Origin of the sequence: Trichococcus pasteurii (genome assembly GCF_900112935.1) — a bacterium.
GTDB lineage: Bacteria > Bacillota > Bacilli > Lactobacillales > Aerococcaceae > Trichococcus > Trichococcus pasteurii.
In genome coordinates this window covers 288358-346028 of record NZ_FONM01000001.1, presented here as the reverse complement: position 1 = coordinate 346028, position 57671 = coordinate 288358, and the positions used below count along the sequence as shown (strand labels likewise).

53 protein-coding genes, 1 riboswitch and 1 other annotated feature (1 of these 55 running past the window's edge) are annotated in these 57671 nt (G+C 49.4%); of the genes, 13 read left to right on the top strand and 40 right to left on the bottom strand.

The genetic code is table 11. The annotated features are described in order from the left end of the window. Nucleotides 1-189: 189 nt before the first annotated feature. From BM184_RS01695 to BM184_RS01660, 8 genes are all read right to left on the bottom strand, one after another. Nucleotides 190-1026, bottom strand: a complete 837-nt coding sequence (locus tag BM184_RS01695; protein WP_086942278.1) for a transporter substrate-binding domain-containing protein — start codon at nt 1024-1026, stop codon at nt 190-192. Nucleotides 1027-1115: 89 nt separating this feature from the next. Next, nucleotides 1116-1967, bottom strand: coding sequence for a transporter substrate-binding domain-containing protein (locus BM184_RS01690; protein ID WP_177208500.1), 852 nt, complete (start codon nt 1965-1967; stop codon nt 1116-1118). A gap of 28 nt (nt 1968-1995) precedes the next feature. Then, complete coding sequence (locus tag BM184_RS01685; protein ID WP_086942276.1) at nt 1996-2718, bottom strand: amino acid ABC transporter ATP-binding protein; 723 nt, start codon at nt 2716-2718, stop codon at nt 1996-1998. Further along, nucleotides 2711-3361 (bottom strand): amino acid ABC transporter permease, encoded by a 651-nt coding sequence (locus BM184_RS01680; RefSeq protein WP_086942275.1) that lies wholly within the window; start codon nt 3359-3361, stop codon nt 2711-2713. The genes BM184_RS01685 and BM184_RS01680 overlap by 8 nt, the downstream gene beginning before the upstream one ends. Before the next feature lie 80 nt (nt 3362-3441). Further along, nucleotides 3442-3672: a binding site (T-box leader), on the bottom strand. 141 nt (nt 3673-3813) lie between these two features. Beyond that, entirely contained in the window at nt 3814-4017 is a 204-nt protein-coding gene (locus BM184_RS01675; RefSeq protein ID WP_086942274.1) for a YwbE family protein, read from the bottom strand. Between the two features lie 13 nt (nt 4018-4030). Next, the gene (gene pepF, locus BM184_RS01670; protein ID WP_086942273.1) at nt 4031-5839 is read right to left on the bottom strand and encodes an oligoendopeptidase F; all 1809 of its coding nucleotides are present in this window, start codon (nt 5837-5839) and stop codon (nt 4031-4033) included. 158 nt (nt 5840-5997) lie between these two features. Beyond that, entirely contained in the window at nt 5998-6915 is a 918-nt protein-coding gene (locus BM184_RS01665) for a ketopantoate reductase family protein (RefSeq protein WP_086942272.1), read from the bottom strand. Between the two features lie 41 nt (nt 6916-6956). Beyond that, complete coding sequence (locus BM184_RS01660; protein ID WP_086942271.1) at nt 6957-7820, bottom strand: pyridoxamine kinase; 864 nt, start codon at nt 7818-7820, stop codon at nt 6957-6959. 170 nt (nt 7821-7990) lie between these two features. Here BM184_RS01660 and BM184_RS01655 point away from each other — a divergent pair, with 170 nt between their 5' ends. Continuing rightward, on the top strand, nt 7991-8488 hold the full coding sequence (locus BM184_RS01655) for an ECF transporter S component (RefSeq protein ID WP_086942270.1): 498 nt from the start codon (nt 7991-7993) through the stop codon (nt 8486-8488). 87 nt (nt 8489-8575) lie between these two features. Here the strand turns inward: BM184_RS01655 and BM184_RS01650 are convergent, their stop codons facing one another. Further along, nucleotides 8576-9472 (bottom strand): AEC family transporter, encoded by an 897-nt coding sequence (locus BM184_RS01650; RefSeq protein ID WP_177208499.1) that lies wholly within the window; start codon nt 9470-9472, stop codon nt 8576-8578. A gap of 248 nt (nt 9473-9720) precedes the next feature. Between BM184_RS01650 and BM184_RS01645 the strand changes: the two genes are divergently transcribed. Further along, complete coding sequence (locus BM184_RS01645; RefSeq protein WP_086942268.1) at nt 9721-11154, top strand: bifunctional metallophosphatase/5'-nucleotidase; 1434 nt, start codon at nt 9721-9723, stop codon at nt 11152-11154. An 81-nt stretch (nt 11155-11235) separates the two neighbouring features. On the opposite strand, the gene helD is transcribed toward BM184_RS01645, so the two are convergent. From helD to BM184_RS01625, 4 genes are all read right to left on the bottom strand, one after another. After that, the gene (helD, locus tag BM184_RS01640; protein WP_086942267.1) at nt 11236-13479 is read right to left on the bottom strand and encodes an RNA polymerase recycling motor HelD; all 2244 of its coding nucleotides are present in this window, start codon (nt 13477-13479) and stop codon (nt 11236-11238) included. Nucleotides 13480-13709: 230 nt separating this feature from the next. Next, nucleotides 13710-15074 carry an MBL fold metallo-hydrolase gene (locus BM184_RS01635; protein ID WP_086942266.1) on the bottom strand — a complete coding sequence of 455 codons (1365 nt, stop codon included), beginning with the start codon at nt 15072-15074 and terminating at the stop codon, nt 13710-13712. A gap of 42 nt (nt 15075-15116) precedes the next feature. After that, nucleotides 15117-15779, bottom strand: coding sequence for a DUF1345 domain-containing protein (locus BM184_RS01630; RefSeq protein ID WP_245830602.1), 663 nt, complete (start codon nt 15777-15779; stop codon nt 15117-15119). A 35-nt stretch (nt 15780-15814) separates the two neighbouring features. After that, the gene (locus tag BM184_RS01625) at nt 15815-16195 is read right to left on the bottom strand and encodes a VOC family protein (RefSeq protein WP_086942265.1); all 381 of its coding nucleotides are present in this window, start codon (nt 16193-16195) and stop codon (nt 15815-15817) included. A gap of 290 nt (nt 16196-16485) precedes the next feature. Further along, a riboswitch (Lysine riboswitch) is annotated at nt 16486-16632 on the top strand. 140 nt (nt 16633-16772) lie between these two features. Here BM184_RS01625 and dapA point away from each other — a divergent pair. Further along, nucleotides 16773-17660, top strand: coding sequence for a 4-hydroxy-tetrahydrodipicolinate synthase (dapA, locus tag BM184_RS01620; RefSeq protein WP_086942264.1), 888 nt, complete (start codon nt 16773-16775; stop codon nt 17658-17660). Between the two features lie 202 nt (nt 17661-17862). Here the strand turns inward: dapA and BM184_RS01615 are convergent, their stop codons facing one another. Beyond that, entirely contained in the window at nt 17863-18972 is a 1110-nt protein-coding gene (locus BM184_RS01615; protein WP_218150962.1) for a dipeptide epimerase, read from the bottom strand. A 463-nt stretch (nt 18973-19435) separates the two neighbouring features. Next, nucleotides 19436-20200, bottom strand: a complete 765-nt coding sequence (locus tag BM184_RS01610; RefSeq protein ID WP_086942432.1) for an SDR family NAD(P)-dependent oxidoreductase — start codon at nt 20198-20200, stop codon at nt 19436-19438. Between BM184_RS01610 and BM184_RS15365 the strand changes: the two genes are divergently transcribed. Beyond that, a complete protein-coding gene (locus BM184_RS15365) occupies nt 20157-20711 on the top strand; it encodes a DUF898 domain-containing protein (protein WP_218150961.1) in 555 nt (184 codons plus the stop codon). The genes BM184_RS01610 and BM184_RS15365 overlap by 44 nt on opposite strands. Nucleotides 20712-20759: 48 nt before the next feature. Here the strand turns inward: BM184_RS15365 and BM184_RS01600 are convergent, their stop codons facing one another. The 3 genes from BM184_RS01600 to BM184_RS01590 are packed head-to-tail and all read right to left on the bottom strand — an operon-like array spanning nt 20760 to nt 23767. Then, the gene (locus BM184_RS01600; protein ID WP_086942262.1) at nt 20760-21425 is read right to left on the bottom strand and encodes a DUF6320 domain-containing protein; all 666 of its coding nucleotides are present in this window, start codon (nt 21423-21425) and stop codon (nt 20760-20762) included. Next, the gene (locus BM184_RS01595) at nt 21422-22801 is read right to left on the bottom strand and encodes an alcohol acetyltransferase (RefSeq protein WP_245830594.1); all 1380 of its coding nucleotides are present in this window, start codon (nt 22799-22801) and stop codon (nt 21422-21424) included. Before BM184_RS01595 ends, BM184_RS01600 begins: the two co-directional genes overlap by 4 nt. A gap of 45 nt (nt 22802-22846) precedes the next feature. Then, nucleotides 22847-23767: an alpha/beta hydrolase gene (locus BM184_RS01590; protein ID WP_086942261.1), complete on the bottom strand. Its 921-nt coding sequence runs from the start codon at nt 23765-23767 to the stop codon at nt 22847-22849. 209 nt (nt 23768-23976) lie between these two features. On the opposite strand from BM184_RS01590, the gene BM184_RS01585 reads away from it, so the two are divergent. The 3 genes from BM184_RS01585 to BM184_RS01575 are packed head-to-tail and all read left to right on the top strand — an operon-like array spanning nt 23977 to nt 25858. Next, entirely contained in the window at nt 23977-24180 is a 204-nt protein-coding gene (locus tag BM184_RS01585) for a PLDc N-terminal domain-containing protein (protein ID WP_086942260.1), read from the top strand. Beyond that, nucleotides 24180-25097: an ABC transporter ATP-binding protein gene (locus tag BM184_RS01580; RefSeq protein WP_086942259.1), complete on the top strand. Its 918-nt coding sequence runs from the start codon at nt 24180-24182 to the stop codon at nt 25095-25097. Before BM184_RS01585 ends, BM184_RS01580 begins: the two co-directional genes overlap by 1 nt. Further along, nucleotides 25094-25858 carry an ABC transporter permease gene (locus tag BM184_RS01575; protein WP_086942258.1) on the top strand — a complete coding sequence of 255 codons (765 nt, stop codon included), beginning with the start codon at nt 25094-25096 and terminating at the stop codon, nt 25856-25858. Before BM184_RS01580 ends, BM184_RS01575 begins: the two co-directional genes overlap by 4 nt. Before the next feature lie 267 nt (nt 25859-26125). Here BM184_RS01575 and BM184_RS01570 read toward each other — a convergent pair whose 3' ends face one another. Genes BM184_RS01570 through BM184_RS01555 form a run of 4 tightly spaced genes read right to left on the bottom strand, consistent with a single transcriptional unit; the run spans nt 26126 to nt 29869 of the window. Continuing rightward, nucleotides 26126-27097 carry a FecCD family ABC transporter permease gene (locus BM184_RS01570; RefSeq protein WP_218150960.1) on the bottom strand — a complete coding sequence of 324 codons (972 nt, stop codon included), beginning with the start codon at nt 27095-27097 and terminating at the stop codon, nt 26126-26128. 25 nt (nt 27098-27122) lie between these two features. After that, the gene (locus tag BM184_RS01565) at nt 27123-28127 is read right to left on the bottom strand and encodes a FecCD family ABC transporter permease (protein WP_086942257.1); all 1005 of its coding nucleotides are present in this window, start codon (nt 28125-28127) and stop codon (nt 27123-27125) included. Nucleotides 28128-28142: 15 nt separating this feature from the next. Then, entirely contained in the window at nt 28143-29072 is a 930-nt protein-coding gene (locus tag BM184_RS01560) for an iron-hydroxamate ABC transporter substrate-binding protein (protein WP_218150959.1), read from the bottom strand. A 2-nt stretch (nt 29073-29074) separates the two neighbouring features. Continuing rightward, nucleotides 29075-29869: an ABC transporter ATP-binding protein gene (locus tag BM184_RS01555; protein ID WP_086942256.1), complete on the bottom strand. Its 795-nt coding sequence runs from the start codon at nt 29867-29869 to the stop codon at nt 29075-29077. A 167-nt stretch (nt 29870-30036) separates the two neighbouring features. Here BM184_RS01555 and BM184_RS01550 point away from each other — a divergent pair, with 167 nt between their 5' ends. Next, nucleotides 30037-31056, top strand: a complete 1020-nt coding sequence (locus tag BM184_RS01550) for an NAD(P)/FAD-dependent oxidoreductase (protein ID WP_086942255.1) — start codon at nt 30037-30039, stop codon at nt 31054-31056. A 431-nt stretch (nt 31057-31487) separates the two neighbouring features. On the opposite strand, the gene BM184_RS01545 is transcribed toward BM184_RS01550, so the two are convergent. The 5 genes from BM184_RS01545 to BM184_RS01525 form a co-directional block, all read right to left on the bottom strand. Beyond that, nucleotides 31488-31700 carry a hypothetical protein gene (locus tag BM184_RS01545; RefSeq protein WP_086942254.1) on the bottom strand — a complete coding sequence of 71 codons (213 nt, stop codon included), beginning with the start codon at nt 31698-31700 and terminating at the stop codon, nt 31488-31490. A gap of 160 nt (nt 31701-31860) precedes the next feature. Further along, nucleotides 31861-33207: a DUF2399 domain-containing protein gene (locus BM184_RS01540; RefSeq protein WP_177208498.1), complete on the bottom strand. Its 1347-nt coding sequence runs from the start codon at nt 33205-33207 to the stop codon at nt 31861-31863. Further along, nucleotides 33161-37318 (bottom strand): TIGR02680 family protein, encoded by a 4158-nt coding sequence (locus BM184_RS01535; protein ID WP_177208497.1) that lies wholly within the window; start codon nt 37316-37318, stop codon nt 33161-33163. Before BM184_RS01535 ends, BM184_RS01540 begins: the two co-directional genes overlap by 47 nt. Further along, complete coding sequence (locus BM184_RS01530) at nt 37302-38504, bottom strand: TIGR02678 family protein (protein WP_086942251.1); 1203 nt, start codon at nt 38502-38504, stop codon at nt 37302-37304. The genes BM184_RS01535 and BM184_RS01530 overlap by 17 nt, the downstream gene beginning before the upstream one ends. Then, a complete protein-coding gene (locus BM184_RS01525; RefSeq protein ID WP_177208496.1) occupies nt 38488-40041 on the bottom strand; it encodes a TIGR02677 family protein in 1554 nt (517 codons plus the stop codon). The genes BM184_RS01530 and BM184_RS01525 overlap by 17 nt, the downstream gene beginning before the upstream one ends. Before the next feature lie 184 nt (nt 40042-40225). Between BM184_RS01525 and BM184_RS01520 the strand changes: the two genes are divergently transcribed. Beyond that, nucleotides 40226-41113, top strand: coding sequence for a fructose bisphosphate aldolase (locus BM184_RS01520; RefSeq protein WP_086942249.1), 888 nt, complete (start codon nt 40226-40228; stop codon nt 41111-41113). Between the two features lie 68 nt (nt 41114-41181). Here BM184_RS01520 and BM184_RS01515 read toward each other — a convergent pair whose 3' ends face one another. Genes BM184_RS01515 through BM184_RS01500 form a run of 4 tightly spaced genes read right to left on the bottom strand, consistent with a single transcriptional unit; the run spans nt 41182 to nt 44156 of the window. Beyond that, the gene (locus tag BM184_RS01515) at nt 41182-41841 is read right to left on the bottom strand and encodes an amino acid ABC transporter permease (protein WP_086942248.1); all 660 of its coding nucleotides are present in this window, start codon (nt 41839-41841) and stop codon (nt 41182-41184) included. Next, a complete protein-coding gene (locus BM184_RS01510) occupies nt 41838-42560 on the bottom strand; it encodes an amino acid ABC transporter permease (protein ID WP_086942247.1) in 723 nt (240 codons plus the stop codon). The genes BM184_RS01515 and BM184_RS01510 overlap by 4 nt, the downstream gene beginning before the upstream one ends. Further along, nucleotides 42560-43393, bottom strand: coding sequence for a transporter substrate-binding domain-containing protein (locus BM184_RS01505; protein WP_086942246.1), 834 nt, complete (start codon nt 43391-43393; stop codon nt 42560-42562). The genes BM184_RS01510 and BM184_RS01505 overlap by 1 nt, the downstream gene beginning before the upstream one ends. 40 nt (nt 43394-43433) lie before the next feature. Further along, on the bottom strand, nt 43434-44156 hold the full coding sequence (locus BM184_RS01500; RefSeq protein ID WP_086942428.1) for an amino acid ABC transporter ATP-binding protein: 723 nt from the start codon (nt 44154-44156) through the stop codon (nt 43434-43436). A 468-nt stretch (nt 44157-44624) separates the two neighbouring features. On the opposite strand from BM184_RS01500, the gene BM184_RS01495 reads away from it, so the two are divergent. Then, on the top strand, nt 44625-45842 hold the full coding sequence (locus BM184_RS01495; protein ID WP_086942245.1) for an HAD family hydrolase: 1218 nt from the start codon (nt 44625-44627) through the stop codon (nt 45840-45842). Nucleotides 45843-45894: 52 nt separating this feature from the next. Here BM184_RS01495 and BM184_RS01490 read toward each other — a convergent pair whose 3' ends face one another. Further along, nucleotides 45895-46305, bottom strand: a complete 411-nt coding sequence (locus BM184_RS01490) for a zinc finger domain-containing protein (protein WP_086942244.1) — start codon at nt 46303-46305, stop codon at nt 45895-45897. Nucleotides 46306-46570: 265 nt separating this feature from the next. On the opposite strand from BM184_RS01490, the gene BM184_RS01485 reads away from it, so the two are divergent. Then, nucleotides 46571-47101: a hypothetical protein gene (locus tag BM184_RS01485; protein WP_143596938.1), complete on the top strand. Its 531-nt coding sequence runs from the start codon at nt 46571-46573 to the stop codon at nt 47099-47101. A 162-nt stretch (nt 47102-47263) separates the two neighbouring features. Here the strand turns inward: BM184_RS01485 and BM184_RS01480 are convergent, their stop codons facing one another. The 8 genes from BM184_RS01480 to BM184_RS01445 all read right to left on the bottom strand — a co-directional run bounded on the left by BM184_RS01480 (nt 47264) and on the right by BM184_RS01445 (nt 55867). Further along, nucleotides 47264-47503 carry a hypothetical protein gene (locus BM184_RS01480; protein WP_086942242.1) on the bottom strand — a complete coding sequence of 80 codons (240 nt, stop codon included), beginning with the start codon at nt 47501-47503 and terminating at the stop codon, nt 47264-47266. Continuing rightward, nucleotides 47496-47639 (bottom strand): PHP domain-containing protein, encoded by a 144-nt coding sequence (locus tag BM184_RS15240; RefSeq protein WP_177208495.1) that lies wholly within the window; start codon nt 47637-47639, stop codon nt 47496-47498. The genes BM184_RS01480 and BM184_RS15240 overlap by 8 nt, the downstream gene beginning before the upstream one ends. Nucleotides 47640-47792: 153 nt before the next feature. Next, nucleotides 47793-48461, bottom strand: a complete 669-nt coding sequence (locus BM184_RS01475; RefSeq protein WP_086942241.1) for a glycerophosphodiester phosphodiesterase — start codon at nt 48459-48461, stop codon at nt 47793-47795. A 400-nt stretch (nt 48462-48861) separates the two neighbouring features. Continuing rightward, nucleotides 48862-50310 (bottom strand): MFS transporter, encoded by a 1449-nt coding sequence (locus tag BM184_RS01465; protein ID WP_218150958.1) that lies wholly within the window; start codon nt 50308-50310, stop codon nt 48862-48864. Nucleotides 50311-50610: 300 nt separating this feature from the next. Next, nucleotides 50611-52032, bottom strand: coding sequence for a PTS transporter subunit EIIC (locus BM184_RS01460; RefSeq protein ID WP_086942239.1), 1422 nt, complete (start codon nt 52030-52032; stop codon nt 50611-50613). Beyond that, on the bottom strand, nt 52025-53749 hold the full coding sequence (locus BM184_RS01455) for an alpha-glucosidase (protein ID WP_086942238.1): 1725 nt from the start codon (nt 53747-53749) through the stop codon (nt 52025-52027). The genes BM184_RS01460 and BM184_RS01455 overlap by 8 nt, the downstream gene beginning before the upstream one ends. Before the next feature lie 55 nt (nt 53750-53804). Further along, on the bottom strand, nt 53805-54803 hold the full coding sequence (locus BM184_RS01450; RefSeq protein WP_086942237.1) for a LacI family DNA-binding transcriptional regulator: 999 nt from the start codon (nt 54801-54803) through the stop codon (nt 53805-53807). A 170-nt stretch (nt 54804-54973) separates the two neighbouring features. After that, a complete protein-coding gene (locus BM184_RS01445) occupies nt 54974-55867 on the bottom strand; it encodes an SDR family oxidoreductase (protein ID WP_086942236.1) in 894 nt (297 codons plus the stop codon). Nucleotides 55868-56116: 249 nt separating this feature from the next. On the opposite strand from BM184_RS01445, the gene BM184_RS01440 reads away from it, so the two are divergent. Both BM184_RS01440 and BM184_RS01435 read left to right on the top strand, forming a co-directional pair. Continuing rightward, nucleotides 56117-56992 (top strand): helix-turn-helix domain-containing protein, encoded by an 876-nt coding sequence (locus tag BM184_RS01440; protein ID WP_086942234.1) that lies wholly within the window; start codon nt 56117-56119, stop codon nt 56990-56992. Between the two features lie 28 nt (nt 56993-57020). Further along, a protein-coding gene (locus tag BM184_RS01435) for an FAD:protein FMN transferase (RefSeq protein WP_177208494.1) crosses the window boundary here: on the top strand, nt 57021-57671 show its 5' portion. The gene runs 306 nt beyond the window's last position; only the first 651 of its 957 coding nucleotides appear in the window; it begins with the start codon at nt 57021-57023; its stop codon lies off the right edge, out of view.

Genomic DNA, 57671 nt, shown 5'->3' with positions numbered 1-57671 from the left:
CTCGGTTGTTCGCGATGCAATCGATCCGGAACACCCGACACTTCGACTATCTCTCGGTTGTTCGCGATGCAACCGATCCAAATCAACCGACACTTCGACTATCTCTCGGGTTTTCACCTCGCAATATGCTGAAACGCCAGACAAAGGGCCACCTCGAAAATCGAGATGGCCCATTATACATGTATTTAACTATTCCCCGGTATTCTCATCCATAATCTCAATATTCGTGCGCATCAATTCCTCGATTTTGCCGCTGTCTTCCATTTCATCAAGGATGTCATTCACCGCATCCAGAAAATCATAGCTGTCTTTCGCGACAGCGATGGCGGATTCGTTCGGCGTGCTGGCGACGTCGAAATCGGCGAGTTCAAGGCCTTCGTTCTCTTCGACGTATCGCCTCGCAACGGTCTCAACCATCAATACGGCATCCGCTTTGCCGGTCACCAAATTCAAGATGGCCGTGTTCCATTTCGGCACGGACTGGATTTCCGCATCCGGGAAGTTTTCCAGCAGGTACGTTTCTTGGATCGTCGCCGTTTGCGTCGCCAGGCTGGCCTTCTTCAAATCATCCTCAGACCGGATATCCTTCGCATCCTCCGACTTGATCACCAGTGCATCCTTTTGAGTATAATAAATGTCCGTGAAATCGACGCTCTCTTTTCTTTCTTCCGTAGGGTTCATGCCGGCGATGACCATATCGACCTCGCCTGCGGACAAGGCAGGGATCAGGCCGTCGAAATCCATGTCCTGGACCTCCAGCTCGACCCCCAGTTCATCCGCGATGGCTTGGGCGATGGCGATATCGAAGCCGATGATTTTGTCTTCCCCGTCCTGCACCAGATGCCATTCATACGGGGGATAATCGGCACAGGTTCCGACGACCAATTTGCCGCTGTCCTTGATTTCCTGAAGGGCGCTGCTTCCGTCCGTCGCAACGCTGTTCCCGATCCCGTTCGTGTTTCCGCATGCCGCCAATGCCAAGAGGCTCACCGCTCCCAAAACCATTTTCATAAACCCTTTTTTCAATCGTGATTCCTCCAGATTCCTTCAATTGCCTTTAAAAAAAGGATGCCCTTTTCAGAGCATCCTTGCACTTTTATTGGTTTGTTGCGTTTTTATTCTGCTGTGTTGTCTTCCATCAATTGTGTATTGACTTGGATCAATTCTTCGATTTTTCCGCTTTCCTGCATTTCAGTCAAAATGCCGTTGACTGTTTCAAGGAAATCTCCGCCATTTTTAGCGACTGCGATTGCAGATTGGTTCAATTCGCTGTTTACGTCGAATTCGGCGATCATCAAATCAGGATTTTGGGAAACGAATTGTTTCGCAACCGTTTCAACCATCAAGACAGCGTCCACTTTTCCGGTTGTCAAAGACATGATGGCTGTGTTCCATTTCGGTACGGATTGGATTTCAGCATCCGGGAAGTTTTCCAGCAGGTAATCTTCTTGGATTGTCGCTTTTTGTGTTGCCAATGCAGCAGTCTTCAATGCATCTTCAGATGTGATGGTTGCAGCGTCTGCTGATCTGATCACCAATACGTCTTTTTGTGTGTAGTAGATGTCAGTGAAGTCGACGCTTTGTTTTCTTTCTTCAGTAGGGTTCATGCCGGCGATGATCATGTCGATCTTGCCTGTCGTCAGGGCCGGGATCAGACCGTCGAAGTCCATGTCTTTGACTTCCAACTCAACGCCCAATTCATCAGCGATTGCTTGTGCGATATCGATATCAAAGCCGACTACTGTATCTTTACCGTCTTTCACAAGATGCCACTCGTATGGAGGATAATCCGCAGATGTACCCATCACCAATTTGCCGCTGTCCTTGATTTCCTGCAATTTATCTGTCGTTGTTGTTGCTGCTGAATCCGTTGCGGAGCTGTCCGCTGTTTCGCTTGTATTGCCGCATGCCGCCAAAGCAAGAATGCTCATTGCACCCAAAGCTAATTTCAATAATCCTTTTTTCATCCTAACCCCTCCAAATATGTTTTTGTTTTTATAGGACTTTCGATAAGAAATCCTTTGTCCGCTCATTTTTTGGATGATTAAAAATCTCATCCGGTGTGCCTTGCTCCATCACTTGGCCTTCATCCATGAACAGGATGCGGTCGCCGACTTCTTTCGCGAATCCCATTTCGTGCGTCACGACTACCATCGTCATGCCTTCCAAAGCAAGGTCTTTCATTACCTGCAGCACTTCGCCGACCATTTCCGGATCGAGCGCGGATGTCGGTTCGTCGAAGAGCATCATGTCCGGCTCCATCGCCAAGGCCCGTGCGATTGCGATCCGTTGTTTCTGTCCACCCGATAATGATTGCGGATAAACATCGGCCTTTTCGGACATGCCCATGCGCGCCAACAATTTTCTGGCAATCGCTTCGGCTTTGTCCTTTGGTACTTTCTTGACCTGTTGCGGTCCGATCATGATGTTGTCCAATACCGTCAGATGCGGGAAAAGATTGAAGCTTTGGAATACCATGCCCATTTTCGTGCGGATGGAATCGATGTTCACACCCTTTTTGTTGATTTCCTGGCCTTCGAAGATCACTTTGCCGGAAGTCGGTTCCTCCAGCAAATTCATACAACGCAGAAACGTGCTTTTACCCGATCCGGATGGTCCGATGATAACGACCACTTCTCCAGAGTTGATTTGTTCATCGATGCCTTTCAGGACCTGTTTGTCGCCGTAGGACTTCGTCAGTTTTTCTGTCTTAATCACTTTGTTTCAACCTCTTTTCTAGAATGTCCACTAATTTGGAGACGATCGAAGTCATGATGAAATACATCACGGCAGCGACCACCAGTGGCGCGAACGGCAGGAAAGTCGCACCGCGGACCGTATTGGCGGCGAACATCAGGTCGCGCAAGCCCAAAACGGAAACGATCGATGTTTCCTTGATCAGGGTGACGAACTCATTACCCAAAGCAGGCAAAATATTCTTGATTGCCTGCGGATAGATGATTTTTTGCATGGCCATCGCTTTGCTCATCCCAATCGAGCGGGCAGCTTCCATCTGGCCTTTGTCCACAGCTTGGATACCGGAACGGATGATTTCGGCAATGTAGGCTGCTGAGTTCAAGGATACGGCGATGACTCCAGAAAGGAAGTCAGGCAACTCGATGTTGATGACGTAAAGGCCGTAATAAATGATGAATAATTGCACCATCAGCGGTGTGCCGCGCACGATTTGGATGTAGCCATAGGCAATCCAGCTGAGGATTTTGTTCGGCGACATCCTCATCAATGCCAATCCCGTCCCCAATATGACGCCCAGTACGATTGCGCTGATCGAAAGGCCGATCGTATAGCCTGCACCTTGATAGTAGACCGGCAGATAGGTCTCTAGAAATGATAAATCCATTTGTGTATAATCCCCTTTTTAAATAATTATTGATACAACACCCGTTATCCGGGTACTAAAAAACCGCCCCTTGTATTGCTACAAGAGACGGGTCAATGTTTGATTCCGCGGTACCACTCTAGTTGATCTGCTGCGAAACAACAAATCCACCTCGATTATATTAACGCATAAAGTGCGTAAAAGGCTACTGAAAATTCACCTTTTCGTCATCCGAAGTGCGCTTCAATCTGATATTTCACTGCTGGGCTTCCACTCTGTCCCGGCTCGCTGGAGAAAATATTCAAATCTACTCTCTTCATCACTGACTTTGTTTTATTCAGTTGTGGTATGAAATCATAATATAAGATTTGAAAAGAACTGTCAACAAAAAAACTATCATCGGATTTTCATATGATTCCTTTTTCTGAGAAAAGTAGCGGTCAGTCGAGTTTTTTCTCATTTTCGCTCCCTTTTTATGACTCATCCACAATTTGTTGCACGCGCCCGACTTGGTCGCCTTCAACCAACATGACTTTGATGCCGTGCGGATGGTTGGGGCTATTCGTCAAAAGCCGTTTCACATGCCCTCTTGTCAGTTTCCCTGTGCGTTGGTCTTTCTTCAAGACGATATCGACCAAAGCGCCAATTTTGATGTTTTTTCTGAGTTTTCCGTCCATAGTTTCCTCTTTCTTAAGCAAGCTCTTTGCTTAGTGTGATGATTTGATCGACTGCTTCGTCCAAATAGTGGATCGTATCGTGCAGCGCCTGATCCGTTTTGATGTCCACGCCTGCCAAAGCTGCAGCTTCGGCAGCTTCCAATTGGTCTCCGAGCGCAAGGAATGCCAACCATTTTTCGACAGCCGATTCCCCTTCTGCTTTGACGCGCAGGAAAGCCTGAGTCGCAATCGTCAATCCGGCCGAATAGGTGTAGGAATACAGCCCCATGTAGTAATGGATCTGGCGCATCCATGTCAGCTCCGCTCCGGCGTTGATTTCCACAGCATCACCCCAGAATCGCTCCAGCACGCTCCGTTTGATTTCGCTCAATTTGCCGGCATCGAAGCTCTTGCCCGCGTCAATCAAGTTGTAGACTTCCCTTTGATAGGCCGCCTCAAGCAGGTGCGTGACGAAATTGTGGAAATAAGTGTCGGATAGCATCTTCGTCAAAGCGAAGCGCTGCATGCGCGCATCCGTGCTCTTGCGCGCCAATGATTCCGTCAACAGCAGTTCATTGAAGGTGGATGGTCCTTCGATCAGATACAACGATGGCTCCGCTCCGAGGATGCTGTTGTTTTCGTTCGAAAGGATCATCTGCCCGGCATGTCCCAATTCATGGATCAGCGTATACACATCGGAAAGTTGGTTCGCCCATGACATCAGGATGTAAGGGTGCGTGCCGTACGGGCTCGTGCAGAATCCGCCGGTCGATTTGCCGATGTTCTGGGCAAAATCGATCCAACGCTCTGGATAGGCCTTCATGATCCGGTCGGTATAATCCTGGCCCAAAACCGCTATGGCATCCTCGACCATCGTCTGCGATTCCTCGATCGATACTTCCGGCGAATATTCCGGATCCAGCGCGATCTTCAAGTCGGCATAAGTCATCTTGTCCAGTCCGCGGATTTCCTTCAGGTGGGTGATGTATTTCTGCATCACCGGGGCTAGATCGCTCATGATCGTGTCGATTTGGCGGTTATAAAGATCGCGCGTCACTTCCTGCCCATAGAGCAGATAGTCGATCACGGAATCAAAACCGCGCATTGTCGCCAGCGTCTTTTCCTTCTGCAGCTGGGTGTAGTAGGCCGTTGCGACCACGTTCTCGTAATCGCTGAGGACAGCCGAGAACTTATCGAAAGCCGCGCGACGGACAGCCGTGTCGTCATGGTACATGTAGTAATCTTCGTAAAGCACGAAGCTCAGCGGATATTCCTTCCCATCGACCGAGAAGGTGCCGAAGTCCATATCGCCAAGGCGGGCCTGTTCATAGATGGCACTCGGCGCATCCAACGTCGGAGCCAGCTGAGCCAAGGCCTTTTCGACTTCAGGCGCCAACTGGATCTTTTTGTTTTTCTTGATGTGGCGGATATAGGAAGCGAAACGCGCTTCTTCCGAAACGACCTGATCGAGGACAGCGGTGTTGCAGCCGATCAGTTCCGATTCAAAAAAGGTCAGCTGGGCGCTGATGTCCGCCATCGCATTGGCTGTTTGGCGGGACAGTTCGACGTTGTCAGGATCGGTCAGGTCGGTCGCTTCCGGCATCATCGCATAGTGATCTGCCAATGTGGCGGTTTCGATGAGCTTTTCATATTCCTTCATCGCGGCAAGGATCGTTTCGACATCCGTGAGTTTGCCTTCGTAGGTCGCAGTGAAGGTTGCTGTTGCTGCCTTGAGACCAGTCAATGCTGCCTCGAAGTCTGCTCTTGTTTTATAGAGGGCGGTCACGTCCCAAGTCAATGCCTCCGGAATCTCCGCGCGGGTTTTCAGTTGTTCTTGTGTCATGATTTTTTTGCTCCTTTTACTCGTGCTTTTTGACGAATCTCGAATGATTGTTTCCATTATAACAAAAAAATGCTGCCGGTGTCGGATGGCACCAATGCAAAAGCCCCCGCTAGCGAGGGCTTGATGCCTTCGCCCGCGAAGGCTGGTAATCCGTTCTCTCAGTAAGTTGCTTCGATGGCTTGGACCTGGTCATAGAGGTACTGGTTCGTTGGCGCAGGCAATCCGTATTTTTTCGCTTTTTTCAGTATGGTGCCTGAAAAGAGTTCGACCTCGGAAGGACGTTTTGCGATCCCATCCTGGCGCATCGACGGCATCCCCCGCGGCGTCAGTCTGTCGATGATCGCCAAATCATTCTCCAGGTCGGTTTCCGTCAGGTTGACGCCTTCCTTCTGGGCGATCGGCAAGACTTCGCGCATGGCGGCGATCATCAGCTCGCGGTTTGGTCCCTCTTTGTGGATGTCGCGGAATGTGCCTTCCTTCACCATCAGCACTTGGTTCACGCCGACATTCAGCATGAATTTCGCCCATATGCGGTGCAGGATATCCGCTTCGACTACATGCGGCAAGGCCGTTTCTTCGAAGAAAGCTGTCACCGCATCCAAACGATCCTGTTTTTCCGGAGCGTCGATACCGATCCGCAATTCACCGATGTGGACAGACTTCACATCATTGCCGATGCGCAACGCGTCCATCCCTTGGGCTACGCAGTGGACGACCTTCTCGCCGCCGAAAGCCGCCCCGATGACTTCTTCGCTGGAGATCCCGTTCAGGACCGAAATGATGGTCGTATCCGGACCGACCTGATGGCGGGCGGTTTCGATTGCTTCGTCCAATTGGGTTCCTTTTACGGCCAAAATGACAAGGTCTGCAGGTTCCAGACTGGCTTCCGTTTCGTCGACGTATTGGAAATCGCATGGCTCTCCGTTGAAGGAAATGCCTTGTTCCTGATAGCGCGCCATCCGCTCTTTGTTGACGACGATGCGCACGCGATCCTTTCCGATGGCTTTCGTGAAATGGTGACCGTAGAGAATCCCCAGGGCACCCAATCCGACGATCGCGACAGTTTCTATTTTCATTTAATCACGCCTCTTTCCGAAAGATTCTTGTATAATTTCATCTATTCAACCGGTTTGTATTTGCGCAACTGATCGATAAGATACGGCAAATCCGTCTCGAATTGGACGCCATAGTGCAGTTCGCGGCCGCTTTTCAGCGTGCGCTCGATCACTCTGCTGTTGTAGTGGACGGCCGTTTCGGTGGCTACGGTCAGCGGCAGATCCTGGAAAAGCAACCCCGCGATGACGCTCGTGAACAGATCGCCCGCGCCGTCATAATGGCCGGGAAAATGTTTCGCGAAGGCATAATGGGCTTCAGGTTCGTTTTGGCTGACGCAGACGGCTCCTATCGTTTCCATTTCCAGGGCAACCCCTGTCAGGATGACACTTTTCGGATTCAGCACCCGCAAATCAGCCAACAATTCCGCAACCTCAGCTTCCTTGTATGGCTTCTTCAACATAGGGCGTTTCGTCAAAAAGCAGGCTTCCGTCACGTTCGGCGTAATCACTGTCGCTTCATTGCAGAGCGCCGCCATCTCATCCACATATTCCAGCGTGAAGCCCGGATAGAGCACGCCTTGATCACCCATTGCCGGATCGAGAACAATATGGGCATCCTCGGCTGCAAAAGTCTGGATGATCCCCCGAACGATATCAATCTGCTGGCGCGAACCCAAATATCCGATCAGGATGCCGTCGAATTCGATGCCCAATGATTGCCAATGCTGCAGGATGCCGCCCATTTCCTGGGTCAGATCCAAAAAGGTATAGCCTTCAAATTCTTTCCCCGTATGGGTGGACAACAGCGCTGTCGGCAGGATGCTCACCCAATTGTCCAGGCAGCTCACTACAGGAACCGCCACGTTCATCGAAATGCGGCAACTGGCGGAAATATCTTGGATAATCAGTACTCTCGGTTGACTCAAATGCTTGCACCCCTTTACTTTTGAAACTCAATTATTCCCATTCTATCATCTTTTCATTGGATTTCCTCATTTTTCCATCATTTTGAAACTAATTATGAAAACGATGAGAAAAAGAGTGCAAACTTGGGCATAAAGGCTATAATTAAAAATAATGCTTGGAGGCGAGTCGCATGAAAACTGAAAAAAGCAGTACTTACAGATTGGTTGTTTTGGCCTTGTTTATGGCGCTTACTGTCGTCATGACCCTATTGTTCCGCATCCCGATTCCTTACGGCTACGTCAACTTAGGAGACATGGTGCTCCTGTTGGCCGGACTGTCCTTCGGCGGCAGCGCAGGCTTCTTCGTCGGCTCACTCGGCAGCATGCTGGCCGACCTGTTCGCCGGTTATGCCTTCTATGCGCCAATCACCTTTGTCGTGAAAGGCTTGGAAGGATTCTTTGCCGGCTGGTTGTTCCAGAAAATGGATCACAAGAAGCCGTTGGTTGCCACAGTGATCGCCGGTATCTGGATGGCAATCGGATACGCCATCGGGGACACGATCCTTTTCGGCTTCGGTGCCGCGATCGCTTCATTCCCGCTGAACATCGCGCAAGGTCTCGTAGGAGCGTTCTTGTCCACGTTGTTGTACCGTTGGTTGAACCCTTACATCACGAAGAAATTGAAATGACGAATGTGCGCGCAAGCGATGAAATCCGAAAAGAACGCCCACTCCGCACGGTTCGCGGAGTGGGCGTTCTTTTAACATGCATGCCTTTCAAAATAGCAGAGCAGCCAAAAACGGGATTGTGAACACCGAAAGCAGCGTCGAAATGAAAACATAGCGTGTTGAGAAGGCCGTATTGCCTCCGTACTGCATCGACAATGCGACAGCCATCGCAGGGCCGGGCATGGCCGCGATGATGACGAGGATCCCCAGCATGGTCGGGTTCGTCAGGATGCCCTTCAAAGCCCACCAAAGGAAAAGCGGAATCACGATCATGCGGTAGAACGCAAACAGATAGATTTTCCATTCTTTGAAGGCGCCGAGGATATCGATGTCCGCCAAAGACGCGCCGATGATGATCATCGCCAACGGGGATGTAATGTTTCCGATACTGGTGGCTGTATCCATCACCAACGTCGGCAATTTGATGTCGAACAGGAAAACGAAAACCGCGAACAATGAAGCGATATTACCCGGATTCAACAGGATCGCTTTCCAGTTCGCCCGCGACTTTTTGGAGCCTTTCGCAATCAGGAAGACGCCCAAAGAGTAGATCAGCAGGTTGTTGGGAATGCCGTACAGTGACGCATAAAACAGCGCGCCGGTTCCGAAAATGGCTTGCACGACCGGCAATCCCATGAAGCCGTTGTTCGTGAAGATGGTCAGGAACGCGATGGTCCCTTCCGTTTCTTCGTCCGCGCGGAACAGTTTGGGACTGAACTTGGCCAGTCCGACCGTGAAAAGATACATCAGCGTCGCGGTCAGCAAGACGAAGAGTGTGTCCGATTTCGTGCCCACTTCTCCTGCGCCCTCAACGGAAGCAATGACGAGCGCCGGCACCGTGACGTAGGTAATCAATGCCGCAAAATTGGCGTTCGCGTGCTTGTCGAAAACCTTCATGACCGTCGCGAGATAGCCCACAAACATGATCAAAACCAGCATGATCATCCTACCAAATACAACCCTAACATCCAAAACCCGAACGCCTCCCCTGTCCCATCCATTTCTATATATCCAAATTCTAACACAGTTCCGGCCTGTTCCTACAGCTTTCAGTTCAGTTTTCTGATTTTGGATAGCCATTACAGACCCGGAAGCAGAGCATATCGGTCCGGATTTGGCGGACAGAATGCTAGAATAGAAGCAGCAATATAATGAACACGACTGTCACATTTCATCCGGAAAGGTGGATCCCTATGCAAGAAAAATTGACGATCCTTCAGATCAACGACACCCACAGCTACTTGGAGCTGCACAACGAACTGTTCTACGAAAAGGAAACTTTGGCGTTCCGCAAAGCAGGCGGCTATGCCCGCATCCAAAGCCTGATCAAAGATTTCCGCAGCAAAAATCCGACACTCGTTTTCGATAACGGCGACACGATCCACGGTACTTATGAAGCGGTCGCTACGAAAGGTTGGCATATGCTGCCGGTGCTGAACGAAGTCGGCTTCGATGCCATGACGTTCCACTGGGACACCGGTTTTGGTCCGGAAAATCTGAAACAAATCGGAAAGCAATTGGATTACCCGATTCTTGCAATCAATGCCTATGAAAAGGAAAGCGGCGATTTGACGTTCGAACCTTACAAAATCCTGTCCGTCGGTGAGCTTTCCATCGGCGTGATCGGCATTGCCTCCAACATCATCGACAAAACGATGCCGCCCCATTTCAGCGAAGGCCTCTCCTTCACTTCAGGCCGGTCGGAGCTGCCCGGCTATGTGGCGGAACTGAAGGAAAAGTCAGTCGACCTGATCATCGTTTTGTCCCATCTCGGTTTTCCGCAGGATCTGAAACTGATGAGCGAAGTCGAGGGAGTGGCGATCTGCCTGAGCGGCCACACCCATAACCGTCAGGAACACATCGTCCAGGTCGGCGAAACGGCAGTCATCCAATCCGGTTCGCACGGCTCTTTCCTCGGCGCGCTCGAACTGACCCTTGAAGACGGCGCAATCCAAAACATCGAACATCAACTTATTCCGGTTACGCAGGACATCCCGGAAGACGCTGAAATGAAAGTATTGGTCGAAGAAGCCTTGGCCCCTTACCGCGAAAAATTGGGTCGCCAAGTCGGCGAAACCAAAAAAGTGCTGCACCGCGGCTGGAGCGTTGAAACAACAATGGATAATTTTCTCTTGGATGCCATCCTGTACCACACGAAAACGGATCTGGCCTTTTCCAACGGCTGGCGCTACGGGGTTCCGATCCTGAAAGGCCCTGTGACGCTGAGGGAATTGTACCAGATCATCCCGATGGATCCGCCGATTTCCACCGCTGTCCTGACAGGTTCGGAAATAGTCGCTCTGCTGGAAGAAAACCTCGAGAGCACCTATGCAGCGGACCCATTTGATCAGATGGGCGGCTACCTGAAACGGGCGATGGGCTTGCACGCTTACCTGAAACTTGAGAATCCGAAAGGCACCCGTGTCCAGAAGCTCTTCATCGGCGGCGAAGAAGTCATCCCGGATAAAGAGTATACCGTCAGCTACGTGACGAATCAGGGCGTTCCGAAGAAATTCGGAAAAGAACACAAGAATCTGGAAAAGCATGCAGTCGAAGCGATGATGGATTATCTGGCTGAGATGGGGCCTTATGAAAAAGACCTGCGCGGAACCTATCATATTGTCTGACTCCCCACCCCAACAAAAAACAGCCCCGGCGGAATCTGCTTATGGACTGCAGATTCCGCCGGGGCTGTTCTCATTCAGGTTTCACATTTTTCTTACGTCATAATAATCCGGATCAACGCGCTGCAACAGACCAGCTTCCTGTTCGGATACGGTCAGATAGAGTTCGTGCATCGCCCGGGTGCAGATTGTATAGAGGATCTGCAGTTCGTTCTTGGCAGCTTTGGCCGGATAATGGCAAATCGCAAAAACGACATCAAATTCCAGACCTTTTGCCAAACGGGCCGGCATGATCAATACCGGGTGATGGCTGTTGTCGGTATCCTGCTGCACCAGTTTGTAGTCAATGCCGACTAGAGTCAGGTCTTGGCTGATGCGCTCTGCGTCTTCCGCATTGCGGCTGATGAAAGCCACGCGCATGCCGGCCGCGACACTCGCCTCCACCTTCTGCCTGATGTAGCCCATATCGAGCCTGCCATCGTCAGTCAGCAGCACTTCCGGTTTCTTGCCGGAGCGGATGTAGGTACCTTCCGGTTTTTCGCCTTCGATGAAGCTTTCCGAGAAACGGACGATTTCATTCGTTGACCGGTAGCTTGTCAGCAAACGATAGGAACGGAACGTGCTTTCGGAAAAGATGGTCCGGAGATCATCAAAGGAAAGGCGTCTGTTCAGGATATTCTGATTCAGGTCTCCGCTCAGGATGAAGCGTGCGCTCGGGTAGGCATGCTGCAGCATCTGCAGTTGGAAAGGTGAAAAATCCTGCACCTCATCCAGACAAATGTATTGGTATTTCATATCGCTGGATGGTCCCTTCAGCAACAAGCGCAGACTGTAATAGGCATCCAGATCTTCCAGCAGCACACTCTTATCGGCCATATGTTCCGCAACCACTGCGATGTGGGCGCGCCATTCATCCTCATCCAAGCCGAAAGCATCCAACGAGAGCAGTTTAGGGACAGCCCGCAGGAAATGGATGTATTGATTCTTATAGCGGATGAAGGCCAACGCTTCGATCCTCGCGACGATCGGTTCGAAAGCGTCCTCCAGGATATCCGCTGTCATGGCCTCTTCCATCGCTTTTTGATTGTGGGTCTCTTTTTCGTACCGGTACAGATCCAGGTCGGACATGGCGATCATTTCTTTTTCGACCCATGGCTTGCCTTTTTGCGATTGTTGGATGCGTTCCACGCGCTGCAGCAAGTGTCTTTGGAGAATGTCCAACTTGCTGGCCAACGAACCTTGGCTATCGATGCTGTAGAAGGCCGACTCGATCTCCTTTTGCGAAAGGATGATGTCATCGCGGAAACGGATATCCGAGAATTTCAGGTAGCGTTTCTTCAGAAGCGTTCCGTATTTCTGCAACGCTTCATAAAATGCCAGACTGCCCTTCAGTACCGTAACCTTCGCCAAATTGTCCTCTTGATCGGCGCGCAAAGAAAAACCAGTCACCTTCCGCTCCATGAATTCACTGAAGGTCGTGTTCCCAACGTTCAATTCACCCAGTGCAGGCAACACCTGGGACACGTATTCCTGGAATATTTTATTCGGGGAAAAAAGGACGACTTCTTCCGATTGCAATTGGTCCCGGAAAGCGTACAGCAAGTACGCGATTTTCTGCATCAGCACAACCGTTTTTCCTGATCCGGCAACCCCTTCTATCAGCGTAACGGCTGCTTTTGTTTCCCTGACGATCTGGTTCTGTTCTTTCTGCAAGGTGGATACGACCGTGCCCATCTGATAGGATGAAGGTCCCTCCAAAACTTCCAGCAAATACGGATCGCCCATGACATTATCCGTGTCCATCATGCGGACGATTTCCGCATGTCTGATCAGAAATTGCCGCTTCAGGTCTACGCCGTATGACATCGGTTGATCTGCTATCATCAGCTTCACTTTTTCGCCTTTGCTGCCTTCATAATAAAGCGATGCAATCGGCGACCGCCAGTCAACGATCAGGTTCTCATCTTTCTCGAACAAAGATCCGATTCCGATATAGATCGTTTCATTGCCGTAATCATCGTGATAATCGATACGGCCGAAGTAAGGCTCATCCTGCATTTTTTCCAATACTGCGACACGCTCGGCGCTGTTCTGCAGTTCGTTGTTGCGGATCATCAGCTCCTGCTCGAAAGCCCGCAGTTCCGCCGATGATTCCCAGACGCTTTCTGAGGACCCTTGGCTGATTTTGATCTCTTTGGATTCCTTTAATTGCTGTCTTTGCTTTTCACTCTTTTCTTCTACTTGCTCGGCCAATCGCGTTCTTTCCTTGTTGATGACTTGAATGACGCGATGGACACGTTCCTGTTCTTTCGTTAGATCTTTATGCAACCAACCGACACCTCTTTCTTAAAAAAACTCATGGACTATTCGGTCTACTTCACTAAATGCGACATTTAGTAGTATACCATCGTACAGGGATTCTGGCTATTTATTCCCCGCGTCTTGATAGAAACGATTTAAATCAAAAAGCAGCCGGAAGGAAGGGCCTTTTGCAGCTCTTCCTTCCGGCTCATTTTGTTGTGCTGATTACCTTTTTGCAGGTCCTCGCGCATTTGTGTCTATCCATTGAGGCTGTTTTCGATCGCAGTGTACCCTCCCAGGATATTGACGATCTTTTTGAATCCCCTCTCTTCCAATGCTCCGATGGCAACTGAAGAGCGGACACCGGATTGGCAATGGACGTACAAGGGTTCATCCCTTTTGAACGGCAACGGGTCCTCCAAGAGCTTTCCGAGGATCACGCGTTTGGCATCAGACAGATGCCCCTCATCCCATTCGCTCTTCGAACGCACATCCAATATCTGCAGGTCCTTTTCTTGGCGCAATGCGATGAAGGCGGCTGCGGTGATCGTTTCGGTCATCTTATCATCCGCGATTTGCCCGGCATCCAGATAGCCTCTGACTTGGTCGAACCCGATCAGCTGCAGTTGGCGGGCTGCCGATTGAGCATCTTCTTTGGTTCCAATGAGGGTCACTTGCCCTTCGTAATCCAGGAACCATCCAGCGTAAGTCAAAAACTTTTTGTTCAGCGGAAAATTCAGCGTTCTTTCGATGTGTCCGGCCTGATACATTTCTTTCACGCGCAGATCGATCACCCTGTCATTCGGGCCGGCTTGCTGCAGCGGGAAAACCGGATAAGGCATATAGGCGTCGCTGTCCAGTTTGTTGATTTTCTTCATCCGGGCAAAATAGGTAGGCGGCTCAGGCTGATCCTGAGTCAACGCCTCGATGAAGCTCGTTTCTTCGTCATATTGGAAAGCCCAGTTGTTGTGTTTTTCGTAGCCCAAAGTGGTCATCGGAACGGCCCCCAACGACTTCCCGCAGGCGCTGCCGGCACCGTGACCCGGCCAGATCTGCAGATGGTCCGGATAGTCAGCCATTTTCTGCAGGGAACGGAACATCGCTTTTGCTCCGATTTCAGTGGTCCCTTGCATGTGCGCAGCCTCTTCCAGCAAGTCAGGCCGGCCGACGTCCCCCACAAAGATAAAATCGCCGGTGAACAGTCCCATCGGAATGTCCGAACCGCCGCCGATGTCCGTCAACAAGAAGGACACACTCTCGGGCGTATGCCCTGGCGTATGCAGCACCTCCAGTTTGACCTTCCCTACGGAAATGATGTCCCCATCCTGCAGCAGTACACTTCCTTCAGGCAGATCCTGGTAGCGCCAGTCATCCCCGCCCATATCAGATACATAAAGTTTGGCCCCTAGTCGGCTCCCGGTTTCCCGCAGGCCGGATGCATAATCAGCATGGATATGCGTTTCCGTAGCTGCAGTTATGACCAATCCTTCGTCTTCGGCTGCCTTGATATAATCATCCAACGCACGCAGGGGATCGATAATGATGGCTTCCCCGGTTTTTTGACAACCCACCAAATAGGAAAATTGCGCTACTTGCGGATTGAAAAATGATTTAAAAAACATGCATAAACTCCCCCTTTTACACTGGCGAAAATTCAATATGATTCATCTGCTCAGGCTTGCGACAAAGTTGATGGTCGTGGCGATGATGGCTGTCCCGAAAATGAAGGACAACAGCGCATGGCCAAGCGCGGCCTTCCGGAATTCCGGCGTCGTGAAGGTCGTGTCGGAGACCTGATAAGTCATCCCGATCGTAAACGCCAAATAAGCGAAATCCCAAAAATTAGGCTTTTCGGTACCTTCAAAGATGACGCCGCCGTTCACATCGCGATAATAAAGTTCCGCATACCGTAACATATAGAGGCCATGCACCGTCGTCCAAGAGAGCACTATGCTGAACAGGCCAAACCCGATAGTCTCGAAACTGCGTTCTTGGGTGGTCAACATCAATGCGACAGCCCCGATGCTGATCAGGCATGCCAACAGGACAAAAAAATCGATCGTCGAGTATTGGATGTCCTCTTCTTGCGCAATCCGCTCCGTTTCCGTCCCATCATGCGGATGAAAATCCTTCCACAGCAAATACAATAAAATGATTGCAGCACTGTCCCAACCGATCAAAGGGGCCAATTCCCAACGCAACAGGAAGCCGGCTGCCAGCCCGATGCCCGTACCGATCGCTCCGGCAATCAGAAAGCGCGTCCTCTTTTTGCGCATATCCCTTCCGGCTTTCGTTTGATCGGCAAATAGATGGCTTCTTTTCTTCATGGCTATCCCCCTGCTTTTTCGGCCTGACTATCCTTTCAGATCGTGATTTCGATGACGTTTTTTTCCGGGTCGAGAAACATGCTCTCATAGTAGCCATCCCCCGTCACGCGCGGTTGGCTTTTGCACGTGTATCCCGCTTTGATGAGTCTGTCCGTGAAATAATCTACGTTCTGCTTGTTTCCGACCGAAATGGCCAGATGCGCCCAGCCCAGCATATCAAGGGGATAGCGTTCATTGACGTCCATCCTTTTCATAAGTTCCAAACGGGCCCCTTCACGGAAAGTAATAAAGTAAGATTGGAAGTCTTTTTCAGGGTTCCGGTATAATTTATTGGCCTTTCCGTCAAAAAAACGAACATAAAAATCGCGCATCAGCTCCAAATCGTCCACCCACACTGCAACATGTTCAATCTTCATAAGTTTTCACGTCCTCTCAAATCCTTGCCGGTGCGCTGGAGACAAACTCTGCGCGGATGGCCTGCAACAAAACATCCCGGAATCCCTTTCTGGACTTCCTTCGAAAGCGTTCCCTCAACCTGATTTTATCACATTGCTGGCGCATATGCTTTCCCGGAGCATCCGGATGCACTGTCACCGAATGTGTCTTTTTTGCCATTTTTTTCAAAGCATTTTCTCAGCATCCACTCAGAATATGATTGACAGACTGATTTGTATTTGATAGTGTGGAGTTAACAAAATACGATTCGATGTGATGAAGAGGTCGCGGTTAACAATCAGTAAGGGGTTCCCTGAAAGGTGTTGCTGCCGAAATACTCTGTATTGGGGCCAAGGTTGAATAAATCTGGCACTGTCGGACAAAGCCGCCCAGCTTTGTTCGGTGAGCTTCTCACGTTGGGGCAAATTGGTGGAATTCACTATCTGGATGCAATGTTTCAGCTTAAGCAGCCTGTTTTGAACGACTATGAGACCATTTGCTCATAGTCGTTTTTTGTCTATTCATAAATAAAACACAGAATTCAGGAGGAAGATAAGCATGGCTATTTTTGAAGGCTCAGGCGTCGCTATTGTTACGCCGTTTAAAGACACGGAGAACCAAGAAATCAACTACGAGGTATTGGAAGAACTGATCGAGTTCCAGATTGCGAACGGAACCGACTCGATCATTATCGCAGGAACAACCGGAGAGGCTTCCACGCTGACGGATGAGGAACAGCTGGATCTGATCCGCTTCACTGTCGAAAAAGTCAATGGCCGCGTACCCGTCATCGGCGGTGCCGGAAGCAACGATACGCGCCACGGCGTCGGATTGACGCGCGCTGTCGAAGCAACGGGTGTGGATGCAATCCTCAGCGTCACCCCTTACTACAACAAAACATCGCAAAAAGGCTTGATTGAACATTACAAAGCTATCGCCAACAGCGTGAAAGTGCCGATCGTCCTTTACAATGTGCCTGGCCGTACCGGTCAGAATATTACCCCAGAATCTTTGGTGGAGTTGGCGAAAATCGACAACATCGTTTCGTTGAAGGATGCTACCGGCAACTTCGGCCAGGCAGTGGACAACCTGCGTCTTTTGGGCGATCGTTTGGACATCTACTCGGGTAACGATGACACGATCATCCCGCTGATGAGCTTGGGCGCAAAAGGCGTCATCTCCGTCCTTGCCAATATCGCACCGAAAGCGACAGCCGAAATGACCCACGCTTGGCTAGATGGCGACATCAAAAAAGCTGCAGCAATGCAGGCCGAGTACAAAGAACTGATCGACTGCCTGTTCGTGGAGCCGAATCCGATTCCAGTCAAAGCAGGAATGCAATTGTTGGGCTTCAATGTCGGACCGATGCGTCTGCCTTTGACGGATGCCGATCAAGCAGTCATCGACCGTTTGGCCGCAGCCATGAAAAAAGTTGGTTTGATCTAGAACAACCCAAAAACCCCTTCCGGAATAATTTTTATTTCCGGAAGGGGTTTTGTATTTGTCAGAAAAGATGCAGCAGATATTTATTTACCAATAAAATAATCAGTACAAGAAGCATAACAATGACAAAACCGATGGCTCGCTTCACATAGAACTCCCTCAACTTCATGGAAATCCCCTTCCTTGACCGCTCTGGAAAAATCTTTTATTTTATGACTCCAAGCTTTTTGAAATGGGCCTTCGGAAAGGCACTGATGCCGATGCCGTTCGCATCCCCCAGCTTGATTGTGCCTCCGGTGAACAGCGGACCGCCCTCATAGGATTCGATTTTGTAGAACGACGGCCCAATGAGGTCGACCATCGTGATGCAGTTTTTAGCGGCTGCCAGATGGGCCGCTGCACTGACCGAAATCTTGCTTTCCAGCATGCAACCGATCATACAATCCACCCCGTAGGTTTCCGCCACGGTGCAGATTTTGAGGGCCTCGTGAATGCCTCCGGTTTTCATCAGTTTGATGTTGATGAGGTCGGCTGATTGTGTCTGGATTATATGGAGGGCATCCTTCATGGAAAAAATACTCTCGTCGGCCACTATCGGTGTTTGGACATGTTGCTTCACAAATTTCAGGCCGGCCAGATCGTGCGCCCTCACCGGCTGTTCCACCAGCTCGGTCTGCATGCCCTTATCCTCCAGCAGACTGATGATGCGGACCGCATCCTGGGGACTCCAGCCTTGATTTGCCTCGACCCGGATGCGGATGCCCGGTCCGACGGCCTTGCGGATAGCCAGCAAACTATCCACATCTTTGAGCCTTTGCTTACCGACATTCACATTCAGGATGCTGAAGCCGTCCTGAACGGCCTGCATACTGTCGCGCAGCATCTCATCGATGGGATTGTCGCTGATGGTGTAGGCAGTCTCGATTTTCCGTTTCGCTCCGCCCAGTACTTTGTACAAAGGTTGGCCGAGCGTTTTGGCATATAAGTCGTAGACAGCCATGTCAACGGCAGCTTTAGCCGATGTGTTGTTGACGATGCTGGCATGCAGCCTTTGCATGATGGTATCCAGGTCGAAAATTTCCATCCCGATGATGCTCGGAGCGATATATTGCATGATGGCCTCGCGGATGGAAGCCTTTGTTTCGCCGGTGATCAAGGCTGTCGGTGGTGCCTCCCCATAGCCTGCAGTACCGCTGTCCGTCACGATGCGGATCAGGATGTTATTCACGGCATCAACCGTGCGCGACGCTGTTTTGAATGGCGTCCGCAGCGGGATGGCCACTTCCCCAATTTCAATTCTGTCGATTTTCATCATCAAAACCCCTCTCTTCACCGGCACGCTTTCTAATCCGGGATAAGGCAGCGGCTTTTTCAGCTGATTTTGTTCCACCACCCGTTTGTATCTATTTTACCAAGAAAACGCTTAGGCACCAAACGGGAGGCCGTAGTCTGCTGGCTTCTCGATGAAGCACGATAAATAACGTCCAAGCGGCCAGCAGCGTTACACTGGTCGCTTGGACGTTATTTTTTTCTGCTTACAGGGCTACGGCGGAAATTCGGCTATCATTTTTGCTCGCGTTCTCCGGCCAAGAGGAGCTTCGCCGGAGGAAAACTTGGTTTCGGGTTGCCTCCTCAGGTGAAGATTGCTTCACCGGAGTTCAGGAGCCCCATTTAAGCGTCTCCTCCGGCCGCATCAGAACTCACCGGAGAAAAACAGCTGAATCCAGTTCGGTTTCTTTCGGCCAGCTTCGCTTGCGCCAGCTGGCCCCCCGCATTCATTATCCTTGTTTTTTCTTTTGCTGCCTGCTCGTCAGGCGCACGACCAAGTTGCGCGGCGCCAGCTTCGACGAGAAGAGCGCTCCCTTCAGCAACATCGTCGGAACGATGATTTTCTTGCGTTTGTACATTTTATCCAAGGCATAATTGACGCAGTATTCAGAAGTGATGCCTTTCAGATTGAACTTCACATCCGCCACTTGATTGAACTCCGTATCGACCGGTCCCGGGCATAACGAACCGACATAAACATTGCTCTTCTTCTCTTCCAGCTCTTCGGCGATCGCGGAAGTGAAACTCGTTACGTAGGCCTTGGTCGCATAATAAGTCGCCATGTAAGGCCCCGCCGGCATCAGTCCGGCAACCGAAGCCACATTCAGGATGTAACCTTCATTCCTTGCGATCATATCCGGCAGAAATTTCTTGGTCAGGATATGGACCGCCTTGATGTTGACATCGATCATCTCCAGTTCCTTGTCGAGACTGGTCGTCGTGAATGCTCCAAAATCACCGAAACCGGCGCAGTTGATCAGCATGGAAATGTTTCTGTCCTTCGTTTCTTCGTACAGACGGTAGCATTCTTCCACCTTCGCCAAGTCCGCTGTGATGATTTGGCTTTTGGTCGGCAATTGTTTGCTGATTTCCACAAGCCGATCCTCACGCCTCGCAACCAGAATCAGATCGTACCCTTGTTGGCTCAAATTTTTGGCGAACTCTTTGCCTATGCCCGCACTGGCACCTGTGATGAGCGCTATTTTGTTTGTCATTTTTTGTCCCTCGCGTTTCGTCAATATGCTTGCTGTCTTTAGCGTATCGCATTTACGCGTCAAGGGCAATCATAAGACACCTTTGCAAAATAACATCAGTATATTTATAGATAAAAAAACAAAAAAGCGTCGTATTATATCATTAAGTAAATATAAAGGAGTGATATTTTGCGCCATCATAATGATTCTTATTTCACCGGAACGCTATTTTGAGTATTTTGGTATTATTCTTGTCAGCTTTCTCGCGGGCTTTTTCACGTTTGGGCTGGCTGCGCCTTGGGCTTTCTGTTACCGGGAAAGATGGGTCGCCAAGCATACCTACATCGAAGGCCGCCAATTGCATTTTATCGGAAAAACTTTTGACCTGTGGCTTTCCTTGCTGAAATGGACTCTTTTTTCGATCCTGACTTTGGGCCTGTACTCTTTTGTTGTACCGATCCGTTTCCAGCAGTGGCGCATCAAAAATACTTATGTTTACGGCTATTGGGACGAATACTACCCGATGCAGTAACAACTTCATCCAAACTAAAAACCCCAAACACGGGGTTTTTTCGTTATCTTAAACATGCATCCGTTTTTCCAGCTCGCGCCATATCTCTCCGCCGTGATAAAGCAGGATGATGACTAGAGTGACTGCGCTCATCATGACCGACAGGCTTGAAGGCAATGGGGTCGTGACCCAATCTAACGTCAGGAACAGCGCGGGCAGCAGCCCCAACAAAGCGGCTGTCAACAGGTACAACACATAGTCCCTGACGCCCAAATTGACGAGGCGAACTGCGATATATAAGGATACGATCGCAAAGCTGCAGATGATCGGCACAGCATAGGTAGTCGACCACCCGCTCCACCCGGACAGATAATCCAAATAAATGCAAAGGAGCGACAAGGAGACGATCAGATAAACAATGCCTTTTGCGATATTCCTTCTTTTCCGGATCAGGATTAAAACGGAAAGCCACATGCTCATGATTCCGAACAGGGCGAGCTGAATATTTTCCATCCGTCCAATCCAGATCAATTCAATCAATAGAAAAGCAATGATCAAAACAAAGGAAATCAAGGTCAGATATTTCCAGACAACCTCTTTGTTGAAACGCAAAGGAACCTTCGGGTATGGATCCGGCAACACCGGATCGACGGCTTCATCCAATATCGTTTTGCACAAGGGACATTGATCCCATTCTCCCTTGATGGTCGCGTTGCAATGTTGGCAGTGTCTCATGATGACTCACCTTCCAAATCTTCACTGGTGACTTTGTTCGCTGCGACAGTGACAGCCACACCGGCATCGGTCAATACCCTGACAAACTGTTCCTCGATCGTGGAATCGACAAATGGAGAAGTGAAACTGACAGTCAGATGTTCCCCATGACTGATGGCGCAAAATTGCGGGCGGACTGCCGAAGTATGGAAATACATTTTCTTGATATAGCCGTTGATCGGATCAGGTAAGGTAACCTTGCCCAAATTAGAGATCGCTATCGTCAAATTCCGGTTGCTGATGTAATTGACGAGCTTCAGAACGAAGTCTTTGATCGGTCGGAATACCATCCGCGTGAAGGGACTGTACTCGAATGCAATCAACGTCCGCAGCTTTTCCTCCAGACTTTCCGGCGTAATCTGTTGCTGGAATTGCTCTTTTAGCGTTTGGCCGATTGCGGCAATGTCATCCGCCTCTTCATTTTCATTTGTGGTATAGATCAGGCGGGTTGTGCTGAAAAAATTCCTGGCTGAATTGGACGGGAAGAACTGCCGTAAGTTGACCGGAACAGAAACGGCCATAGCCGATCCGGGTTTAAAATCGGGACTGGCTCTGCGCACAGCCAGCATAAATACTGCAGTCAGATACAAAGTCAGTGAAGTTTGTTGTTCACGGGCCAACGCAAGCACGTCCTTGACCGGCATCTCCAGCTCGATGACATGCGGCCTGTTGTCCGGCGTCTTTTTGCCGCGGAACTGATGCACCCGTCGCTTCTGCTTATTTTCCTCAAGCAAGGCGCTCTTTTGCGCATGGCTTTTGCCTGTCAATTGACTGACTTTCGCGACGGAGCGGATCGCGGATTGCGCCGCATCCGTAAAATTCTGTTTCTTGTCCTTGCGGAAATAATGCGCAAAACTGTCTTCCAATTGGTGGTTCAAACGGTCGTGCGCGGCGGCATCCAAGCCTTCAAAAGCCTCAGGATGACGAAGCATGATGTAGGCCTTCAGCAGATCCTCGAAAAACCAGAGCGCACCGGTGCCATCCGACAAGGCATGGAAGAGCTCCAAGTGAATCCGATTTTGGTTATAGAAGACGCGGAATAACAGTTCTCTCCGGTCAAAATGATAAATCTGTGCACAAGGCGGCAACACGTCAGCCCTCACTTTCGGCTTCAGGTCGCTTTCTTCAAGATAGTACCAAAAAAATCCGCGCCTAAGCACACTGTGGTACAGCACATAGTTCTCATAGACTTCATCAAGTGCCCGCTGCAACAACTGTGGATCCACGGAATCCGTCAATTCCGCACTCATGCGGAAGACCTTCGTATCGCTGTTCGTCATGGCCGCCAAAAATATATTGGAGGCATTATCCAAACGTACCCACTTTTTTCGGTTCACTCCTGCTCCCCCTTTCCTCTTGTTCTATAGAATAGTGCTCTTGGCTTATGCATTCAGAAACGCATTGATGACTTCGTAGGCTTCCACAACCGATTCGGCCGTCTTCGGATAGGTGATGAAGCCATGGACGATGCCGTTCACGCGATGGAGCTGCACCTTATTGCCAGCTTTCTGCAACGCTTCCGCGTAGGCTTCGCCTTCATCCCGCAATGGATCAAATTCGGCCGTGATCACCAGCGTTTCCGGCTGGTTCGACAGGTCTTCCGCCATCAAAGGTGCGACATATCCATTCTTGCGCAGCTCGGGATCAGGCTGGTACAGCGCCATATATTCTTCCATTTTTTTTGCAGTCAGTCCGTAATCATGCCCATTCGTGCGGATCGATTCGAACGAAGATGCTTCCGAATGATCCCAATAGGTGACGGGATACAATAAAATCTGTTTGATCGGAGTCGCTTGGCCTCTGTCGCGGAGCAGCAAAGACACGGCTGCAGCCAAATTTCCGCCGGCTGAATCGCCGATCAGAATCAGGTCCTTTTCATCCGACAGACCGCTCATTTCCAAGTGCTTGAGCAGCACTTCCGCCACCCTGTAACAATCGTAAAGGCCAGCCGGATACGGATGCTCCGGAGCCAGGCGATAATCGACGGAATAGACGGTCCTGCCGGTCAGATCCGCCATATTGATGCAGGCATTCGTATACGTTTCGATGTCACCGATGACCCAGCCGCCGCCATGGAAAAACAGCAACGGTTCTTTATACAGGCGCTCTTTCGGATAGAAGACGCGCACGGGAATATCATGGGAACGGTCCTCCGAATAGATTTTGTGGTCCATGATGATATAGCCCTTTTTCGGCTTGGGAGCCAGTATATGCTGCACTTTGCGGACACGGGCATAGTCTTCCTGCATGTTGATTTTTGGTGAAGACATCAACTTAAGCACAAATTTAAAAAATGGATTCATCCTGTTGTCCTTCCTCTGACAGCACTTGGCTGTTCTGGTATCTTTGTTTCATTATAGCACAGGACAGCACCCGTCCCATATAGCCGTGAACCTTGGTTAGGCCTCCATGCGTGATGGCTCTTGCCACTCTTCCGACTTGCAAATCCCACCATCAGTGTTATACTTGTTATATAACGAACAATAGGAATAAAGAAAGAAGGCGAGCTTTTATGTTTGAAGAACTGCAGCCATACTTACCCATCCTGATCCCTTTGGTCGTGATCCAGATCATTCTGTTGATCACAGCCCTGCTCCACCTGAACAAGCATCCCCAAGTAAAAATAGGCAGCAAAAATCTGTGGACCTTCATCATCATTTTCCTGAACATCGTCGGTCCGGTCCTGTATTTCCTGATCGGAAGGGGCGATGAGTGATGGATATCCTCACGATCGCCGGATTGGGGAAATCCTTCGGGAACCAACGCGTGCTCGATGACCTATCCTTCTCCGTACCTGAAGGCACGATCTACGGTTTCATCGGAAAAAACGGATCCGGAAAAACGACGACCATGAAAATCGTTTTGGGCTTGCTGCAGTCTGATGCCGGAGAAATCAGCGTCTGCGGCGAAAAAGTGCATTACGGCGACACAAGGACGAACCGCTTCATCGGCTATCTGCCGGATGTACCGGAATTCTACGGTTTCATGACCGCAAAGGAATATTTGCGGCTGTGCGGCGACATTACAGGCATGCCGTCCGCGCTAATCCAAACGAAATCCGCGGAGCTGTTGGATCTGGTCGGGCTGGCGGATGTGAAAAAACGCATCGGAACGTTTTCCCGCGGCATGAAGCAACGCTTGGGGATTGCCCAGGCTTTGCTGAACGAACCGCGTCTCTTGATCTGCGACGAACCGACTTCCGCCTTGGATCCGATCGGGCGCAGGGAAATACTGGATATCCTGCTGAAGGTGAAGGAACGGACAACCGTGATCTTTTCGACGCATGTCCTGACCGATGTGGAAGCCATCTGCGATCGGGTGGGCATCCTTGACGGAGGAAAAATCGTCCTGACCGGTTCGGTATCAGAACTGAAAAACACCTACTCCAGACATTCATGTACAGTCACTTTCCGGACGCCGGCGGATGCCGCTGTTTTCCAGGCTGATCCCCGAATAAAACTGACGAATGCCGCTTTGCGTGCAAAGGAGCCTTCCGTCACCATCCAAGCCGATGACCCGGAAGTGACCATGGCACTGATCATCCGAATTTTGGGCGACACCAGGTTGGTTCCGCTCCGCTTGGAAACAGCCGAACCCAAATTGGAGGATATTTTCCTGGAGGTGGTCCGATGAGAGCGTATGTTGCCTTCACAAAAAAGGAACTGACCGAATATACCCGCAACTTCAAGCTGTTCCTGGCGATCGCCTTGTTTGCGTTGTTGGGCATCATGAATCCGCTGACGGCCAAATTTTTGCCTGATCTGCTGGCGAACTTCATGCCGGAAGGGATCACGATCCTGATTGCGGAACCGACGAACCTCGATTCCTGGATCCAATTCTTCAAAAACGGCACCCAGACCGGCCTGTTCATCATCGTCATCCTCTTGAGCGGCATGATGGCGAAGGAATACGAAAAAGGCACGCTCATCAATATGGTCACGAAAGGACTGCCTCGCCGGACAATACTCTATTCAAAATTCACAGGCGCCCTGCTGCTTTGGACAGTCAGCTATTGGCTCTGCTTTCTCATCACTTTGGGGTACACGCTTTATTACTTCCCTGATGGCACGACCGAAAACCTGGCCCTTTCCGTCATCAGCCTCTATCTGTTCGGTATCCTGCTGATTGCCGTTCTGCTGCTCGGAGCTGTCCTGTTCAAAAATGCCTACGGGCCGCTTTTGTTGACCGGTGCGTTCCTGATGGTGCTGTTTTTGTGGAACCTGTTCCCGGAAACGGCCGAGTGGAACCCGCTGGTGCTGGCCTCGCGCAATATGGACATGCTGCAGGGGACATTGCTGCTGGAGGAACTTCTGAAGCCGCTGCTGATGACCGGATTGGTGATTGCTTCAAGCCTCTTTACCGCAGTGAGACTTTTCAATAAGACTGCTTTGTGAAAATAAAAACCGCGCCATCAAGCCCTTTTTCGGCTGATGGCGCGGTTTTTTGATGTTTTCGGTAATAAAGATTTGTTATGTTCTCCGTCAGCTACGGTCAGGAGATCCTTCCCCGGAAGTGACGGCAGATCTGGACCATTTCCTCCGGCCGAAACCGCTCGGCAGGAGAAGACTACTTGTTTCGGGCCGGTTACTCCGGCCACACCGGCTTCGCCGGAGAAGAGCAATCGATCCGGGCCGCAAAGGCCGAACCGTACTTAAATCGACTCAGCGCATCCTCGCAAACAGCAAATACAGAAAATAAGGCGCCCCGATCAGGGAAACGACGATACCGGTCGGAAAGGCGGTATCCATCACCGTGCGGCCGATCGCATCGGCGATCAACAGGATGATGCTGCCGATCAGCAATGCGATCCAACTGTAGCGTTCATGTCGTTTGCCAACCAGTTTTTTGGCGATGTGCGGGGACATCAGACCGATGAAGCCGATGTTGCCCGTCAACGAGATCGCCGCTGAAGCGATGGCAACCGCACAGAGCAGCAGAATCAGTTTTTCATTCCGGAGTTTCAATCCCAAAGCAACAGCGGTCTCCTCCCCCAACACGAGAATGTTAAGCGCCGGGGCCTTCAGGAAGAGGATTCCCATCGCCAACAGCCAACCGGGAAGGATCGTGAAAACGAACGGCCAGGTCGATCCCCAGATGTTCCCCGACATCCAAGCGGTGATGAAGCTGACGTCGGTACGGTCTGAAGCGGACATCAGCAGGACGATCAACCCCGAGAAAGCGGAGGAGATCCCCGCTCCGATGACCACCAACTGCATCGCGTGCTGCTTGTGGCTGCGGCTGTAACTGAGCAGATAGACAGCGGAGGACGCCACCAGCGCGCTGATGAATGCGACAAGCGGCAGGACCGCCGAAAACTGCAGCATGCCTTCGCCCGCAAACAGATAGAAGATCGCCACGCCGAGCCCGGCTCCGGAATTGATGCCCAAGAGGCCCGAATCGGCCAGGTCGTTGTTGCTCAAAGTCTGCAGGATGATGCCGGCCCCTGCCAGGCAGGCGCCGGCCATCGCCAATACCAAAGCCCGCGGCAAGCGGATCTGGTAAAAGACGTAGTTTTCTTTAAAAGCCCCATTCCCTGACAGCACCTGCAGGATGCGGTCCAATGGAAGTGAGGAATAACCCATGGACAAGGCGGCGATGAAAGCCGCCACGAACAAAAGGACGAATAGCCACAATTTTTTCCGATAAGTCGGATTCCATTCATTGAACAGCTTTGATCCCCCCTTTTCTGGCGATCGTCACGTAGAAAGGCACGCCGATCACGGAAACGATCGCCACTACAGGAATTTCGAATGGACTGACGACCGTACGGCCAAGATAATCGGCCAAAATCATAAAGGTCCCGCCGACCGTGATGCACAACGGGATGATTTTGCGGTAATCCTGCCCGACCATCTTGCGCACGACATGCGGGATCATCAGGCCGATCAGGGCCAGATTGCCGGCGATGGCGACTGCGCTGCCCGCAAGTAAGGTGATCAAGATGATCAGGACGGTCCGGATCAGATTGGTCCGTTGCCCCATGCTGATCGCCGTTTCCTCGCCCAAGCTCAGCACCGTCAACTGGCCGCTGAACACCAAGCTCAACAGCAACGCCAGTCCGATGACCGGGGTAATGCTCAAAATGTTCCAGTCCACACCCATCAAGCCGCCGGAAGTCCACATCGAAACGTCCTTGGAAATGCGGAACCAGATCGCAACCCCGTCCGCGATGGCCTGGAAAAAGAACGAGACGGCTGCCCCGATCAGGATCAGGTTCAAGGGTGATTGGCCGCTCCTCGTCGCATTGCTGAGACCATAGACGAACAGCATCGCTAGACCCGCACCCACGAAACAGGCGATGGAAACGAGCAGGTAGGAACTCTGCGGAGCCAAGGCATAGACCAAAGCCACCGCGATGTTCGCTCCGGAAGTCAGCCCCAAAAGCCCAGGGTCGGCCAACGGATTCCGCGTCAGCGCCTGCATGATCGCTCCGGCCACAGCCAAGGAACTACCCACGAAGAAGGCACCCAGAATACGCGGGAAACGGATGCCCCGCAGGACAAGGTAATAATCTCCGCCACCTTCCCCGATGAGCGCCTCAATCAGGTCCGACCAATCCGTATCCGCCGCTCCTGTGTAAAGCGCCAGGACCGCTGCCGCGATCAACAACAAGACCGTGACCGCAAGATAGCTTCCGAAAGCATTTCGTTTCCGTTTACTCACTGCACTCTTCCCCTCTTATTCCGCTAAAAAGGATTCCTCAAAGAAGTCCAGTTGGTAATCCAACGATAGCGAATCATTGAAATAAAATGTTTCGGCATCCGCCACAAACACTTGGTTGTTCTGCACGGCCGGGATATTCTGGAACCAATCGGCATCCAAGAAGCTTGATTCCGGATCTGTTGCGGCCAAACTCAAAATCAGATAATCGCCGATGTAATCGCCGAGCACTTCTTCCGAAATCGCATAATACCCTGCCTCCAATGCAGTTCCCTTGACCGATTCAGGCATATTCAGACCCATTTCCTGATAAAGGATCTCCGTGCCACGTGCCCAGTTGTCGCCGAAAATATACATCTGTTTCTCGAAGTTCTCGGCAACCGTGACTGTTGCGTCCTCGCCGATGGCCGCTTTGATTTCTTCACCAACCGTTTGTGCTTCAGCTTGGAATTCATCGACCCATGCGACAGCTTCCTCTTCCTTGTTGACTACTTTACCGATTTCCACGATCTGATCCAGATAGGAAAGTTCGCCGTATGTGAACAGAACGGTCGGCGCGATTTCCGACAATTGGTCGGCATTCTCGATGTTGTCCAAGCCGATGATCAGATCCGGTTCCAATTCGAGGATTTTTTCGACGTCGGCATTCGAAACGACTGCGACGCCGCTGAGCCCTTCACTGAAATTCGGGTTGCCTGCTGACCAAGCATCCACGCCGACGATGTTGACGTCGAAGTTGATGAGGTCCCCAGCATAGGACGACAGCACCACTACCCGTTCCGGGTTTGCGGGAACTGCGATTTCTTCGCCGTCGCTCGTTGTGTACGTGACCGTTTCGGTTGCTGCGCTTTCGCTCGTTCCTTCGGATGTATCCGTTGCGGAGCAGGCTCCCAGGATTAATCCGGCACTCAATAGCATTGTCAGTGATAGCTTATTCATTTTTTTCATATTTATTCTCCTCTTTTTATCAATTCATACCCGATGATGACGGGTTTTTTTGTCTTTTCGTCCGGCTGGATGGTCGGGCGGATATTGAAGATGGACGCGATATTCGCTTCGGTGACGACTTCCTCCGCTCCGCCCTGGCAGACGACTTTGCCATCCGCGAGCGCAACGATATGGTCGGAATAAAGTGAAGCTTGATTGATGTCATGCAGCACCATCACGATCGTATAGCCTTCCTCTTCGTTGAGTTTCTTCAGCAGTTCCAAAATCTCCAACTGGTAACTGATGTCCAGATAGGTCGTCGGCTCATCCAAAAAGATGATGTCGGTCTTTTGCGCCAAGGCCATCGCTAACCAGACCCGTTGCCGCTGCCCGCCCGACAGTTCATCGATATAGCGGTGACGGAGCTCGTCGATTTGCGTCTTCTTGATGGCCCAGTCGATGATTTCCTTGTCCTCGCTACCCAATCCCCTTAAGCCTTTCCGGTGCGGAAACCTTCCGTACGAGACGATCTCCTCGACCGTTATGCCGGAAAGGTTTTCCTGACGCTGCAGCAGGATGGCGATCCGTTTCGCCAACCGTTTCGTATCCATCGTAAAGATCGAAACACCGTCCAGCAGAATGTCGCCGCTTGAGCAAGTCAGGATGCGCGACATCGCCTTCAACAAGGTCGATTTGCCGCAACCGTTCGGCCCGATGATCGTCGTGATTTTTTGCGGCGCAATGGTGACTGAGATGTTCTTCACAATGATCTGCTTGTCGTATTTGATTTGCACCTCCTCAACTTTCAGGCTGCACATGCCTTCGTTCCCCTTTCTTTATCCTTGCAGAAGCGATCCATTGCCGGATCGTTCTTGACATTTTTGAATAAAAATTATTTAATTGATAATGAGAATCATTCTCATTTATAATTTATTCCATTATCATTCATAACAACCAATTAGTCAACAGAAAATGAGGTGGTCTTTTGAACGAAGTATATGACGTAACGATAATCGGTGGCGGTCCTTCGGGTCTGTACAGTGCTTTCTACAGTGGTTTGCGCAATCTGAAGACGAAGCTGATCGAATCCCAGTCCGTCCTCGGCGGCAAAGTCAACCTGTACCCGGACAAAATTTTGTGGGATGTCGGCGGTCTGACGCCGATCACCGGCAAAAAATTCCTTTCCAATTGCATCACGCAAGGTCTGACTTTTCATCCGACCGTCTGTCTGAATACGGAAGTCAGCCAGATCACCAAAATCGCCGGCATTTTCGATATCCGCGCCAGCAACGGCGACCATCATTACACGAAAGCGGTGATCCTTGCATACGGCAGCGGCATCATCACGCCGAACAAGCTGGCGGTGGACGGTGCGGAGCAGTTCGAAAGGACCAATCTGCATTACATCCCGAATAGCCTGCATGCGTTCCGCAACAAACAGGTTTTCCTTTCGGGAGGCGGGAATACGGCGATCGAGCAAGCGAACGAATTATTGGCCATCGCAAACGGCGTGACGCTTGCTTGCCGCAGCAATGAACTGCGCGCGCATGAACATATCGTGGAATCCTTCCGCAATAACGGTGGAACACTGCTTCTGGAAACGCAGATCCGAGCATTCCGTTCCAACCGCCAAGGCGAAATCGAAGCCGTTTCCCTTTCGGTCGGCGGTGAGGACCGGACTGTAGCCGTGGATGCGGTCATCGTCAACCACGGCTTCGCCAGCAAACAAGCCATCGCTTTTGGGGAAACGCTGGGACTCCAGTTCAACGACAGTAATTTCATCGAAGGCAGTCCTGACAGCACAATCGGCTATCCCGGCATCTTTGCCGCCGGGGATGCGATCGCTTATACCGGCAAAGTCAATCTGCTGGTCGGCACCTTCCAGGATGCCGTGAACGCTGTGAACAGCGTCAAACAATACCTGAACCCCACCGCTGAAAAGCACGCGATGGTGTCCTCACACAACGAAGCCTTCGTTGAGAAAAATAAACAGTTTAGTCTGTAGATTTGTAGATTTGTAGATTTGTAGATTTGTAGATTTGTAGATTTGTAGATTTGTAGATTTGTAGATTTGTAGATTTGTAGATTTGTAGATTTGTAGATTTGTAGATTTGTAAAAAAGCAGCCGAAGGGAGTCCCCTTGGCTGCTTTTGCGTTTCTGGCACCTTTCGTCGGCTGTTCCGCATTCGTTCCTTACAGATCAGCCAACGAAATGAGTACCTGTTGACTGTTCGTCATTCATTCTTCCCACAACAGTCGACAGCCTAAGCTTGTGTTGACTGTTCCGCATTCGTCTTTCCGGCAACAGTCGACGGCTGAAGTTTTTGTCGGCTGTTCGACACTCTTTCGCACATAAAAGCCGACAACCCCAAAACCAAAAACGCAGGCCAAGTCTCATCCTAAGAATGATCCCTGCCCTGCGCCACTATTTCACCATCAGATTTCGTACTCGACAGCCCGCCTGGCTTCGTCCTCAGTTGCTTCTTTGTACATTGTGCGGGTTTTCTTCTTGCCGACGCCTTCCACCCACCATTGCCAGAAATCGTCGTCCTTATGATGAGAAATTCCGCCCATCAGGATACCCCGTTTGTAGACATTAAGTTCCGTATATTCCGCATTTGTTTTGTCCGATTTCAGCCAAAAAATCATCTGCACGCCTTCTTTCGTTCGATTTTGTTGATATGCTCTTTATAAGTGCTTTAAAAATCCCATAAAGCAACTCTACTCCTATTTCAAAAAGGTTTCAACAAAAAAATGAACGGTACGCAGCCCTCCGGTATCCAAAGAACACACTATATCTCCCGGAACATCAAGATCCACCACCGCGGAGAATCCTGATTTCATCAAGCAATGCATCCAAAATCCCTTCCTGATAGCCGGCGACTTTCTTTTCCGCCATCAGGTCCGCCAGACCGAGGAGCTCACCAGATTGGACCCGCTTCAGCTTCTGCAGCCTTTTGTCATCGACTTCCGCTGCCGGTTTTGAGGCCAAATAGTGGTCGGTGGTCATCCCAATCAACTGAAGCTTTTCACCGTACCGTCGTTTCAGCGTATCAGCCATCAGCAATCCTTCCGGATCGAAATCGCCGGAATAGTACAACGTGATCCCCTCATCCGGAATCCGTTCCAGCAACAGCCAGACCGCATAGCGGAACTGGCCGTTCGTGCAGACCATCGGACAGTCCGGGAAGGCATCCAACAAGATGGAATACACGCCTGAATTTTCGATCAGGAAAATCTGCTTTCCTTTGCCGGGCCGGATCCATGAGATATCCAAAAGCTGGCGAACCGGCACATTCCACGGTATCCGGTCCAGACAGGCATCCTGCCACATGGCGATCGGATCCTCCCCACGATAAGCGAGCAGTCCGTTCACGGCGGTGAAATTCATGATGTCATCCTTTATGATCTTGAACAGTCCGTAGATTTCATTTTCCAGTTCCGCTTTTGACAAGAACCCGTTCATCGCCTGAGCTGAGTCAGCCTCCGCATACTGATGATACAGCATCATGAAAAGCAGCTGTCCGGTCAGACCGTTTGAGTCGAAGGCATGCGGATTACTGGTGATGCGGTGCGCGAAGACGGGCAATTTCGTATATTCCTGCGGGAGATTGTGCAGTGCCTCCGCAACGTTCCTGAAGGTAGCCAAGCAGGCAGACGGCTCCTTCTGGAAGCAGTCCGAATAAACGGCGTTACGGTTTCGGCTGAAGACCTCCCTGAACAGTGGATAAATACCACCGATTTCCGCCAGGAATGCAGCGTATTCCGCCTCTGCATCATCCGCCAGTTCCTGTTTCGTTTTAAGTTGCTTTCCGATTACGCTTTCAACCACAATCTCAAAAGGGATCGGCTCGAATTTACTCCCCTCGTAATTGCGCTTGAAATCGCTGATTTTGATATTTTTGCTTATTTCCCATTCCCATTGCGCAAGGCCCATGAACGTCAGCAACGGCTCTGTATCGACTTTTTTGAATAGCGACTTGCTGATCGTGCCGGTGAAGCGTCCAAAGCTCTCATATTTTTTATGGATTTGTTTGATACAGATGACCATTACCGGTTTGCTTGCAAAATAGTGGATGGCTTCCGCCTTCAGTTTCTCATTAAGCCTTTCATCCAGCTTGGCCACCCCCAGCGCTTTCCGGATCGGCATCTTCATAAAGATCAACTTCATCCGGCAGCAGCAACGTTTTCACTTTCCCGTCCCAGTGGTACTGGATCGTCGAGACGGTCGGTGCATTCTTGGGCCTGATCAGTTCGTACGTGTTCAAGCTGGAGACCGTTTGATATTCCCCGTAGAGCGCCTGGGAATTCATCATATAGTTGAACTCCAGTTGCTCCGTTGCCTTGAACAATTCGGCGATGTTCAGGTCGTCGATGCCGGCAAACGCCTCATCCAGCGTGATGATGTACGGGGCGTCCTTCCCGGCATCCTGGTAGCGGGAATACATGGCGGTGAACAGCGGTAAGTACATCGCGATTGCTTTTTCGCCCCCGCTGAACTGATTGAACTTGTTATTGGAAAGTTCCTTCATGACCTCATTTTTGCGGTGATGCCACAGTTCGAAGCTGAACCATTTCCGGTAATCCAACACTTCCTGCAGCACCTGATAAAGGCTGTCTTCGCCATTAGATTCATCCCGCATTAGCTTGGCCTGCTCGATGCGGTCCTGGAAATGCTGCTTGATCGCATCCCTATCGCTTTCCTTCATGATATTTCTGTCTTTCCGCAACAACTCCACCAGCCGCGCCGTCGACAAACTCTCGTCACTATCCGCCGCATTGGGTTTCCATCGGATTGAAAGCGTCAGCCCGGAAGAATTGTCCTGATGTTCGAGGATATCATTCATCTTGGACACCCATTTTTGGGCATTGCCGATTAGCGTCCGCAGGACATTCCCGATCGAATGGAATATGATCTGTTCGAACAATTCCTTATCGTCTTTGCGCAGCACCAATTTGGTTTTTTCAATCTGGTCCTCTAAGCTCTTTTTCAGGTCATTCGGACTTCTCCATGCCCCCTCCGAGTTCACTTGGTAGATCCTGATTTGATTTGCATGATGCCAAATCTCCATTTTGTCGCGGAATTCCTGAGCCTCGAACTCGTTGAACCAAGTCGGCTCTGTAACGATCTGTTCCTGGATGATTTTCGGACGGTAGTCGATCAGGTCCGATTCCATTTGCCGATGGATGGCATCCAGATTTCCCTCCAACTGCACCAAGCGATTCTCCTGATTGGCCCAATTTATTAGGTAGTCTTCGGCTAAAGCTGTCAAAGATTTATCTCCACCTTTGCCGTATCTGGCAATCTCTTTCGCAAAGGTATCCCTCCATAGTTGTGTATACGGCTTGTCGAAGCGGATCTGTTCCTCGAGCTGTTTCAGGTTCATTTTGATGACTGTGTACTTGGTGCCATGATCGTGTTGCTCTTGCTGAATAGTTTTCCTGCGCCCTTCTCCATCCGTGATGTTTCGAATGCAAGACTCGATCCGTTCCGTTATTTCGGCGACATTGTTGATTTTCTGCAGTTCCAAATTTGAGTCCAATAGCCTTTCAAGCTTATGCTGATTCGCTGCCTCTTCATCGTAGTCCGCTAGCGATTCCTGAAAATCTTCACGTAGCATATTCAATTGCTTTTCTGTCTCTGCACTGTTATCAGCAATATAGCTTTTTTTCCTCGTCACTTCAGTCCAATTTTGAAATGAAAGTTGATAATAATCGAATGATTTTTCGGCCCCTTCGTATTCAGCCAAAGTAAAACCAATCGTGTTTCCTTTAGCCGATTGATGTAGTGTGATCCTCAAATTATCTGCCTTGTTTTTGATTTCCTGCAGTTCTCTTTGTTTTCGTTCCAACTCGCTCTCGCCGCGACTGATCTCCATCTCCATCTCCAAAATGTTGTGGTTGGCAAAAGCGAGTTCCTTGTCGTCAGGAAGAAGCGTCAGGTCGGCATCAACAGCATTCATGGTAGCCAATAATCCGCTCTCCTCCACCAGAGTCGTCTGCAGTTCTGCATCCAGGCGCTCGATTTCTTCCTCCAATGACCGGATTTTTTCCATCCTGTAGCGTTCCCGACTGGCTTTGCCGATATAGCTGGCTCGATAGTCCGTGTCCGCTTTACCTCTCAGCGAAAACAGCCGGTAACTGCCGTCTTCTGAAATGATCGGGGCTGTGGATTCGAACTCGCCACCGTCGATCACTTCAATCGATTGGAGAATGTCCTGCACATAGCCGGCATCCACGCTGCGCCCACTGCTATCGGGGACAAGGTAATCAGCCAGGGTCTGGGTGAAGAACTGCGGATTCGGCAACAATTGTCTGTCGCCTTCCAATACCAACTTTTCTTCAGAAAGTAAGGCATCCAAAAATCCGGTCTCCATCAATGCACTTTCAATAGCATTGCGTTTCTCGTCGGCCAAGTTGGATCTGAAATCGACACAGGAGTAGAACGGTTCAGCCGCAATACTCGCTTGCGCCAATTGTTCGCGATAGTTTTGACTGGCCTTGCTCCGCTCCGGAATTGGATCCTTCTCATCTTTCCAGGCGCGCATTTCTTTTTCGTGCTCTGCAATGGTTTTCCTGATCGATTGCATCCGGCTCCTGATCGGCAGCAGAACATTGCTGATGCGTTGTTTTTCATCATTTGCGGCCCTGTAAATCGGCTCAGTGACCTGCGTAAACCGGATCGTTTTCGCATACAGGCCTTCCAGTCTACGAAGGACCTCGCTGTACTCGGTTTGTGGCACCGTGAAATGTGCTTGGTTCTGCCAGTGGCTGAAATCGCTGATGAGTTTTTCCTTTTCATCAGTAAAGATTCCCTGCCATTGCCGCTCATTTTTCCGGTCAGCCTCCAGTTTTTCGGCTATGTCACCCAGTTCCTTGTCGATGCGTTTCTGGACGTCCACCGCTGCGTTCAGGTCCTTGAACAGCGAGACCATGTAGCGCAAATGATCCCTATATACTAGGTTCTTTGATTTCCAAAACTCAAAGGAATGTTCCCTTGTCTTTCTTTCGAAGTCGGCCAGATGCTGTTCATTTTCAACAAGGTAACCGGATCCCTCTGCGTGTTCCGCCATTTCGTCAGCCAAAGCAACCAATTCCTTTTCGGCCCGCTCCAGATTCCGGATGTAATCTTCCAACTTGTTAAGAGTTTCAGCCACCTGCTGCTCTTTCTTGCTTACCCTGCCACTATATATATCCAGAGCCAACTTGCTGCTCTCCAGACTTTGTTTGAGCTGGGTTCCCTTCTCGATCAGCTGATAGGCCTCATTCTGTTTCAGTTCATCCTGTTCCTGACGCCAGAGCAAAAGATTCTGTTCCAGCTCTTCCTGCTCCTTCTGCAGCGCAGCCAAGATGCTGGTAAGTTCATCCCGTTGGGCCGTATCGGCGTCTATCTTGGCTTGCTTCTGCTTCGTCATTTGGTCGTTCTCCAGCCAACGGTTCGCCAACTGCCTCAGTTTCTCTTCGTACAAACTTTCGTAGCTCTGTTGGATTTTGCCTACCGCCTTGGATTCGCGCTCGAACTGGCCGAGCCGTTCGCGGCTGGCATCGATCTGTTCCAATGTCCGCGAAACCGGTTGGAGATCATCTTCCTTCAGTGCTGGTAGGGAATTCGTCAAAATTTTGTAGATTTCTGTCGGCGTGAATGCCCTGGATAATTTTGGGCTGCGCAATTCCATCAACAATTTGATGCAATCTTCAAATTGGCCCAGACTGTCGAACCCAAAAATGCGTTCGTTCACAAATTCCTGGTATTCCTTCTGGGAAGACATCACTTTTCCGCCCTCGGCAATTCGGTTGGTTAATTGGCGTTTGGACAAAGGCTGCAGCTGCTCCCTTTTCAGCTCCTCAAACAGGCTGAAGTCCATGCCTATTCGCCTGCCGTCCGTGATTCCGAAGTACCATTTCCCCAACGAGCCTCCCCGTTTGGCCTGCAGTCCGATGCCGACCGTCAAATAGGAATCCTGTTCTTTCCGTTTGAATTCCAGGAAGAGATAACCTGTCCGTTCCTGAATCTTCGACACCTGCTCCTCACCCAAAAGATAATCTTCCATCTTTCTGGCGCGGCTTCCGAAAGAATCCAGCCGGGTCGGGTCCGTTTTGCCGTCCAACAAGGTAGGCAGCAGACTCTGCATCGTCACCGATTTACCCGATCCGTTGGAGCCGCGCAACAACATTTTCCCATCAGCGAACTCAAAATATTGTTCATCATAGTACCAGAAATTGACGATGCCGGTTCTGTTCATTACCCATTTATTCGTTTTGTTCACTGCTGTCTCCCTCATCTCCATCAAATTCTTCCTCAGGCATATCATCTTCCTCCAACAATTTCTGAAGAAAATCCTGCGGGTACTTGCCTGTATTGCGCGCAAATGTCGGGAGGATCGTGACGTTTCCGTCTCCATCTTCTGCAAAGAAACGCCACTTGATGCCATTCTCCAGTATCAATCTGGCCAATTTTTTATCAACGCTCTCGCGGTATTCCTTCGACCAGCCCTTCCTGTTCTGGGTGGCATGCTGGCCGATCAGAGCCAGCCATTGATTTTTCGATAAATGGATGCACCCATATGCGTCCGCTGCATAATCCGAAGTGCGGACCATCTCCGCCAGCTGCAGCAGGCTCTCGTCGGCAGATTTCAGCATTGGGAAATAAGTCTGCTGCTTCAGGCGCTCCTCCAGCGTCAACATCGCCACATCCTTCGTCAACTCGAAGGTGTATGGCGTATTTTTTTCAAAAAAAGCACTGATGTACTGTTGCTGATTGCGCAGATAATAAAACAATCTGTCGTTCTCTTCGGTGCGCAGGATCGCCGGTTCCATCATCAGCCGTCTGAAAGCGACCGTGCTCGTCTCTTCTTCGGCCCGCTCCCGTTCCATCTGCATCAATTCCCGCCAATCCTGGAATTGGGTGATGTCTTCTGGATAGGAACGCATGAAATATTTGCTGTAGGGGCTGACTTTGTAGAGTACTTCATTGGACTCGGAGGTCGCGAAATCATCGGTCTTCCCCTCGATCGTATCGATCAATTGCATGTCAGTCATCACGTTCAGAACGCGCACTAGGCTTTTTCGGTGGTTGAAATTGGTCCAGTCCAGGAGGTCCCGTTCAGGATAAAACAGGTCCAGTTCATCAACGAGTTCATTGATCAGAAACGCTTCGCCTTCGCTTTTATCCTCCGTATAGGCCATCGCGCAGGCAAACAGGGCATAATCCATCGGCTCGTTGAAAGTCGTGATGCCCATCCAATCCTGGGATTCAAATGGGATTTTTTCCAACTTGATGAATTTAGCATGCACAATCAAGCGCAGCCCGAATATTCTCTGGGTGACGCGCTTCAGGTCGTTTTCGATGCGCAAAAGCTGATGGTAGACGTCCTTATCGGTTTCCCGTATGATCCAAAAATTTTCAAAGAGGATGCTGAGTCCTTCGCGGATATCCTCACTGCTTGCCGGCATTCCTGTCACCTCCTGTATTTTCCTTGTCAATCAGCATATAGACGACATTCGGCATCTCCAAAAAGCCATCTTCGGATTCCAACATGACTTTTACGCTCCTATCAACCTTGATCGCGAAAACTTGGCCAAATTCGGTTGCGATGGTTCTCTCTTCATTCTGGAAAGACAGGCTCAGCCATTTCAACAATAATTTCCGGATTGATGCATCCATAAAGGGATGTTCAATCAAATCGATCTTTCCGTTCTGGATATAGTGCTGCAGGGATTTTTCGAGTTCTTGCCGTTGCTGCAGATGGGCCACTACGGCTTCTTTCTTCGCCTGGGTATTTCGCGAGAAGGCCGTCGCGCTTGTCCGTTCCCGATACGCTCTGATATGCGGAATCGTCTCATGGACGGTCGCCGGAATATCCCAGATGTCCGCAAATTTGATGCTGGTTTCGGAAGGCTTCACATAATAGTGCTGCGTGTGAAAGGCGCCGAATACCTGCGAGGAAAGCTGATGCGCTTCCTCAACGGACCGACAGTGCAGGAACCACTCAGCCAAGTGGATATAGTCCTTTTTCCGGCTCTGATGCTGTTGCATGCGGTCGCTGAAACGTTGGATCATCCGGGTGATTTTGCTGATGGCCTGATTGGTCTGTTTCATCAAGGAACTGTACTCACTGGACTTCCCTTGCCCATCGATGAACCAAGCAAGCATCGTGTCCCAAATCCCAAAAAGCTCAGCCGTCAGTTTCACCTCATCCAGAACCGTTTCATCAAAGCGGGGAATCTCTTTTTCATGGTTGATGACGCATCTGGCGACGAGCAATAGTTTTTCCTTGGATACTCCCTGCAAAGCGTGCTGGATCTGATAGGAAGTGTTCTGCATCGTAACAATGAAGTCCCGCAGATAAAAAACGAACTGGTCTTTGAATACCAGGAACGCCTCCGTCTGCATCTGGCTTTCCGTCCGTTCGCTGTTCAGATAGCCGATGTAGTCGGATGTATTGGTTTTGATGCTCGTAAAATGCGTGACGGTGTCCTGCCAAATGTTGAACAGTTCCTTCTCGTCGGATTGTTGATCCAACTCCCTTATGGCTGACAGAAACCTTTCAAAAGTATTCTTATCCAAGGCCCCTCTGCTGTGGCCGGTCTTGCCGCTCAATTTCTCCAGCATCTCTTCGATCGCGATGCTGGTTTCGGAAATCTGGTAGCGGAAATGTTTATTTTTGTATTCCGCTATGCTCTTGGGTTCGCTCATTTCCTGACGCGTCTCCAGGTTTTCCCATCCCACCAGGCTGGTCAGATCCTGATCCAATTCTTTTTCGGAATAGCCCGCAAATCCATCCAGACTCTGCATGTACTCCAGCACATCTCCCCGGTACAGCAAATCGTTCATCTTCCGATGCTGCTGATAGAAAAAGTGCATGATGGTACGGTAGCGCTGGAAATTGTCCGCTGACAGATAGCTTGCTTCATTTATTTTACTGTACTCGATTGCGTCGGCCAGAATACTCACTCCTTGATCATGAATTGTATGTAAAAAGCTTCCCATATTAATATCCGTAGTTCGTTGTTCCCACATCAAAATATAACGATACATCCATTTTATCACAACAGTTCCAATTCTTTTCCTGCAGAATTAACTAGTGCTATACTGACTTTAGAGATCCTCATTCCACGAAAAAGCAAGACCGAATCCGGATTTCGAAAATCTGAAAATCGAAGGGGTTTGTATCATGGACAAAGAGCAATTCGATATCATGAAAAATCGCAAAGGTTTCATTGCAGCGTTGGATCAAAGTGGCGGCAGCACGCCCAAAGCACTGGCATTGTACGGTATTTCGGAAGATAGCTACAACGGTGAAGAAGAGATGTTCACGCTCGTCCATGAGATGCGCTCCCGCATCGTCACCTCGCCTGTTTTCAGTTCGGAACACATCTTGGGGGCTATCCTGTTCGAACAAACGATGGACCGCAAAGTCGATGGCCTCTATACGGCCGACTACCTCTGGGAAAAGAAACGCATCGTGCCCTTCCTGAAAGTCGATAAAGGGCTTGATGCTGAAGCTGATGGCGTCCAGTTGATGAAACCGAATCCGGATTTGGATGCCCTGCTCGCGCGCGCAAACGAGCGCCATATCTTCGGTACCAAGATGCGTTCCGTGATCAAATCAGCCAATCGTGAAGGTATCAAAAAAGTCGTCGCCCAGCAGTTTGAAGTCGGCAAGCAAATCATTGCGGCCGGTCTGATCCCGATCATCGAGCCGGAAGTCGACATCCACAGCGCGGACAAAGCTGAATCGGAAGCGATCCTCAAGGAAGAATTGTTGTTGGCGCTTGATGCGCTGAATCCGGATCAGTTTGTGATGCTGAAGCTTTCGATTCCGAGCGTAGATGATTTCTACAAGGAACTGATTGCCCATCCGCAAGTAGTGCGGGTCGTGGCATTATCCGGCGGTTATTCGCGGGAAGAAGCCAACGAAAAATTGACCCACAATCCAGGATTAATCGCGAGCTTCTCGCGGGCGTTGTCCGAAGGCTTGACTGCCGGCCTGACGGATGATGAATTTAAGACTAAATTGGCTGAATCGATCCAATCCATCTATGACGCCTCCATCGTTTGATGGTCACGAAAAAAGCCCCCGACTGCAGCGTTATAACGCTGTAATCGGGGGCTTTTCATATTATATTGTTAAGCATGTTCTGCATTGCGCTTGTGCCAGCTTCTGACGATGGCCGAAAGCGTAAAGCAGATGATGAAGTATACCAAGGCCAGGAAGGCATAAATCATGAACACTTCTGATGTTTTCGTCACTTTACCAAGAATAACTTGTCCACTTCTTGTGAATTCCATGATTCCCAGACCCGCCAAGAAAGATGTATCCTTGATGGTGGTGATCACTTGCGACAACAGCGAAGGGATGATTTTCTTGAATGCTTGCGGCAGAACGATATACCACAAAGTCTGCATGAAAGAAAAACCTTGGGAATGGGCAGCTTCAAATTGCCCTTTCGGTATCGAATTCAATCCGCCGCGCACGATTTCGGCTACAACAGCCGATGTGTACAGGAACAGGGCGAAAGACCCTTTCAAGGTGATCGTGCTGCCCGGTATCAAGAAAGAACACGAGAGCATCCATAAAAGTAACGGTGTATTCCGGAAAAGCTCGATGTAGGCACCAGCCAGTTTTCCGAATACTTTTTTCTCATAATTACGCAACAGGCCCAATACCGTACCGAAGATGATCGAAAGGATGACGACACCGATAGAAATCAGCAATGCCAGTTTCAATCCTTCCATCATGAACGACACATTCGATGGTGTGAAGACTGTTCTGATCGATTCCATCATTCCATCACCTCCGGAATATCCACGCCAACGTTGACGACAACCGTATCATTGTCTTTCAGTTTTTGCTCGTATTTCCGCGCAAATGTTGCAAGCGGGAAGCAAAGCAGGAAATAAAGCAATCCGGCAACTGCGTAAGCAGGTCCGTAGTTCAGACTGTATGAAGCATAAGAATCGGCTACATACATCAGGTCCGCTCCAGCGATGATCGCCAACACGGAAGTATTTTTGATCAAGTTGACAGCTTGATTGGTCAAAGGCGGCAAAATAATTTTGACCATCTGCGGCAAGATGATGTAACGCATTGTTTGAACGTAGTTGAAGCCCTCTGAGTAAGCTGCCTCTTCTTGGCCTTTCGGAACAGCGAGGATACCTGCACGAACGACTTCAGCGATGTAGGCACCGTGATACATCCCTACACCGACTACCCCGATCGTAAATTCACTCAACACCAAGCCTGCCATGGCAAGCCCGTTGTACATGAAGAAGATTTGGATAACCAACGGGATATTCTGAAACATTTCCACGTATATTCTGGCAACAGCACGAGGCAATCGGCCTTTTGCCGTGGACATGGTCCCCACGACAACCCCGATGACCAAAGCCAGCAACAACGCCAACACAGCGACTTGGAGTGTCCGAATAAATCCGGCTCCAATGTCGCTGCTGTTTTCAAGAAGGCTTTCCCAACGCCAGAGAGCGAATGGATTGGTACTTCTCATTACTCGCCCAATCCCCACTCAGTAATCATTGCATCAAGGGTGCCGTCTTCTCCCCATGCAGTGATTAAGTCATTAACAGTCGTTGCCAATTCTGTGTTTGATTTCTTGATCGCAACACCGTAATCTTGTGTAGCGAAGCGGTCTTTCAGGATTTGAGTTGAATCATCCAAGTAGCCAGCCAAGATGGATCTGTCCACGCTGAATGCATCCACACGGCCGGAATCCAAAGCAGCTTTGATTTCTGGATAAGTAGCATATTCTGAGTAGCTCAAGGAAATGCCGTATTGCTCAGCTTCAGCGTTGATTGCATCAGCAGTTGTTGAACTTTGGGCAACCCCGATTGTAGCACCGTCCATGTCAGCCAGACCAGTGTATCCTTTGTCTTTCTTAACCAACAGGCCGACTGCATCCACATAATAAGCATCAGAGAAGTTATAGGTTTCTTTACGTTCTTCTGTAACTGTGAATGTTGCGATGACCATATCCACTTCGCCGTTATCCAATAATGGACCACGCGTTTTTGCAGTTACCGGAACCAATTCAATCGCTTCAGCATCGCCTAAGATTTCTTCAGCGATTTTTTTTGCGATGTCGATTTCAAAACCTTCGATTTCGTTTGTTTCAGTGTTTCTTAATCCAAAATTCGGCACATCTTCTTTAACGCCGACTTTCAATACGCCTGCTTCTTTGATTGTTTCTGCGGTCACTTGACCGGAAGCATCTGTTGCGGAACCAGCCGCAGAATCTGCTGTATCCGTAGCATCACTACCGCAAGCACCCAAGAACAATGCAGCCGATAAACATAACGAAACCCATAGATTTTTCTTTTTCATACCCAATTCCTCCTATAATGTTGTATTCCGAAAAGATCGGTTATCTTAAAATTTTACCCAAGAAGGCTTTCGTCCGCTCGTTTGTCGGATTGTCGAAAAAGTGCTCCGGAGTGCCTTCTTCAACAATCATGCCGTCAGCCATGAAGATTACCCGATCGGCAACTTGTCTCGCAAAACCCATTTCGTGCGTCACCACAACCATCGTGATGTTCATGCTGGAAAGTTTGATCATGACATCCAATACTTCCTGAACCGTTTCAGGGTCCAATGCCGAAGTGGGTTCATCAAAAAGAATGATCTTTCGCTGTGAACAAAGTGCTCTTGCGATTGCTACTCTTTGTTGTTGTCCGCCTGAGAGTGTTGAAGGATAGACGTTCGCCTTTTCTCGCAATCCGACGATATCCAAATATTCGTAAGCCATCTCTTCCGCTTCTTTTTTGGTTTTCCCTTGCAGCTTCATAGGGCCGATTGTCAGGTTGCCTAACACGGTCATATGCGGATACAAATTAAATTGTTGAAAAACCATTGCAGAGGAATGACGGACAATGTCCAACTTGTTCTTAGGTGTGACTTCTGTGCCGTCTATAAAAACTTTTCCGTCTGTAGGCTCTTCGAGGAAATTCATACAACGGACTGTCGTACTTTTACCTGAACCGGAAGGCCCGATAATAACCACTTTTTCCCCTTCGGCAACTTCAAGGTTGATATCCTTCAACACATGGTTGGCGCCGAAATACTTGTTTACGTGCTCTAACTTAATCAATTTTGCCTCAACCCCTTTTATGCTCGCCATCACGCTGCTTTAATTTCAAGAGCATGGATTGGATCCTTGTCAAGAAAGGACCTCTTCTTATATTTATACCGTTAAGCAAAATTATAATGAAAGCATGATTAAAAATCAATTAAATTCTTCCGCGAGAATGTAAGACTTTCTCACACGATTTTTCGATCTACTTACTAAATCCTTAAAAATAGCCGATTTTATGTCTGTTTTATGAGAAATCCTTCCACGGAAATTGCTTTCATTAAGTCAAATCCGCGTAAATGGAGCATATTAAAAAAACAATCCCATTCGCAACATATTGTCTGACTAACAATTTATTGTTAATTCTCATTTCATTTTGCAGTTCTTACTCGAATCAGCCGAAACCGGCACATTTAAGTGTATCTTCCCATTCTTTTTTGTTAAAATGATTTAGTATGAAAATTCCATGATAAAGGGGTACTTACTTTGCCAGAAAAACATAATAAAATTCTTTCTTCCAAAAACTGGGCACCGCATACTCACCAAGCGCTGAATGCTGTCATCGCTGCCTATGGGAACCAAAACAGTTCATTCGACCCAACTGACCCTCCTTACGTCGTATTTGATTTCGACAATACTTCGGCCATCATGGATATAGAAGATACCTTGATGCTTTACATGTTGTTGCATCTTGATTACCGTTTGACGCCTGATCAGTTCCACGCGATTTTGACGGATGGTCTCGAGAATGTCGGTGCAACAGAAGACACGCTCCTTGATAAGACCAATCCGCTTGCTACAATCGGCAATATCGCAGACGATATTAAAGTGGCTTACGCTTGGCTGTATGATCATTATGAAGGCTTTATGCAAGGCGGTACCCTCTCGTTGGAAGAAGCCAAAAAAACTTCTTATTATGAAGAATTCGCAGCAAAAATCCGTCTGTTCTACACGGTCATCAACGGCGATTTCAAAAGAAAGGCCGGCTATCCTTGGATGACGTATCTTTTCACGCAACGCACAAGCGAAGATCTGCGCCAACTGGCTTATCAATCCATCTCCTACTGGTTGCAGTACGGCAAATTCGAGCGCGTGACCTTGACGAGTCCAGCTGAACTGCCGAGCAAAGCCGGCGTCATCGTTTCCCATTACGATACCGGTTTGGCTTTCCCGAACGAATTGAAAGAACTCTACCATGTGCTGAAGGCGAATGGCATCGTCGTCTATGTCATTTCGGCTTCACCGGCGGATGTCGTCCAGGTCGCTGCAACGCATCCGGACTTCGGCTACGGTTTGGACAATGAGCACGTCATCGGCATGTATTACAACAAGGATGAAAACGGTCTGATCCAACCTTGCATGCAACCGGGCAAAAACATCACCAAAGGACCCGGAAAAACAGCCGTCATCACGGAACAACTGATGCCGAAGCACAACGAAAAACAGCCGCTGATGCTCTTCGGGGACAGCACCGGCGACTACGATATGATGATGGAACTACAGGACGTCAAACTCTGCGTCCTCTTCAACCGCTACCTGAACGACGACACCCAAAAATTGGCGCGCGAAGCCTTCCGCACAATCGGGGACGCGAACCCGCGCATCGTTCTGCAGGGACGCGACGAAAACAAAGGCCGCCTACGCCCTTCCGAGAAGACAATCCTTTTGGGAACCCAAGAAGAAGTACTCATCCACGAAGTATAGACAAAAAGAAGCCTCCGCTCAATTTTATTAATTGGCGGGGCTTCTTTTTTGTTTATAGAATGATGCGCGATTCGAATTTTTGATGGCAAGTCGGACATTTCACTGTCTTTTTGCCGCGTTTGACGGGCAAACGCAGAGTCGTCCTGCAGTTAGGGCATTTGCGGAAACGGGCCACCTTGATTTCCTTGAACCTTCTGAATAGCAGCTTCAGCTTTTTCTGGTTCGGCTGCCACCATTTCAGGAATTTGCGGTTTTCTTCAGAGCGTTTATAGATTTTTTTCGAGTAGACCCTGAACAGGGCCCAGAAAATCAAGATTTGCGCCACGAAAACTAACATACCCAAGTTTGTCGTTGCACCCAAAAAGTACAGCACCATACCGGAAATGACCAAAGCGTTGTAAAGCTGATCCGCGCCGTATCTTCCGCGCATAAAATTCATTATTTTTATTTTTAATTTTTCCAATCGGCTATCCCCTTAATTCTTCGTTTGCCTGTTCCTAGAGCCGAAAAAACGCTTCAGTAACAAGCACTATTGTCCCATTATAGCACAACACTTGGTTCTAAAAGGTTAAGAATAATCGAATATGGACAGATGATATACGTTAATACGCGTTAGGTTCTATCACAGCAAGCAGGATTGATAGTCCTAAGAAAAAACATCCTTTATATCCGATCGGTTTTTTTCAAACTGCTTTCCACAATTCCGAACTTGGAGGCGCTGTGATACAATGGAAGGAACTATTACAAATGAACGGAGGTGCATCATGGGTATACGCGACTTTTTCAAAAAAGGGGCTAAAGAAAAGGACCTGCCTGTTGCCGACGCTTCAGAAGATGCAAACGACAGCGTTGGCCGGATACTGTTTCAGACACGTTGGAGAAGCAGTGCGCTGTTCGCGGATAACAGCCTTATCCAGAAAGTTGCGGAGCACATTATCCTGGAAGATCCCTTCTGCAAACCGTTCGGATGGCTTGAGGATGAAGCGATTGCTCGGACAAATCGGCGGATCTATGAATACGAACAAGTCACGACGCTGAACGTGGCCATCAAAGACGGCAACCTTATGATTGAGGGCCTGTCCCTTGGGAAACTTCCTGCAGAACAGTGGAACGAAATAAGCCCTTATTACGGAAAAAAGGATTTCACTGCATTCGTCTATGTCACCGGAGGGCGCTACAAATTCTATTCGGATGATTCAAAAACAGTCGAAACGGCCTATACGCCTTATGATCTGGACATTTTTATTCAGTTTGAATGAGGGATTTCCGATCACCAGCAGCCTGCCCTTTTCGCCCTTTGCTTCCCCATACAGTTCCAGCCTCACATATCCCGGTTGGAGCGTCAGCGGAACTTCCCTTGATTGATTTTCTTTCAGTTCGATTTCTTTGATGACTTCCTCATTTTGAATGACAATGAGCCGCTACCCTTTAAAGCCGAAGTTGCGCAATTTCTCCTGTAAAATAGATTCCAGTCTGACGTGCAGCCGTGCTGCTCCAGTCTGTAGTTCCTGCCCAAGGTGATGAGAACGCCCATTCTGTTCGATCTGCATCTGCAGCCGCGGACCGAGCGTGATATAAAAGTTGCCGTTCCCCATGCTCTCCTTGACGCCAGCTTCCGTCAACTCCCGCAATCCGATGTACCTCAGAGCCGTGTTATCCATTTCGCTTTCGATGGTGGTCGGTAATCGTCAGGATATCATAACCGAAATCCTTGGCGCTTCCGAGCAGTTCCTCGGTCGTGAAGCCGCCATCGCTGTGATTCGTATGCGAGTGCAGTTCGATTGCATAATAATTCATTTTAATTCTCCCCCTGGATCATTAATTTGACTGTAACCTGATCCGAAGCAGACAATGCGGATGTTCCGTACCAAAAGAGTCAAGGAGCACTTGAGAGATGATAATCAATACCTTTTCCGAACCTGCGGTAGATTCGTTTTGGATTTAGGTATTTCATTCTGCTTGCTCCCTTTTCTGTTGGATATAGGTCCAGGCTTTTTTGGTCGTTATGTTGTAGATATTTTCCTTTTCGTAATTTCCAATCGAAATCAAGTCGTTCACGGTCCACAAGGAAAACTCCAATGCCAACTGCTTACCTTTTTCCTGCACAGCCTCCGTGAACAACTGATGATTGATGTTGATGACTTTCGCTTGGCTGCGGGCCAGTTTGGCCAACGCTTCAAGCAACACATTTTCTCCCCATCGCCCAATATGTTCGCCATGAAAGGAGTCATCCATACCGTTTTCGATGTTCATTAAAATCTGATTGCTCCACTTTGACAAATACCTGCAGGACACCGTTCCGCTCAGTTCCACTTGTGGCCAAAGATCGTATTTGTCGGCCAACCCGTAAACGGCCTCTTCCAGACCGGTTTCTTTCAGGTCGCAATTAATGCGGGTCGGACTTTTTTCTCGGGCGATATATGCGAACACATCTTCCAAAGAGACATAGTGCTGCCCATCCTTCAATATATCGTGATGCAGAACAAGATGACGTTCCTTGTTCATCCGAACATCGACTTCTATGGCTGAAACTTGCTGTTTGTTGCTGAAGAATGCAACAAACTCCATACTGTTGTCTGCCAATCCGTCACTGCCGGAGTGCGCTGTTAGATAGGACATTTTTGATTCATCCTCCCTCTTTTTGCTTATTAATCCACTATAGCAAGGTTTTGTAAATATCCCGTCAAGATACAATAAAATATATACAAATTTTGTAGCATCTTTGTAAACGAAGTAATTTTTGTTCTAATGTAAATTTTGTGCCATCAAACGGATTGGGCTGCGGTGATCACCTTCTCCGGAGAAGGCTTGCCTGACCGGAGAAGCGGATATGATCAGGGGCCTCAGCTCCTGTCAGCCAATGCTTGCCGAAGCTGGGGATGAAATAGGGTCATCTTCTCCGGCGAAGGTTCGCTTGGCCGGAGCTGAATTTCAGCCATTCAAAAAAAACAGCACGCAAAAAAGAGGCGCCATCCTAATCAAACAGGATGGCGCCCCTTTTACGAGTTATTTTAACTTTTTATTTTGCTGCTTTACGGCGTTCTGACAAGATTGCCACGTTTTCTGCAACTTTTGCTTTAGTCAGCGGGTAGATGAACCATAGGCATAGCGCAACGCAGGTATATCCGATAGCCGGTACGAGCGTAGCCACATCGTAGATGCTGTCAAGAACAGCTGCTTCTTGTGTTGCCGCAGCTGATGCATAACCGATAGCAGCCAGAGCGAAACCACCCAAACCGCCGGCCAAAGCTTGGCCAAGTTTTCTAGAGAAGGAGTAGACGGCGTATACTGTACCACTGTCCGCAGTGCCGGTTTTGACTTCTTGGTAGTCGATGATGTCCGTGATGAAAGCCCAGATGACTACGTTGAAGTAGTTCATTCCCAGACTTGCAAGAAATGCCATCGGAAGGAAGACCATTACATTGTCTGTATGGATGAAGTACAGGACTGCGTATACAATTGCCGAGAAGAACAACGCTACTGTCGCTGATTCTTTTTTACCGAAACGGGAAGCGATTTTGTTTGCGAAAGGCGCAAGCATCAATGTTCCGACAGTACCCAGGATACCGGCTACAGCCAATGTCTTGGAGCTCTTGAAATAATCGGCGTACAGATAAGCATTCATCGTGTTCACCAACAGCATGGACAATAACAGGAAGATTGCAGCTGCGATGATGCCGCCTAGTGCGCGGTTTGTAGATAAGCCTTTGATTAGAACTGCCATTTCTTTACCGAAAGATTGTTTTTCAGTTTCCGGTTTTTGTGGAATCTGTACACGCTCGATCGTGAAGTGATAACAGAATTGATACAGTGCGAAAGCAAGAACAGCAAAAACACCGGCCAAGAGTGTGAAGCGTTCAGGAATAACGATTTGCGCGCCGTTTGCGTCGGTTGTGTAGACGAACAACGGAACAAAGAAGGAAATGAAGATGCTGGCAAGGCTGGCTCCCATGCTGCGGAATACAGAAAGGGAAGCACGGTCTTCAGGCTTCTCGCTGATTACGGATGCCATCGATCCATAAGGGATGTTGATTGCTGTGTAGCAGATGCTGCCCCAGAACAGGTACGTTACAAAGATGTAGACGATTTTTGCAGTCATGGACCAGTTTTGAACAACTGACAAGAACATCAGGAAACCAGCGATAACAGCGAATGGCGCTACGCGTTTGATCCAAACCCGGAAGCGGCCGTCTTTTGAAGGCTTCAGCGTATCAACAAGACGTCCCATCCCCATATCCGTAAAAGCATCGACAACCCTTGCTGACAAGAACAACGTACCTACAACTGCTCCGCTGATGCCCAATACTTTCGTGTAGAACAACATCAAGAAAGAACTTGAGAAAATGAAGAATAAGTCATTTGCGATGTCCCCCGCCATATAGGCTAATTTATCGATCAGACCGAATTCCCTTACATTTCTTTTGTCATCGGTTACATTTTGTACTTTATTTGCGCTTGCGTGTTGCATTTCATGACCCCTTTTCTTATATTTGATAAAACGACGCTGAACCGGTTGATAAAATGAATAGCGACAATTTCACTATGCGATACTTGGTTTCGATTAAAAAACGATAAACGTTTTCAAATGAGACGTCGTAACATTTACACACAGAATATACCACGCATTTTTTCCGCATACAATGGATTTATTATTAACAATTTGTGAACGTTTTTCACGATATCTGTCCTATTCTTGATCCACCAACTATGTAAACGATACCAAAAAGACCAGCTATCCATATGTTACTTTGGATAGTTGGTCTGAAAATTAATGTTGTATTTTGACCTTTGTCACAATTGTTTCATTCCCCATCACCAGCACGTTCGTCAAAACAAACGCCAAGATGAAGGTTGCGATGCCGATCACAACATACATCGTCAATTGGTATGGATCGTAAATATACATCAGTGGCGACAACAACACTGCCAATCCGTAACTGTTCGCCTGTATCCCTAGCAGCGAAAGAGCCATACCTCCCAGAGCGGAACTCGCCAACATCACGCCGATTGCTTTCATTCCTGTGCGCATCACGACCCCGAACAGCGCCGGTTCGCTGATGCCAAGCATCTGGGTGACTGTCGCGGAAATGCCGGCCGTTTTTACCGCGGCGCTGTTGGTCCGCAAGGCTATCGCCAAACATACGGCGGCGTTCGCAAAGCCATACATCGCACAAACCGTGATCAGCGGGTTGAATCCGGTTGACGCAATCAGCGACGTTTCAATCATGATAAACATATGGTGCATGCCGGTCATGACCGCTATCGGATAGAGGAAGCCGATGATCAAGCCGCCGATACCAAAAGGCAGATGCAGGAACATTTCGATCAGTTTGACGGCCTGCGCTTCAAAACCGTGCACCAAGGGTCCGAGCACAAACAGCGCGATGAATACGGAAACCAGGATGACGATAAAGGGCGTAAAAATCAGGTCCATCGCGTTCGGCATCACCTTCCGCAGCTTCTTCTCCAGATTGGCGCCGATGATCCCGGTGATCAAGGCTGTCAAAATGGAGCCCTGGTAACCGACCAACGGAATGACGCCGAAAGCCATGATTGGCTCCGCCGTACCTCCCGCTACCGCATAGGCATTCGGCAAGGCCGGAAAAACGAGCATCAATCCGATCAGGAAGCCGATGATCGGCAAGCCGCCGACCTTTTTGAACGCCGACCAGCAGATGAACGCGGTCAGGAAGCCAAATGCGGTATCCGTCAAAACGGTCACGCTGGCGCTCAGCCAAGCCGGGATGGCATCAGGCGTAAATCCCATCGCACCGAGTACGGTCTCATTGAACAGCACGCCCTTCAGTCCTAAAAACAAACCGGTTGCGCCCAGGATCGGGATGATCGGGACAAAGATATCCGCGATATTGCGCACTCCCCGCTGCAATGCCGATGATTCATCCCTCGCGATCTCATCTTTGGAAGCTTCGTTGAAGGAATACAGCGTTTGCAATTCGGCGTATACTTTGTTGACGATGCCGGATCCGAGGATGATCTGATATTGCCCGGCGTTATAGAATACGCCTTTGACTTCTTCCACTTCCTCCACTTGGTCGTCATCGATCGCTTTGCGGTCCTTCACCTGCAGGCGCAAACGCGTCGCGCAGTGGGTAGCGGAGACGATATTATCGTCCCCCACTAGCGCTACTATTTTTCTGGCAATCTCCTGGTAATTCGGTAATTTAGACATTTTCTTCATCCTTTCTGATCATAATGGCTTGGTATGGTTTCAAAAGCGCTTGCGTTCCGGATTGTTCAAGGGTTGCATAGTTGTTCAACAGAATTTCTCCGGAAACCTTCTCGACTACAGTTTCTTTACTGCTCATGTTCACTAAAATCTGGATGACCTCATCTCCGGCGCGCTCATAGCCGACCACCTCATCCGACGTCTCCAATGGTTTGAAGGCTCCATAGATAAGCGCCTCCTTATGGATGGACTGATTTCTGAGTCGGATCATCTTTTTATAGAAGCTGAAGATGGAATCCGGATCGTTCACTTGGCCCGCTGCATTGACTTCTTCGTGATCGCCGACCAGCTTGAGCCAAGGTTCCGCCCCCTCATTGAAGCCGGCATTTTTCGTGGCATTCCATTGGAAAGGCGTGCGCCCGTTGTCGCGGGAGCGCTGGTTCACAAAGGCGAGCGATTCTTCCGCAGTGAAACCTTCCAGCATCGCGCGCGGATAATTATCCAGGCTGGACACATCATTGAAGTCAGCGATCGTATCCCGTTTGAAATTTTTCATCCCGATTTCCTGCCCTTGATAGATGTATGGAGTCCCCCGCAAAAAGAAGAAGAGAGTTCCCAAGGCTTTGGCGCCGATAGCGTTCTGGTAAGCCTCATCCTTGATGTACTTGGAAAGGGACCGCGGCTGATCGTGGTTTTCCAGGAAGTTCGCTCCCCAGCCGGATTTTTGGAGGGCGTTCTGGCTTTCGAATATCAGTTCCTTCAGTTCCTTCGGCTTCCAATCGGTTTTGCGGAACCATTCGCTGCCGTTCTCCACATCGATATCCGCATAGTGGAAATCGAAGATCATGTTGAAATAGCCGCCTTCCCCGATGTATTGGTCAAACTCATCATAAGTCACACCGGGCGCTTCGCCAACAGAAGCGCATGGATACTTGTTGAATGTTTTTTGGTTCAGTTCCGCCAAGAAATCAGCAATTCCCGGGCGGTTCCTCCCCTTGTGCTTCACGCTGGCCAATCCATCGGCCCCATCAGCTGGCGCATCGCCGTAATCCTGATCCTTTTTGATGAAGGTGATGGAGTCGATGCGGAAACCGGCAATGCCTTTTTCCAGCCACCAATTGATCATCGCGTAAATTTCCTCGCGCAAGGCTGGATTTTCCCAGTTCAGGTCCGGTTGCCTTTTGTCGAAGGTATGGAAATAGTAATTGTTTTCTTCTCCCGGAACTTTTTCCCAGACGCTGCCTCCGAAAATGGAGCGCCAGTTGTTCGGAGGGTTTCCGTTCTTGCCTTCTCTGAATATATAATAATCCCGATATTTGCTTTTTGGTTCGCGTAAAGCCTGCTGGAACCAGGCATGTTCATCAGAAGTATGGTTCACGACCAAATCCAGGATGATGCTGATGTCACGCTTTTTGGCTTCATCCAGCAATTCCTCAAAATCAGCCATCGAACCGAACTCGGGCTGGATTCCTTGGTAATCGGAAATGTCATAGCCATTGTCTACCATCGGCGAAGTGAAGATCGGACAGATCCACAGCATCGTGATCCCCAGTTCCTCCAGGTAAGGCAATTTCTGCGTGATGCCTTTGATATCGCCGCTGCCGTCGTTATCGCTGTCGTAAAAACTTTTCGGGTAAATCTGATAGACGACATCCTCTTTCCACCATTGCTTTTGTTCCATGTGTTCGCTGTCCGTTCTTTCCCTGATTGCGTTTTTCATGCTGACTCCTCCGTTTGTGGTATCGATACCACATTTCTGTTTTTTGAGAACCCGCCTAAGCGGATTCCCGTTTGATCAATTCTAATTTCAAATCTGTCGTATCTATCTGATAAGCAATCTCTTCGATCTGCGCTACCAACACCTTCGTGGCTTCTCTTCCCAATGCATCCACCGGTTGCGCAATCGTCGTCAGTTGGACCGCCAGCATCGCGGTGAACGGCTGATTGTCGAAGCCCATGATCGCCAAATCTTCGGGAACTTTCTTCCCAGCCTGCAGGAACTTCTGCAAAATGCCGCTGGCCACTTCATCACTGCCTGTGAAAATCGCATCCGGGCGGTTATTTTCCGGCAGGCTCAAAAGGGTCTCCGCAATGCGATGGCCATCCACAATAGTATGGACTTCCTTGAAGATCCAATCCTTCTTGATCGGAAGCTTGCTTACCAACAGCGCCTTCTCGAATCCTGCGGTCCGGGCATTTCCGTGGCCGCCCCTAGTCAATCTGCCGCCCGTACAGTAGGCGATTTTTTTGTAGCCTTTTGCGATCAGATAGTTTGTGGCTTCAAAAGTCGCCTGTTCCTGGTCGGTATAGACTTGCGGAATCGTCGAGCCGGGGATCCTCTCATTGCAGAAGACGATGGGTCCATACTGCTGATACGTTTCGATCACATCGGGATTGCCTTCTACCGAGCACATGATCAAACCAGTGATCACCTGCTGCTTCAGCATTTCCAGCATCTTCAGCTCGGCCGCCGAATCGTCGTAGGTCTGCATGACCAACACATTGTAGCCCAAAAGCTTGCTGTTCTTCTCGATCGAATCCACCAGATAGGAGAAAAATGGATTCGTTATGCGCGAAACCAGGATCCCGATCATGGTGCCTTTTTTGGAACGCAGTTGCGTCGCCACCATACTGGGCGAGTAGTTCAACTCATCCATCGCGTCTTTGATGCGTTTCTTCTTCTCATCCGAAATATAAGGATGGTCGTTCAGATACCGGGATACTGTCGAAACGGACAGCCCCGCCTTTTTAGCAACGTCCTTGATCGTCGCCATGCGAATCACTCCTCTCGTGTTTATGGTATCGATTTCATAAACAGAGTATAATGGAACCGATTCCTAAAGTCAACAAAGATTTTGGATTTTTTTATTTTAATGCTACATACTCCAAAAAAAGGAACGAAAGCAATCATCAGATGCCTCCGTTCCTCTTTCTGCAATTATTCCTAAAGATCGATTACATCGCCGCCGGTCACGCCATAGATTTGCGCGGTAACGTAGCTGGCGTTGTTGGATGCCAGGAAGACATAAACATGCGCCAGTTCGACCGGCTGTCCCGCCCTTCCCAACAAGGTTTTCTGCCCGAATTCCGGCAAAGCGCCATCGGGTTGTCCGTGATCCAATTGCAACGGCGTCCAAATTGGCCCTGGCGCCACGCCGTTCACGCGGATACCTTTCTTGGCGAACTGTTTCGCCAAGCTGATCGTGAAGCTGGCTATTGCGGATTTTGTGGCGGCATAATCCATCAAATGGGAGCTCGGATCGTAAGCCTGGATCGAGGTTGTCGTGATGATTGCGCCTCCCGCCGGCAGATGCGGCTCAGCAGCTTTAACCAGTCCGAACATCGAGATGATGTTGACTGTGAACGTATCTTTGACCTGTTCCAACGGCAATTCCGAAATGGACTCCCGCGCAATCTGCTGGGCGGCATTCAATACAAGTGTGTCCAGACCACCCAATGCTTCGACGGTTTTATCGATTATTTCTTGGTATTTGGATTCATCACGAAGGTCGTATGGAAGCAACACAGCCTTCCTGCCGGCCTTCTTTATATATTCAGCGACTTCTTCCGCATCGCGCTCTTCACCAGGGAAAAATTGGATCGCCACATCAGCACCTTCTCTGGCATAAGCGATCGCAGCCGCCCGTCCGATTCCGGAATCGCCACCCGTAATCAATACACGGCGATTCTCCAACAAGTGCTTACCTACGTAGCTTTCCTCCCCGCAATCGGGTTTCGGCAGCATCTTATCTTGCAAAGCAGGGGTGTCTTGATCCTGATCTGCAAATTTTCCAGTATGATACAACTCGCGTGGATCCTTCAAAATAGGTTCAGTCATCTCATTCACTCCTTTGTCTTTGTAAGAATAGTCTAATACACTTACTTATAATTTGGAAATGATAAGCCTTCTCAGAAGTCGTGATGCATATTCCAACCATTCTTTTATATAATTTTTTATATATTCTATTGACCCTTATATTCAGTAAGCGTATAATTACCCATATAACAAATGTGAAATAAAGCACAATATCAACTCGAATCTCCGCTGCTGCCATCCGAGCCGCTTCGATTATTATGGAGGAAAAAAATGAACATCGAACGATTTATTGAAGTCCGTAAAGCATTGAACCTTTCGCAGATGGAGCTGGCGGAGGGCATCTGCACCCAAGTTACCTTGAGTCGATTTGAGAACAACGGTCAAGTCCCGAATCTTAAAATTCTGATCAAGCTGTGCAACCGACTGAATCTACCCTTGGGGGAGCTGTTCCCTAAAGTAGGCGTCAAGTATACAGAAGCGACAGAAAAAATGAACAAAGCAGAATTTTTTCTGATCACAAGTGAATACGACCAAGCCTCGGACTTGCTGCAGAGCATCGCCGTGAGTGAAATCGAAGAAAACAGCCTGGCATTACGCTTCCATTATTTGAACGGCTTCATCATGATTGCGCAGCAGGTTCCAGTGACGGATGTATTGTTCACCTTCGATCAAATCTTGCTGTCTGATAAGGACGACGTGGAAATCTATCGCTTGCTGGCTTATACCGGTATCGGCATGGTCTACAGCCGTGAAAAAAAACTGGAAAAAGCAGAGTTTTATTTCAGTAAGGTCCTGGAAAAAATTTACGCTTATCCCATCAACACGATGGAGGATGTCTGGCGTGTACTGAATATTGTTTTCCAAAGCGGCACCTTCTTTGCCCAGATTGATGAGATCGAATTGAGCAATGCGTTGCTGTCCTATGCTGTCTCCATTTGTTCAGACAATCACGTGACCTACTATCTTGCCCGTGCAGCCATCCAGTTGGCCAAGAATGCCATCATCCAGGAGAAGCCGCAACAAGAAGTGCTGGAATTGATCCACGATGCCAGAGCCTATTCAAAAATCAACAAAAACACAATCGCGTTGAAGGAATTAGAGCAGTTGGAAAGCGAGATCCTTTCAGGGAATCTCGTAAAGGAATGACAAGATTATCCTGAAGGTGGGGAATAAAATGGAACAAAAAAAAGCAACGGTCCGTCTGATGGGAACGATTATCGACTTGCTTGTGACACATACGCGCCCGGACGCTATTTTGGAAGGGGCGATCCAACGCCTGAGAACATACGAACAACGTTTCAACGCCAATGACCCAAAGTCGGAGCTGATGCAGATCAACCACTTGGCAGGTAAAGCCCCTCTTGCCGTCCATCCTGATTTGTTTCACTTGATCAAGGTGGGGAAATGCCACAGCTTAGCCCCCAACAGTCGTCTGAATATCGGGATCGGGCCGTTGGTGCAGACCTGGCGGATCGGTTTTGGTGATGCAAAAATCCCGGATGCCGAAGAAATTCAGCAGCTTCTCGAAATCACCGATCCAAACAAAATCCTGTTGTCCGAGAAGGATCAGACCGTTTTCCTTCAGGAAGTAGGCATGGCCATCGACTTGGGGGCTTTGGCAAAAGGCTATATTGCCGATCTACTGACGGCATACTTCAAGGAAGCCGGTGTAGCTTCCGCCCTCATCAATTTGGGTGGAAATGTCGTCGTGTTCGGACCATCCCAGAACCATGAAGATTCCTATTGGCGCATAGGCATCCAAAACCCATTGCTCCCCCGCGCGCATTATAGCGCGGTATTGAAGATCCAGAACCAATCAGCGGTT

Excerpts from the sequence above, each read along its gene's own strand:
- BM184_RS01580 (WP_086942259.1), top strand. The coding sequence starts at position 24,180 with ATGGATATCCTCACGATCGCCGGATTGGGGAAATCCTTCGGGAACCAA.
- BM184_RS01455 (WP_086942238.1), bottom strand. The coding sequence starts at position 53,749 with ATGAAAAACGCAATCAGGGAAAGAACGGACAGCGAACACATGGAACAA.
- BM184_RS01505 (WP_086942246.1), bottom strand. The coding sequence starts at position 43,393 with ATGAAAAAGAAAAATCTATGGGTTTCGTTATGTTTATCGGCTGCATTG.
- BM184_RS01520 (WP_086942249.1), top strand. The coding sequence starts at position 40,226 with ATGGACAAAGAGCAATTCGATATCATGAAAAATCGCAAAGGTTTCATT.
- BM184_RS01515 (WP_086942248.1), bottom strand. The coding sequence starts at position 41,841 with ATGATGGAATCGATCAGAACAGTCTTCACACCATCGAATGTGTCGTTC.
- BM184_RS01445 (WP_086942236.1), bottom strand. The coding sequence starts at position 55,867 with ATGACTGAACCTATTTTGAAGGATCCACGCGAGTTGTATCATACTGGA.
- BM184_RS01575 (WP_086942258.1), top strand. The coding sequence starts at position 25,094 with ATGAGAGCGTATGTTGCCTTCACAAAAAAGGAACTGACCGAATATACC.
- BM184_RS15240 (WP_177208495.1), bottom strand. The coding sequence starts at position 47,639 with ATGAATTATTATGCAATCGAACTGCACTCGCATACGAATCACAGCGAT.
- BM184_RS01530 (WP_086942251.1), bottom strand. The coding sequence starts at position 38,504 with ATGCCGGCAAGCAGTGAGGATATCCGCGAAGGACTCAGCATCCTCTTT.
- BM184_RS01635 (WP_086942266.1), bottom strand. The coding sequence starts at position 15,074 with ATGTTTTTTAAATCATTTTTCAATCCGCAAGTAGCGCAATTTTCCTAT.
- BM184_RS01460 (WP_086942239.1), bottom strand. The coding sequence starts at position 52,032 with ATGTCTAAATTACCGAATTACCAGGAGATTGCCAGAAAAATAGTAGCG.
- BM184_RS01625 (WP_086942265.1), bottom strand. The coding sequence starts at position 16,195 with ATGAAGATTGAACATGTTGCAGTGTGGGTGGACGATTTGGAGCTGATG.
- BM184_RS01480 (WP_086942242.1), bottom strand. The coding sequence starts at position 47,503 with ATGGATAACACGGCTCTGAGGTACATCGGATTGCGGGAGTTGACGGAA.
- BM184_RS01485 (WP_143596938.1), top strand. The coding sequence starts at position 46,571 with ATGGAAGGAACTATTACAAATGAACGGAGGTGCATCATGGGTATACGC.
- BM184_RS01450 (WP_086942237.1), bottom strand. The coding sequence starts at position 54,803 with ATGGCGACGATCAAGGACGTTGCTAAAAAGGCGGGGCTGTCCGTTTCG.
- pepF (WP_086942273.1), bottom strand. The coding sequence starts at position 5,839 with ATGACACAAGAACAACTGAAAACCCGCGCGGAGATTCCGGAGGCATTG.
- BM184_RS01590 (WP_086942261.1), bottom strand. The coding sequence starts at position 23,767 with ATGAATCCATTTTTTAAATTTGTGCTTAAGTTGATGTCTTCACCAAAA.
- BM184_RS01665 (WP_086942272.1), bottom strand. The coding sequence starts at position 6,915 with ATGAAAATAGAAACTGTCGCGATCGTCGGATTGGGTGCCCTGGGGATT.
- BM184_RS01615 (WP_218150962.1), bottom strand. The coding sequence starts at position 18,972 with ATGATGAAAATCGACAGAATTGAAATTGGGGAAGTGGCCATCCCGCTG.
- BM184_RS01560 (WP_218150959.1), bottom strand. The coding sequence starts at position 29,072 with ATGAAAAAAATGAATAAGCTATCACTGACAATGCTATTGAGTGCCGGA.
- BM184_RS01610 (WP_086942432.1), bottom strand. The coding sequence starts at position 20,200 with ATGACAAACAAAATAGCGCTCATCACAGGTGCCAGTGCGGGCATAGGC.
- BM184_RS01690 (WP_177208500.1), bottom strand. The coding sequence starts at position 1,967 with ATGAAAAAAGGATTATTGAAATTAGCTTTGGGTGCAATGAGCATTCTT.
- BM184_RS01645 (WP_086942268.1), top strand. The coding sequence starts at position 9,721 with ATGCAAGAAAAATTGACGATCCTTCAGATCAACGACACCCACAGCTAC.
- BM184_RS01675 (WP_086942274.1), bottom strand. The coding sequence starts at position 4,017 with ATGGACGGAAAACTCAGAAAAAACATCAAAATTGGCGCTTTGGTCGAT.
- BM184_RS01540 (WP_177208498.1), bottom strand. The coding sequence starts at position 33,207 with ATGAAGATGCCGATCCGGAAAGCGCTGGGGGTGGCCAAGCTGGATGAA.
- BM184_RS01630 (WP_245830602.1), bottom strand. The coding sequence starts at position 15,779 with ATGAAGAAAAGAAGCCATCTATTTGCCGATCAAACGAAAGCCGGAAGG.
- BM184_RS01465 (WP_218150958.1), bottom strand. The coding sequence starts at position 50,310 with ATGCAACACGCAAGCGCAAATAAAGTACAAAATGTAACCGATGACAAA.
- BM184_RS01600 (WP_086942262.1), bottom strand. The coding sequence starts at position 21,425 with ATGAGACACTGCCAACATTGCAACGCGACCATCAAGGGAGAATGGGAT.
- BM184_RS15365 (WP_218150961.1), top strand. The coding sequence starts at position 20,157 with ATGCCCGCACTGGCACCTGTGATGAGCGCTATTTTGTTTGTCATTTTT.
- BM184_RS01585 (WP_086942260.1), top strand. The coding sequence starts at position 23,977 with ATGTTTGAAGAACTGCAGCCATACTTACCCATCCTGATCCCTTTGGTC.
- BM184_RS01475 (WP_086942241.1), bottom strand. The coding sequence starts at position 48,461 with ATGTCCTATCTAACAGCGCACTCCGGCAGTGACGGATTGGCAGACAAC.
- BM184_RS01440 (WP_086942234.1), top strand. The coding sequence starts at position 56,117 with ATGAACATCGAACGATTTATTGAAGTCCGTAAAGCATTGAACCTTTCG.
- BM184_RS01680 (WP_086942275.1), bottom strand. The coding sequence starts at position 3,361 with ATGGATTTATCATTTCTAGAGACCTATCTGCCGGTCTACTATCAAGGT.
- BM184_RS01655 (WP_086942270.1), top strand. The coding sequence starts at position 7,991 with ATGAAAACTGAAAAAAGCAGTACTTACAGATTGGTTGTTTTGGCCTTG.
- BM184_RS01510 (WP_086942247.1), bottom strand. The coding sequence starts at position 42,560 with ATGAGAAGTACCAATCCATTCGCTCTCTGGCGTTGGGAAAGCCTTCTT.
- BM184_RS01545 (WP_086942254.1), bottom strand. The coding sequence starts at position 31,700 with ATGATTTTTTGGCTGAAATCGGACAAAACAAATGCGGAATATACGGAA.
- BM184_RS01525 (WP_177208496.1), bottom strand. The coding sequence starts at position 40,041 with ATGGGAAGCTTTTTACATACAATTCATGATCAAGGAGTGAGTATTCTG.
- dapA (WP_086942264.1), top strand. The coding sequence starts at position 16,773 with ATGGCTATTTTTGAAGGCTCAGGCGTCGCTATTGTTACGCCGTTTAAA.
- BM184_RS01555 (WP_086942256.1), bottom strand. The coding sequence starts at position 29,869 with ATGTGCAGCCTGAAAGTTGAGGAGGTGCAAATCAAATACGACAAGCAG.
- BM184_RS01650 (WP_177208499.1), bottom strand. The coding sequence starts at position 9,472 with ATGATCATGCTGGTTTTGATCATGTTTGTGGGCTATCTCGCGACGGTC.